This is a genomic window from Streptomyces sp. NBC_01166 (assembly GCF_045039765.1).
Taxonomy (GTDB): Bacteria; Actinomycetota; Actinomycetes; order Streptomycetales; family Streptomycetaceae; genus Streptomyces.
On the sequence record NZ_CP108613.1, the window covers coordinates 6,668,194 to 6,724,845 of the forward strand.

Annotated in this window: 53 protein-coding genes (2 of these 53 cut by a window edge); 32 read left to right on the plus strand and 21 right to left on the minus strand. The window is 71.6% G+C overall.

All coding sequences use genetic code 11. From position 1 onward, the window contains the following. Positions 1–556, plus strand: partial view of a dihydrodipicolinate synthase family protein gene (locus OG379_RS30505; protein WP_405666200.1) — the 3' portion only. It extends 380 nt beyond the left edge of the window; only the last 556 of its 936 coding nucleotides appear in the window; the start codon falls outside the window, past its left edge; it ends in the stop codon at positions 554–556. 76 nt (positions 557–632) lie between these two features. Here OG379_RS30505 and OG379_RS30510 read toward each other — a convergent pair whose 3' ends face one another. After that, entirely contained in the window at positions 633–1,400 is a 768-nt protein-coding gene (locus OG379_RS30510; protein WP_405666202.1) for a chaplin, read from the minus strand. Positions 1,401–1,674: 274 nt separating this feature from the next. On the opposite strand from OG379_RS30510, the gene OG379_RS30515 reads away from it, so the two are divergent. From OG379_RS30515 to OG379_RS30540, 6 genes are all read left to right on the plus strand, one after another. Then, the gene (locus OG379_RS30515; RefSeq protein ID WP_104784554.1) at positions 1,675–2,079 is read left to right on the plus strand and encodes a rodlin; all 405 of its coding nucleotides are present in this window, start codon (positions 1,675–1,677) and stop codon (positions 2,077–2,079) included. Between the two features lie 220 nt (positions 2,080–2,299). Beyond that, positions 2,300–2,533: a chaplin gene (locus tag OG379_RS30520; protein WP_405666204.1), complete on the plus strand. Its 234-nt coding sequence runs from the start codon at positions 2,300–2,302 to the stop codon at positions 2,531–2,533. 187 nt (positions 2,534–2,720) lie between these two features. Beyond that, positions 2,721–3,023: a hypothetical protein gene (locus OG379_RS30525; RefSeq protein WP_393765374.1), complete on the plus strand. Its 303-nt coding sequence runs from the start codon at positions 2,721–2,723 to the stop codon at positions 3,021–3,023. A 185-nt stretch (positions 3,024–3,208) separates the two neighbouring features. Continuing rightward, complete coding sequence (locus tag OG379_RS30530) at positions 3,209–3,619, plus strand: rodlin (RefSeq protein ID WP_405666206.1); 411 nt, start codon at positions 3,209–3,211, stop codon at positions 3,617–3,619. Between the two features lie 267 nt (positions 3,620–3,886). After that, on the plus strand, positions 3,887–4,108 hold the full coding sequence (locus OG379_RS30535; protein WP_393765474.1) for a hypothetical protein: 222 nt from the start codon (positions 3,887–3,889) through the stop codon (positions 4,106–4,108). 117 nt (positions 4,109–4,225) lie between these two features. Then, a complete protein-coding gene (locus OG379_RS30540; protein ID WP_393765378.1) occupies positions 4,226–4,633 on the plus strand; it encodes a rodlin in 408 nt (135 codons plus the stop codon). A 131-nt stretch (positions 4,634–4,764) separates the two neighbouring features. Here the strand turns inward: OG379_RS30540 and OG379_RS30545 are convergent, their stop codons facing one another. Then, positions 4,765–5,265: a DUF5949 family protein gene (locus OG379_RS30545; RefSeq protein ID WP_393765380.1), complete on the minus strand. Its 501-nt coding sequence runs from the start codon at positions 5,263–5,265 to the stop codon at positions 4,765–4,767. Between the two features lie 321 nt (positions 5,266–5,586). Between OG379_RS30545 and rsgA the strand changes: the two genes are divergently transcribed. Then, positions 5,587–6,750 (plus strand): ribosome small subunit-dependent GTPase A, encoded by a 1,164-nt coding sequence (rsgA, locus tag OG379_RS30550; protein WP_405666207.1) that lies wholly within the window; start codon positions 5,587–5,589, stop codon positions 6,748–6,750. A 55-nt stretch (positions 6,751–6,805) separates the two neighbouring features. Here the strand turns inward: rsgA and OG379_RS30555 are convergent, their stop codons facing one another. Both OG379_RS30555 and OG379_RS30560 read right to left on the minus strand, forming a co-directional pair. Further along, positions 6,806–7,288, minus strand: a complete 483-nt coding sequence (locus OG379_RS30555; protein WP_405666209.1) for a DUF456 domain-containing protein — start codon at positions 7,286–7,288, stop codon at positions 6,806–6,808. Between the two features lie 70 nt (positions 7,289–7,358). Continuing rightward, positions 7,359–8,345, minus strand: a complete 987-nt coding sequence (locus tag OG379_RS30560) for a helix-turn-helix domain-containing protein (protein ID WP_362939867.1) — start codon at positions 8,343–8,345, stop codon at positions 7,359–7,361. A 309-nt stretch (positions 8,346–8,654) separates the two neighbouring features. Here OG379_RS30560 and OG379_RS30565 point away from each other — a divergent pair, with 309 nt between their 5' ends. Both OG379_RS30565 and OG379_RS30570 read left to right on the plus strand, forming a co-directional pair. Next, positions 8,655–10,037 carry a protein phosphatase 2C domain-containing protein gene (locus OG379_RS30565; RefSeq protein ID WP_405666210.1) on the plus strand — a complete coding sequence of 461 codons (1,383 nt, stop codon included), beginning with the start codon at positions 8,655–8,657 and terminating at the stop codon, positions 10,035–10,037. A gap of 60 nt (positions 10,038–10,097) precedes the next feature. Continuing rightward, positions 10,098–11,840 (plus strand): pyruvate dehydrogenase, encoded by a 1,743-nt coding sequence (locus OG379_RS30570; RefSeq protein WP_405666211.1) that lies wholly within the window; start codon positions 10,098–10,100, stop codon positions 11,838–11,840. 144 nt (positions 11,841–11,984) lie between these two features. Here OG379_RS30570 and OG379_RS30575 read toward each other — a convergent pair whose 3' ends face one another. Beyond that, a complete protein-coding gene (locus OG379_RS30575) occupies positions 11,985–12,374 on the minus strand; it encodes a barstar family protein (protein ID WP_405666212.1) in 390 nt (129 codons plus the stop codon). A gap of 97 nt (positions 12,375–12,471) precedes the next feature. Further along, complete coding sequence (locus OG379_RS30580) at positions 12,472–12,870, minus strand: ribonuclease domain-containing protein (protein ID WP_405666213.1); 399 nt, start codon at positions 12,868–12,870, stop codon at positions 12,472–12,474. A 237-nt stretch (positions 12,871–13,107) separates the two neighbouring features. Here OG379_RS30580 and OG379_RS30585 point away from each other — a divergent pair, with 237 nt between their 5' ends. Then, complete coding sequence (locus OG379_RS30585) at positions 13,108–13,533, plus strand: ATP-binding protein (protein WP_405666214.1); 426 nt, start codon at positions 13,108–13,110, stop codon at positions 13,531–13,533. Positions 13,534–13,536: 3 nt separating this feature from the next. On the opposite strand, the gene OG379_RS30590 is transcribed toward OG379_RS30585, so the two are convergent. Together OG379_RS30590 and OG379_RS30595 are read right to left on the minus strand one after the other, a co-directional pair. Then, entirely contained in the window at positions 13,537–14,616 is a 1,080-nt protein-coding gene (locus OG379_RS30590) for a DUF2637 domain-containing protein (protein WP_405666215.1), read from the minus strand. Positions 14,617–14,821: 205 nt separating this feature from the next. After that, positions 14,822–15,670 (minus strand): (2Fe-2S)-binding protein, encoded by an 849-nt coding sequence (locus OG379_RS30595; RefSeq protein ID WP_405666216.1) that lies wholly within the window; start codon positions 15,668–15,670, stop codon positions 14,822–14,824. 146 nt (positions 15,671–15,816) lie between these two features. On the opposite strand from OG379_RS30595, the gene OG379_RS30600 reads away from it, so the two are divergent. After that, positions 15,817–16,563, plus strand: coding sequence for a GntR family transcriptional regulator (locus tag OG379_RS30600; protein WP_405666217.1), 747 nt, complete (start codon positions 15,817–15,819; stop codon positions 16,561–16,563). A gap of 26 nt (positions 16,564–16,589) precedes the next feature. Here the strand turns inward: OG379_RS30600 and OG379_RS30605 are convergent, their stop codons facing one another. Both OG379_RS30605 and OG379_RS30610 read right to left on the minus strand, forming a co-directional pair. After that, positions 16,590–17,375 carry a hypothetical protein gene (locus OG379_RS30605; protein ID WP_405666218.1) on the minus strand — a complete coding sequence of 262 codons (786 nt, stop codon included), beginning with the start codon at positions 17,373–17,375 and terminating at the stop codon, positions 16,590–16,592. 194 nt (positions 17,376–17,569) lie between these two features. After that, positions 17,570–19,285 carry a PucR family transcriptional regulator gene (locus tag OG379_RS30610; RefSeq protein ID WP_405666219.1) on the minus strand — a complete coding sequence of 572 codons (1,716 nt, stop codon included), beginning with the start codon at positions 19,283–19,285 and terminating at the stop codon, positions 17,570–17,572. Between the two features lie 270 nt (positions 19,286–19,555). Here OG379_RS30610 and OG379_RS30615 point away from each other — a divergent pair, with 270 nt between their 5' ends. The 6 genes from OG379_RS30615 (at position 19,556) to OG379_RS30640 (ending at position 30,170) form a co-directional block, all read left to right on the plus strand. Continuing rightward, positions 19,556–20,446 (plus strand): xanthine dehydrogenase family protein subunit M, encoded by an 891-nt coding sequence (locus OG379_RS30615; protein ID WP_104784529.1) that lies wholly within the window; start codon positions 19,556–19,558, stop codon positions 20,444–20,446. Between the two features lie 2 nt (positions 20,447–20,448). Then, entirely contained in the window at positions 20,449–21,045 is a 597-nt protein-coding gene (locus OG379_RS30620) for a (2Fe-2S)-binding protein (protein ID WP_393765406.1), read from the plus strand. Positions 21,046–21,047: 2 nt separating this feature from the next. Next, the gene (gene pucD, locus OG379_RS30625) at positions 21,048–23,465 is read left to right on the plus strand and encodes a xanthine dehydrogenase subunit D (protein ID WP_393765408.1); all 2,418 of its coding nucleotides are present in this window, start codon (positions 21,048–21,050) and stop codon (positions 23,463–23,465) included. Between the two features lie 214 nt (positions 23,466–23,679). Beyond that, the gene (locus tag OG379_RS30630; RefSeq protein ID WP_405666220.1) at positions 23,680–25,137 is read left to right on the plus strand and encodes an NCS2 family permease; all 1,458 of its coding nucleotides are present in this window, start codon (positions 23,680–23,682) and stop codon (positions 25,135–25,137) included. Positions 25,138–25,178: 41 nt separating this feature from the next. After that, on the plus strand, positions 25,179–26,318 hold the full coding sequence (locus OG379_RS30635; RefSeq protein WP_405666222.1) for an XdhC family protein: 1,140 nt from the start codon (positions 25,179–25,181) through the stop codon (positions 26,316–26,318). 207 nt (positions 26,319–26,525) lie between these two features. Beyond that, the gene (locus tag OG379_RS30640; RefSeq protein WP_405668709.1) at positions 26,526–30,170 is read left to right on the plus strand and encodes a S8 family serine peptidase; all 3,645 of its coding nucleotides are present in this window, start codon (positions 26,526–26,528) and stop codon (positions 30,168–30,170) included. Positions 30,171–30,379: 209 nt separating this feature from the next. Here OG379_RS30640 and OG379_RS30645 read toward each other — a convergent pair whose 3' ends face one another. The 5 genes from OG379_RS30645 to OG379_RS30665 form a co-directional block, all read right to left on the minus strand. After that, entirely contained in the window at positions 30,380–31,213 is an 834-nt protein-coding gene (locus OG379_RS30645) for a DUF3626 domain-containing protein (RefSeq protein WP_405666224.1), read from the minus strand. A 60-nt stretch (positions 31,214–31,273) separates the two neighbouring features. After that, complete coding sequence (locus OG379_RS30650) at positions 31,274–31,696, minus strand: DUF3291 domain-containing protein (RefSeq protein WP_405666225.1); 423 nt, start codon at positions 31,694–31,696, stop codon at positions 31,274–31,276. Positions 31,697–31,874: 178 nt separating this feature from the next. Then, complete coding sequence (locus OG379_RS30655) at positions 31,875–33,419, minus strand: peptidoglycan-binding protein (protein ID WP_405666226.1); 1,545 nt, start codon at positions 33,417–33,419, stop codon at positions 31,875–31,877. Positions 33,420–33,634: 215 nt separating this feature from the next. Beyond that, complete coding sequence (locus OG379_RS30660) at positions 33,635–34,366, minus strand: nitroreductase family protein (RefSeq protein WP_405666227.1); 732 nt, start codon at positions 34,364–34,366, stop codon at positions 33,635–33,637. A gap of 75 nt (positions 34,367–34,441) precedes the next feature. Then, on the minus strand, positions 34,442–34,906 hold the full coding sequence (locus tag OG379_RS30665) for a nitroreductase family deazaflavin-dependent oxidoreductase (RefSeq protein ID WP_405666228.1): 465 nt from the start codon (positions 34,904–34,906) through the stop codon (positions 34,442–34,444). 218 nt (positions 34,907–35,124) lie between these two features. Between OG379_RS30665 and OG379_RS30670 the strand changes: the two genes are divergently transcribed. The 3 genes from OG379_RS30670 to OG379_RS30680 are packed head-to-tail and all read left to right on the plus strand — an operon-like array spanning position 35,125 to position 37,601. Next, a complete protein-coding gene (locus tag OG379_RS30670) occupies positions 35,125–35,358 on the plus strand; it encodes an acyl carrier protein (protein ID WP_362940736.1) in 234 nt (77 codons plus the stop codon). After that, the gene (locus OG379_RS30675; RefSeq protein ID WP_405666230.1) at positions 35,355–36,629 is read left to right on the plus strand and encodes a beta-ketoacyl-[acyl-carrier-protein] synthase family protein; all 1,275 of its coding nucleotides are present in this window, start codon (positions 35,355–35,357) and stop codon (positions 36,627–36,629) included. Before OG379_RS30670 ends, OG379_RS30675 begins: the two co-directional genes overlap by 4 nt. Before the next feature lie 18 nt (positions 36,630–36,647). Further along, positions 36,648–37,601 carry an alpha/beta fold hydrolase gene (locus OG379_RS30680; protein WP_405666232.1) on the plus strand — a complete coding sequence of 318 codons (954 nt, stop codon included), beginning with the start codon at positions 36,648–36,650 and terminating at the stop codon, positions 37,599–37,601. A 42-nt stretch (positions 37,602–37,643) separates the two neighbouring features. Here the strand turns inward: OG379_RS30680 and OG379_RS30685 are convergent, their stop codons facing one another. The 3 genes from OG379_RS30685 to OG379_RS30695 form a co-directional block, all read right to left on the minus strand. Continuing rightward, on the minus strand, positions 37,644–40,058 hold the full coding sequence (locus tag OG379_RS30685) for an endonuclease/exonuclease/phosphatase family protein (protein ID WP_405666234.1): 2,415 nt from the start codon (positions 40,056–40,058) through the stop codon (positions 37,644–37,646). A gap of 128 nt (positions 40,059–40,186) precedes the next feature. After that, the gene (locus OG379_RS30690; RefSeq protein WP_393765428.1) at positions 40,187–41,359 is read right to left on the minus strand and encodes a DUF1266 domain-containing protein; all 1,173 of its coding nucleotides are present in this window, start codon (positions 41,357–41,359) and stop codon (positions 40,187–40,189) included. Beyond that, entirely contained in the window at positions 41,356–42,558 is a 1,203-nt protein-coding gene (locus OG379_RS30695; protein ID WP_405666236.1) for a DUF1266 domain-containing protein, read from the minus strand. The genes OG379_RS30690 and OG379_RS30695 overlap by 4 nt, the downstream gene beginning before the upstream one ends. A 414-nt stretch (positions 42,559–42,972) precedes the next feature. On the opposite strand from OG379_RS30695, the gene OG379_RS30700 reads away from it, so the two are divergent. From OG379_RS30700 to OG379_RS30730, 7 genes are all read left to right on the plus strand, one after another. After that, a complete protein-coding gene (locus tag OG379_RS30700; RefSeq protein WP_405666238.1) occupies positions 42,973–44,226 on the plus strand; it encodes an ROK family protein in 1,254 nt (417 codons plus the stop codon). Between the two features lie 343 nt (positions 44,227–44,569). Further along, positions 44,570–45,127, plus strand: a complete 558-nt coding sequence (locus OG379_RS30705; protein WP_393765434.1) for a flavin reductase family protein — start codon at positions 44,570–44,572, stop codon at positions 45,125–45,127. Between the two features lie 13 nt (positions 45,128–45,140). Next, positions 45,141–46,205: an ABC transporter substrate-binding protein gene (locus OG379_RS30710; RefSeq protein ID WP_405666239.1), complete on the plus strand. Its 1,065-nt coding sequence runs from the start codon at positions 45,141–45,143 to the stop codon at positions 46,203–46,205. After that, on the plus strand, positions 46,202–47,086 hold the full coding sequence (locus OG379_RS30715) for an ABC transporter permease (RefSeq protein WP_405666241.1): 885 nt from the start codon (positions 46,202–46,204) through the stop codon (positions 47,084–47,086). The genes OG379_RS30710 and OG379_RS30715 overlap by 4 nt, the downstream gene beginning before the upstream one ends. Next, complete coding sequence (locus tag OG379_RS30720; RefSeq protein ID WP_393765440.1) at positions 47,062–47,808, plus strand: ABC transporter ATP-binding protein; 747 nt, start codon at positions 47,062–47,064, stop codon at positions 47,806–47,808. The genes OG379_RS30715 and OG379_RS30720 overlap by 25 nt, the downstream gene beginning before the upstream one ends. A gap of 21 nt (positions 47,809–47,829) precedes the next feature. Then, on the plus strand, positions 47,830–49,218 hold the full coding sequence (locus tag OG379_RS30725) for an LLM class flavin-dependent oxidoreductase (RefSeq protein ID WP_405666243.1): 1,389 nt from the start codon (positions 47,830–47,832) through the stop codon (positions 49,216–49,218). Beyond that, a complete protein-coding gene (locus tag OG379_RS30730) occupies positions 49,215–50,264 on the plus strand; it encodes an aldo/keto reductase (protein WP_405666244.1) in 1,050 nt (349 codons plus the stop codon). Before OG379_RS30725 ends, OG379_RS30730 begins: the two co-directional genes overlap by 4 nt. On the opposite strand, the gene OG379_RS30735 is transcribed toward OG379_RS30730, so the two are convergent. Then, positions 50,261–50,665: a VOC family protein gene (locus OG379_RS30735; protein WP_393765446.1), complete on the minus strand. Its 405-nt coding sequence runs from the start codon at positions 50,663–50,665 to the stop codon at positions 50,261–50,263. The two genes, OG379_RS30730 and OG379_RS30735, sit on opposite strands and share 4 nt — an antisense overlap. Positions 50,666–50,794: 129 nt before the next feature. Between OG379_RS30735 and OG379_RS30740 the strand changes: the two genes are divergently transcribed. After that, positions 50,795–52,288: an MFS transporter gene (locus tag OG379_RS30740; protein ID WP_405666246.1), complete on the plus strand. Its 1,494-nt coding sequence runs from the start codon at positions 50,795–50,797 to the stop codon at positions 52,286–52,288. Beyond that, positions 52,285–53,316, plus strand: a complete 1,032-nt coding sequence (locus OG379_RS30745; protein WP_405666248.1) for a glutathione S-transferase family protein — start codon at positions 52,285–52,287, stop codon at positions 53,314–53,316. The genes OG379_RS30740 and OG379_RS30745 overlap by 4 nt, the downstream gene beginning before the upstream one ends. A gap of 9 nt (positions 53,317–53,325) precedes the next feature. Here the strand turns inward: OG379_RS30745 and OG379_RS30750 are convergent, their stop codons facing one another. Then, positions 53,326–54,195: a DMT family transporter gene (locus OG379_RS30750; protein ID WP_405666250.1), complete on the minus strand. Its 870-nt coding sequence runs from the start codon at positions 54,193–54,195 to the stop codon at positions 53,326–53,328. 105 nt (positions 54,196–54,300) lie between these two features. Here OG379_RS30750 and OG379_RS30755 point away from each other — a divergent pair, with 105 nt between their 5' ends. Next, complete coding sequence (locus tag OG379_RS30755; protein ID WP_405666252.1) at positions 54,301–55,419, plus strand: winged helix DNA-binding domain-containing protein; 1,119 nt, start codon at positions 54,301–54,303, stop codon at positions 55,417–55,419. Between the two features lie 25 nt (positions 55,420–55,444). Here OG379_RS30755 and OG379_RS30760 read toward each other — a convergent pair whose 3' ends face one another. Next, complete coding sequence (locus OG379_RS30760; RefSeq protein ID WP_405666254.1) at positions 55,445–56,296, minus strand: response regulator transcription factor; 852 nt, start codon at positions 56,294–56,296, stop codon at positions 55,445–55,447. 116 nt (positions 56,297–56,412) lie between these two features. On the opposite strand from OG379_RS30760, the gene OG379_RS30765 reads away from it, so the two are divergent. Next, positions 56,413–56,652 carry the 5' end (the start) of an AMP-binding protein gene (locus tag OG379_RS30765; protein WP_405666256.1) on the plus strand. 1,437 nt of this gene lie beyond the right edge of the window, so the window shows 240 of its 1,677 coding nt (coding positions 1–240); the start codon lies at positions 56,413–56,415; the stop codon falls past the right edge of the window.

The window sequence follows — 56,652 nt, forward strand, 5'->3', positions numbered from 1 at the left end:
CATCGCGGCAGCCGTGGACCTGCCGCTCCTGGCGTACGACGTACCGGTCTGCGTGCACAGCAAACTGGACCCGGAGCTGCTGCTGCCGCTCGCCGCGGACGGGGTGCTCGCGGGCGTGAAGGACTCCAGCGGGGACGACGGGTCCTTCCGCCGACTGGCCATCGGAACACGTGAGCTCCCGGGCTTCTCGGTCCTGACGGGGCATGAGCTCGTGGTCGACGCGATGATGCTGTGCGGCGCGGACGGGTCGGTGCCCGGCCTGGGCAATGTGGACCCGCACGGCTACGTCCGTCTGCACGAAGCCGCCGTGAAGGAGGACTGGGCTGCCGCCAGGGCCGAACAGGACCGGCTGGTCGCGCTGTTCGACATCGTCGGGGCCGCCGCACCCGGCACAGCCTCGGCGACGGCCGCCGGGCTGGGGGCCTTCAAGACCGCCCTGATGCTGCGCGGCGTCATCGCGACCAATGTGATGAGCCCGCCGATGCGCCGGCTGGACGCCGGCGAGACGAAGGCGGTCGCCGCGTTCCTGGACCGGGCAGGCCTGTCCCGCGTCTGACACCGCGTCCCCGGACAAGCGGAGGGGCCGCCCGGCAGCATCTGTGCTGCGGGGCGGCCCCTCCTCCTGTGCCGGACTAGTTACGCGAACCGCGGGTGCGGCGCAGGAGCACCGCGCCGCCCAGCAGCAGTGCGGCGCTGGCGCCGGCGGCCATGCCGATGTCGCCCGCACCGGTCTGGGCCAGCTGGGTGTCAGGCGTGTTCGGGCCGGGGTTGCCGGCCGGCGGCTCCACGGCCGGGGGCTCCTCGGCCGGGGGCTCGACCGGCGGCTTCGAGGTGGGGGGCTCGACGGTCGGGGGCTCGACGGTCGGCGGCTCCACCACCGGCGGCTCGACCGGCGGGTGCTCGTAACCACTGTCGTTGACGCAGGTGTTGCCACCCGCCGGGTTCAGCAGGCCGACCACATTGACGCTGTTGCCGCAGGCGTTCACCGGGACATGGACCGGGGCCTGGACCACGTTGCCGGACAGGACGCCGGGCGAGCCGACGGCCTGGGCGTCCGCGCTCGCGCCGGAGCCCTGGTGGCCGTGTCCGCCGCCGTAGGCGTCGCCGTGCTCGTCCCCGTAGGCGCCGCCGTGCTCCTCCTTGTGCTCGTCGCCCGCGCTGACATTCGCGCAGGTGTTGCCGAAGGCCGGGTTGAGCAGGGCGATCACGTTCACGGTGTTGCCGCAGAGGTTGACCGGAACGTGCACCGGGACCTGCACCGCGTTGCCCGAACCGACACCGGGGGAGTTCGCGGCGACACCGTCGGCCGAGGCGTCGGCGTGTGCGTAACCGCCTGCGGCGGTCAGGATGCCCGACGCCGCCGCCATGACGATCATGCTTTTATTCAGAACCTGTCGCATTACATGCCCTTCTCCGGAAATTCGCGTGGGCGGTGACCCTGATGGCGGTCATGCCATCGACGCGGACGCATCCATAACGACGCGAACGATGCGGGGGAAACTTGGAGATCGGTGGAAATTGTGTAATCACCCGAAAGGGTCACGTACGTGTGTTCGTCCCGCGGCGGAGTTCTGGCATTCGGGTGAATGGGGGCGAACGAGGGGAACCAAACGCCCGGAGGCGAGTTGATCAGGGCGCTCCGCTGCGGGGCACTCGGTACAAGAAGGGTTCATCGTGATCAAGAAGGTTCTGGCCACGGGCGCCGTCGCCGCCTCCATCCTCGGTCTCTCGGCGACCAGCGCCATGGCGATCGGTGACGACACGGGCACGACGTCGATCAACGGCAACGGCGCCGAGGCGGAGTACGGCAACAGCGAGACCAAGGGTGACCAGAGCCCGCAGCTCAGCCTCGTGCAGGGCTCGCTGAACAAGCCCTGTGTCGCCCTGCCGGTCAAGGCCAACGTCGGTGCGCTCGTCGGTCTTCTGGCCGCGGTCGCGGTCCAGGACGTCAACGTCCTGTCCAACCCGCAGAACCAGCAGTGCGCGGACAACTCCACCCAGGCCAAGGGCGACGAGCCGCTGTCGCACATCCTGTCGGACATTCCGGTTCTCTCCGGCAACGGTGCGGGCAACAGCTGACCGGGCCTCAACGACCGGCCCGGGCCGCCGACACTCCTCCATCGTGCGGCCCGGGCCTGCAGCATTCGGGCGGTTTTCCGAGAAACGGCTCCCATAGCGTTTCGATGTCGCCCGACAATCGTTACGGATTACAGCTCCGGAGTCACGAGCGCATTCACGTAGTCGCTCGTGCGGCACGAAAGACGTGCCGCCCAGGACTCCGCTGCAGAAAGGGATGAAAGTGAAGTACACCAAGGTTGCCGCCGTCGCCGCCGGAACCCTCATGGCGCTCGGCGCCGCTGCCCCGGCCATGGCTGACGCCGGCGCCGGTGCCGCTGCCGTCGGTTCCCCGGGCGTCCTGTCCGGCAACGTCGTGCAGGTTCCGGTCCACGTTCCCGTGAACGTCTGCGGCAACACCATCAACGTGATCGGTCTGCTCAACCCGGCCTTCGGCAACACCTGCATCAACGCCTGACCTCTGTCGGTCGAGCTGATGGCTCGTCTGAGAAGGCCCCGGAGCGCATATGGCGCTACGGGGCCTTCCCGCTTTTCGGCTCGCAGCCCGGAGGCGGAAATGCCGGCGCGCGTAGTTTCCCCGCGTGGGGCCTGATCGTTGTCCTGTCAGAGGCGGCGGACGCCGCCCGCAGAAGGGATTTGAGAAAGTGAAGTACGCGAAGACCGTCGCCGTTGTCGCAGGTTCCGTGGCCGCTCTCGGAGCGGCTGCTCCCGCCTTCGCCGCCACCACCCCCACGGCCCCCAGGCTCAGCCTCACCACCGGCGTGAACGAGCTGACGTCCACCGCGCCGCAGATCCCCGACCAGGTGGTTAACCCCGTGGTGGACGCGGTCGGACAGACCGCCGGAGCGGTTCACGAGGACGGCACGATCAGCAGGTCGGCCGACGCGGTGAACGGTGTTGCCGATGCGGCGGGACCGCTCCTGGGCGGGCTGCCGCTGGGCGGCTGAACGACCGCGTGACGCCTGGCCCGCCCCTTCGCTCCGAACTTTTCCTGTGACCGGATACCGCGCATTGCGCTGCGCCGCGGTCGGGGAAATCGTTCGAGTGAAATGGCGCAACCATTGCCACCGGGCGGAGTTGAACAGAATGCTCCGGACAGGCGGGCAACAGAAATACCAGAAGGGCACGTTTCATGATGAAGAAGATTCTGGCGTCGGCGGCAGTCGCCGCCTCCGTCGCCGGCGTTTCCGCCGCCGCGGCCCCCTCGGCCATGGCGATCGGCAACGACCGCGGCACGACGTCGGTCAACGGCAACGGTGCCGACCAGTACTACGGCAACAGCAGCACCCACGGCGACATGAGCCCGCAGATCGGCCTGATCCAGGGTTCGTTCAACAAGCCCTGCATCGCGCTGCCCGCGAAGGCCAACGTCGGCGCGCTCCTCGGGCTCATCCCGGTCGCGGTCCAGGACGTCAACGTCCTGTCCTCCCCGCAGAACCAGCAGTGCACCGAGAACTCCACCCAGGCCAAGGGCGACGAGGCGCTGTCGCACATCCTCAACGACATCCCCCTGCTCTCGGGCAACGGCGCGGGCAACAACTGACACCGCGCGACTCCGGATCCCCCTGCGCCATTCCGGCCAGGGTGCACCGTTTCCCGCCTCGTCGTAGTTCGTGAAGACGTGTGGGGCTGTCCCACCCGTGCAGCTGCCGACCTCGGTCGGCCGCGGGGGCGGAGCGGCCCCACGCGTCTGTCCCCGCACCGCCGGTCGTCCGCCGGTCCGCACGTCGGGTAGCCCGATAGTGCGGGGATTGGGCCGGTTGCCTTACCCGCGGCCCACGCCGCACGCACGACCGGGTAGATGCGCCTCATGGACCCGTACGACAGTCATCACGCGCCCGGCCGCGACCGGTTGCCCGAGAGCTCCACGCCGATCTACGACCGGCTGTTCGCCGAGTGGCAGGAAGCGGCGCGGCGCGACGCCCGGCCGGGCCCGGTGGACGCGTCGCCCGGCCCGCCGGTGACCCGCGGCTCCGCGCGACGGCGGAAGGGCGCGTTCGTCCCCGCCGCACGTGAAGAGGGGCGCGGGTGACGGCCCCGTCGACCGTGAACGTGATCCAACTCGTTCGAGTGGTGTAGCGGAACCAAACCTTCCGTTCTTGGTTAACCAGTACGTTCCACAACGGGACGCTCCGAAAGGTGAAGCGTAATGAAGAAGATGACCGCCGCCGCCGCTGTGGCTGTGTCCCTTATCGGTCTCTCCGCCGCCGCGGCCCCCTCGGCCATGGCGATCGGCAACGACCACGGCACCACCACGGTCAACGGCAACGGTGCCGAGGCGGAGTACGGCAACAGCGAGACCAAGGGTGACCAGAGCCCGCAGCTCAGCCTCGTCCAGGGCTCGCTGAACAAGCCTTGCATCGCTCTGCCGGTCAAGGCCAACGTCGGCTCGGTGCTCGGCATCATCCCGATCGCGGTCCAGGACATCAACGTCCTGTCCAACCCGCAGAACCAGCAGTGCGCGGACAACTCCACCCAGGCCAAGGGTGACGAGCCGCTGTCGCACATCCTCAACGACATCCCGGTGCTCTCGGGCAACGGCGTCGGCAACAACTGACACCATCGAATGCGGGCGGCTCCCGGGCGTATCGCCTGAGGGCCGCCCGCATTCGGCTGTGTGGCGCACACGGCGGTGCCCACCACTCCACGGGGGGTGGTGGGCACCGTCCGTACGCGACGGGGAGCGGGTCAGCCCAGGCTGCGTACCGGCATGAGGCAGTGGGCGGAGGTGCTGATGGTCTCGGGGTCGCCCACGAAGGACCGCAGCAGCTCCTCGCCGACCGGCTGCCCGGGGACGGCCACGGGCCACGGGCGTGTGGCGAACATCCCGTGCACCTTGCCCTCCGACCGTGCCACGGCCAGCCACTCCGGCGGCACGGTGTACTGCGCCGTGAAGTGAGGCAGCGTCAGGACGGCCTGCCCGGCCTGGACGAGCAGCTTCACCGGAAGGTTCGGCAGATCCGAGGCGTCCAGGGTCTCGCCCCCCACCCGCAGGCCGCTGCGCTCCAGGGCGGTGCGCATGGCCCGCTCGCCGGCCTCCGGTCCGCCCGGAGCGTCGCCGAGGGCGTAGGTGAGCAGGAAGGCGGTCTCACGCCCTGTTCCGGGATCCGAACCGCTCCAGCCGATCAGAACCTGCGTGCCCAACTGGGCTGGGGAGAAAGGGACGGTGGCGGATTTGGGTGAGGTCATGTCCGGCACCCTAACGGCCCGAGACCGGTACTTGTGCACCCGTATCACCTGATCGGGGAATAGCGATGCCAACTCGGCCCAATCCGCCGATGTGCGGCCCCCGGCCCGCGAAAACCCGTTGACGGCCCATGGAGCCCCCGGGCTAGGCTGTGCCCAGTTCGAGGAACCAGGAGGTGAGGACATTGATGACTGTCGTTGCGGTGGGCACTGCCCACGACCCGAAGTGCATCGTTCCCACCCCTGTGGCCGCCGGCTGACCTTGACCTTTTCCCTCCGCGCCTGAACGCGCGGTGCCGGGGCCGCCCTTGTGAAGGGTTTCCCTTGTCTTTCTCGATTTCCCAGGCTTCCACCCCGTCGCACCCGCTGGCCCCGTACGGCTGGGACGACGCATGGGCCGACACCTTCGCCCCGTACGCCGAGCAGGGACTCCTGCCGGGACGTGTGGTGCGGGTCGACCGCGGTCAGTGCGACGTGGTCACTCCGGACGGCCTCCTCAGGGCGGACACCGCCTTCGTGGTGCCCCGCGACCCGATGCGGATCGTCTGCACCGGGGACTGGGTGGCCGTCGACCCCGACGGTGACCCGCAGTTCGTCCGTACGCTCCTGCCCCGCCGCACCGCCTTCGTACGCTCGACGTCGTCGCAGCGCTCCGAGGGCCAGGTCCTCGCGACCAACATCGATCACATCGTCATCTGTGTCTCGCTCGCCGTCGAGCTGGACCTCGGACGGCTGGAACGGTTCCTGGCGCTCGCCATGTCCAGCACCGCCGGCGCCGCTCTGCTCGGCGACGCGAGCCGCCCCGCCGGTCACGAGGGGTACGAGGCTCACCCGCTCGTGCTGCTCACCAAGGCCGACCTCGTCCCCGACGCCACGACGCTGTCCCATCTCGTCGAGGACATCGAGCGCATCGCCCCCGGGGTTCAGGTGCTCCCCGTCAGCTCCGCCACGGGGGAGGGCGTGGACGTCTTCGGGGCGATCGTCGGCGGCGGTACGAGCGTGCTGCTCGGGACCTCCGGCGCCGGCAAGTCGACCCTCGCCAACACGCTGCTCGGCGAGGACGTGATGGATGTGCGGGCGGCGCGGGACGTGGACGGCAAGGGCCGCCACACCACCACCACGCGCAACCTCCTCGTGCTGCCGGGGGGTGGCGTCCTGATCGACACCCCCGGGCTGCGGGGGGTCGGTCTCTGGGACGCGGAGGCCGGCGTCGGCCAGGTCTTCTCGGAGATCGAGGACCTGGCCCGGCAGTGCCGTTTCCATGACTGCGCCCACGAGGCCGAGCCCGGCTGTGCCGTGCTCGGCGCCATCGAGGACGGGTCGCTGCCCGAACGGCGTCTCGACAGCTACCGCAAGCTGCTCCGGGAGAACCACCGCATCGCGGCGAAGACGGACGCCCGGCTGCGCACCGAGACCCTGCGTGAGTGGAAGCGCAGGGGAGCGGAGGGCCGGGCGGCGATGGCGATGAAGCGCGGCGGGACGCGCTAGTGGGAAGGGCGGGAGGAGGCCGGGGCACCGTCGCCGTTGCGGCCTCCTCCCGCCCTCAGCCCCAGATGACGGCACCCAGCCATGCCCCCACCGCCAGAAGACAGCAGAAGAGCTCCAGGAGCACCGAGTACCCCGTCGCCCGCATCACGGACCGGAGCGAGGTCCAGCCCGCCGCCCGGCTGCCGAGCCGCAGGCGTTCGGCGCCGTAGATCGCGCCCACGTATCCCAGGATCCCGCCCACCACCGGGACGACGAAGAAGCCGGCGATCGCCGCGAGGCCGCCGGCCGTCAGCGTTTTGCGCGGCGCCCCCGACTCGCGGGGGCGCCGCGAGGGCAGCAGCGCCTTCAGCACCTGGTTCAGCAGCAGGAGGCAGGTCGCGCCGATCAGCACGCCCCAGGCGACCGGGGTCGGGTCCGTCAGCGCCCACCAGAGCACCGCGGCCCAGACGATCGCCTGCCCGGGCACGCCCGGCACCAGGACGCCGACCAGGCCGAGCAGCATCACCGCCCCGACGGCAACGAGCTGCCACACACTCATTCGACCAGCGTGCCGGAGTACGCCGGGTCCCGCCTGTCAGCGCTGTCCCCACGGGCTGCCGAAGCCGCGGTCAGCGCGGGGCGCGGGCCACCCAGCCACGTTCGTACGCGTGCCAGCCGAGCTGCAGCCGGGTGGTGACCCCGGTCAGCTCCATGAGCCCCTTCACCCGCCGCTGCACCGTCCGCAGCCCCAGGTCCAGCTGCTTCGCCACGCTCGCGTCCGTCAGACCGGCCAGAAGCAGCGAGAGGATCTCCAGATCGGTCGGATCGGCACCCGGCCCGTTCTCCTCGCGGATCCCGCTCCCGCCGAGCCGCAACGGCATCGCGTCCCGCCACACCGCCTCGAAGAGGCCCATCAGGGACTCCAGCAGTCCGCTGGCGTGGATCACCAGGGCGGCGGGTTCCGCCCCCCGGCCGGTCAGCGGCACCATGGCCAGCGCGGCGTCGGCGACCACCAGTTTCGTCGGTACCCGGTCGACCACCCGGCACTGCTCGTCGCGGCCCAGCGCCGCCGAAAGCTCCACGATCCCGGAGGGCAGCGAGAGCACGTCGCGCTCGACGACCACGCGATAGGACACACCGCGCATCGCCGCCCGTTCCTCGGACTCGTTCTCCATCCCGGTGACCGCGATCGGCTTCCCCGTGACCAGCGCGCAGACCTCGGACGTGGCGCCCAGCTGCAGTTGGTGGAACCGGTGGGCCACCGCGCTCGCACCCGTCACCACCTCCACCAGGTCGTGCACCGCGGGTTCGGCGGCCTCCGCACGGTACTCCTCGGCGAGCAGCGCGGACGCCAGCTCCGCCTGTTCGAGCTCATGGCGCTGCTGGGTCAGCAGCGCGCCCAGGGCGACCCCGGGTGGCGCTGCGACCCAGCGGTCCGCCCGTGACGACGACTGGGCCACGAGCCCCTGCTGCTCCAGCCGGCGCAGCGCACGCTCGGTGTCCGCCTCCGGCAGGGCGAGCCGGCGCGCGAGGTCGGAGAGCTCCGCGGCGCCGGCCGCGACCAGTGCCCGGTAGGCCGCTTCCTGTCTCTCGTCGAGACCTATCGCTGACAGCATCCTCGGCCCTCCCCGGCTCCGTGCTCGCGCGTTCCCGCGCCCGTCGGGCGGGGTGTGCGGTGGCGGGAAACAGCCACGGCGTAAACCCGCCGGGCCCATCATGCCCCGTCGTACCCGTCTCTCTGACAATCTGGCGCCACCGCAGCAACGTCCGCGCCATGGGCGGCGGGCTGAGCACACAGACCGGCCCGCCGGGCGACCTTCCCGTGGGGGGTGGGGACGCCTGGCGGGTCACCTTCCGGAGCCACTTCCGGGCCACTTTTCCGGATGACCCGGTTTCGTACGCCCCGAGCGGTCGACAATATGGGCATGAGCCAGCAGGGGGAGAAGCCCGCCGCCCATGAGGACGACTGGTGGCGGGCGCTGTACGACGAGACCGCGCCGGACACCGGGCCGAGCGGCGCCGCCGACAGCCTCGACGACCGCTTCGACTCCGCGTCGGACGCCGTGGGCGGACCGGAGACCGACCGGGCGGAGCAGGTGGATCACCCGGTCACGGTGGTGCCACTGCCCGACCCGCGCCTGCCGGAGGCGGACCTCGCGCCGGAACCCCGGACACCGCCTCCCGCGCCGGAGCCGCCCCCGCCTCCCGCGCCGGAGTCCCCGCCCGCGCGCACCGTCGCGGTCGGGCGCGCCCCCTGGGAGGCCCCCACCGGACCTCCTGAGCCGCGGACCTTCGCGGTACGGGCACCCGCCGCCGACCCGCCCGCCGTGCCGGAGCCGCCCGGGGCCCCGCCCGTACGCCCCGACGTCGGCCACATCGGGGACCGTCCCCCCACCTACGAAGCCGAGCCCGCCGCACTGCCCGCCTCAGGCCCCGACGACCTCGACTGCCTCGTCCCCGACACGGTCCTCGACGGCGCCAGGTACGGGACGTACACCCTGCGGGCCGCGTCCGTACGCGGCGACTCGGCGCGCTTCCGGGGCGAGCCGCGCCGCGACGCCCTGCTCACCGCGCGCTTCGGTACCGGGGACAGCGCCCTTGTCCTCGTCGCGGTGGCCGGCGGCGCCCGGGGCACGGAACGGACCCGCCTCGCCGCCGCCGACGCCTGTCGCTGGATCGGCGGATCCGTCGCCCGCAGTCACGCCCGGCTCTCCGACGACATAAGGGCAGGACGCAGGGGCGACCTCAAGTCGGGGCTGCAACGCCTCACCGACCGCACCTACGGCAAGCTGCGCGGCCGGGCCGCCGAGCTCGGCATCGAACCGTCCGCGTACAGCGCCGACCTGCGCTGTCTGCTGCTGTCCGCCGACCCGGAGTGCCGTACCCGGGTGTTCTTCGGCATCGGACGGGGCGGCCTCTTCCGCCTGCGCGACGGGGTCTGGCAGGACCTCGACCCCGCGCTCCCCGCGACCGGCCGGGAGGCCGGCGAGGAGAGTCCCGGCGGGGACCGGCTGACGATGGATCTGCAGATCACCACGGCCCGGCCCCCGCACGCCGGAAGCCCGCTGCCACCGCCTGCGGAACCCTTCCGCTTCCGTGCCTCCGTGGCCCGGCCGGGGGACACGCTGCTGCTCTGCGGAAACGGCCTGGCCGAACCCATGCGCGGGGAGCCGGCGCTCGCCGAGGAGCTCGCGCGGCGCTGGACCGCCGACGGGCCGCCCGGACTGCCCGCCTACCTGGCCGACACCCAGCTGAGGGTCAAGGGGTACGCCGACGACCGTACGAGCGCGGCGGTCTGGGAGGCGTAATCCGGCACGCCATGGGTTGATGGAGGCACGGACAGCCGGAGGCAGAGAGGGTGCGCACCCATGGCCAAGCAGAACGTGTCGGAACAGTTCGTCGACATCCTCGTGCGAGCGGGGGTCAAGCGGCTGTACGGCGTCGTGGGCGACAGCCTCAACCCCGTGGTCGACGCCGTCCGGCGTAACCCCGCCGTCGAATGGGTCCAGGTCAGGCACGAGGAGACCGCCGCGTTCGCGGCCGGAGCCGAGGCCCAGATCACCGGCACCCTCGCGGCCTGCGCCGGTTCGTGCGGGCCGGGCAACCTCCACCTCATCAACGGCCTCTACGACGCCCACCGCTCCATGGCCCCGGTGCTCGCCCTCGCCTCGCACATCCCGTCGAGCGAGATCGGCCTCGGCTACTTCCAGGCGACGCACCCGGAGCTGCTCTTCCAGGAGTGCAGCCACTACAACGAGATGATCTCCAACCCGCAGCAGATGCCGCGGCTCCTCCAGACGGCGATCCAGCACGCGATCGGCCGAGGCGGCGTGAGCGTCGTGTCGATGCCGGGTGACATCGCCTCGCAGCCGGCCCCGGAGAAGTCGATCGAGCACGCCCTGGTCACCTCGCGGCCCTCCGTGAAGCCCGGTGACGAGGAGATCGAGAAGCTCTGCAGAATGATCGACGAGGCCAAACGGGTGACGCTGTTCTGCGGAAGCGGAACGGCGGGCGCGCACGCCGAGGTCATGGAGTTCGCCGAGCGGGTGAAGTCCCCCGTGGGCCACGCGCTGCGCGGCAAGGAGTGGATCCAGTACGACAATCCGTACGACGTGGGCATGAGCGGACTGCTCGGCTACGGCGCCGCCTACGAGGCCACCCACGAGTGCGATCTGCTGATCCTGCTGGGCACCGACTTCCCGTACAACGCGTTCCTCCCGAACGATGTGAAGATCGTCCAGGTCGACGTGCGCCCGGAGCACCTGGGCCGGCGGTCCAAGCTCGATCTGGCCGTCTGGGGCGATGTGCGGGAGACGCTGCGCGCCCTGACCCCGCGCGTGAAGGTCAAGACCGACCGCAAGTTCCTCGACCGGATGCTGAAGAAGCACGCCGACGCGCTCGAGGGCGTGGTCAAGGCATACACCCGCAAGGTCGAGAAGCACGTCCCGATCCATCCCGAGTACGTCGCCTCGGTCCTCGACGAACTCGCGGACGACGACGCCGTGTTCACCGTCGACACCGGAATGTGCAATGTGTGGGCCGCCCGCTATCTGACGCCCAACGGCAAGCGAAGGGTGATCGGTTCGTTCAGCCACGGCTCGATGGCCAACGCCCTGCCCCAGGCGATCGGAGCCCAGTTCACCGACCGGAACCGGCAGGTCGTGTCGATGTCCGGCGACGGCGGATTCACCATGCTGATGGGCGACTTCCTCACGCTCGTCCAGTACAACCTGCCGGTGAAGGTCGTCCTGTTCAACAACTCCTCGCTCGGCATGGTCGAGCTGGAGATGCTGGTCGCGGGGCTGCCCTCGTTCGGCACGACCAACAAGAACCCCGACTTCGCGGAGATCGCGCGGGCCGCCGGGGCCTACGGGGTGCGGGTCGAGAAGCCCAAGCAGCTGGAGAGTGCGCTCAAGGCGGCCTTCAGGCACAAGGGCCCGGCTCTCGTCGACGTGGTCACCGACCCGAACGCCCTCTCCATCCCGCCGAAGATCAGTGCCGACATGGTGACCGGCTTCGCGCTCTCCGCCAGCAAGATCGTCCTGGACGGCGGGGTCGGCAGGATGCTCCAGATGGCCCGATCCAACCTCCGTAACGTCCCGCGGCCCTGAGCGTGACCGGGGTGCGGAAGCGCCGGGCGGCCTCGGTAATCCGAGGGCATGCGACTGACCCCTTCCGCCGGTGACGGTCCGGTGACGGCCACCGGCGGACCGGGGGCAACGCCGTGGGTGGGGCGGGGCGGGGACGCCACGGGCTCACATCAGCCGTAGGGTCCCGGGCCCGGTCCGCTCCCTGATGATGTCGACCAGCTGGTCGAAGAGCGTCGGGCCCCGGCCCGCCCGGGCCTCGGCCAGTTCCCGCTCGACGCGAGCCCTGTTGGTGGGGTGGACCCGGGGGAGCAGACCGGCCAGCCGGCGGGCGGTCTCCTCGTGGCCCAGGGCGCGGGCGGAGCGGGCGTGGTCGTGCCACTCGATCACGAAGGAACCGTCGTCCGGCGTGCCGAAACCGCCGCCGAGGCAGTCCGCGAATGCGTCGAGACCACGGCCGAAGTAACCGCCGGGGCCGTTCACCGCCTCGCCGACCGCATCCCAGAAGCCGTCGAGGCCGCTGATCCGGGAGCCGTCGATCACATAGGTCACGGTCATGCGCCGAGCGTACAAGCGAGGACTCTCCCGACGCCGGTCCGATGGTCCGCGCCGCAGGTGGGGGACTGCGGCGCGGACCGGTCCGTGGGTGTACGGCTCAGCAGTCGTGGTCGACCAGGTCGAAGGACTCGTAGTGGTCCGCGGTGTAGTAGTCCTCCTCGACCTCTTCGCCCGTCACGATCCGGCGGGCGCCGCGGTCCGAGGAGCCGGGCGTGATGACCGTGTACTCGTGGTAGTAACCCGTGCTCTGACCGGGCAGCAGGGCTTCCCTGTTCTGGAAGACGGTGCCGTCCTGCTCGTACGGGAACGGGCCGCCCGCGTCGATGAGGTCGAGTGTGTCGTGGGCCTGGGACGGCATCGCGGAGTAGCAGACGCTGCCGACCGCGGCGGTCGAGGGAGCCGTCGCGGCGGATGCGGTGACGGGCCCGCCGGCGAAGAGGACGGACAGGAGGGCGGCGACGCCGCCGAGCGTGGTGATCCGTGGGGGGATTCGCATGTCCACCATGATGACGCGCGTAGATCCCCATCCGTCAACGCCAACACGAGTGAATTTTTGGGAAGTTAACGGTGAGTACGAAAACGTAACGAGTCGGCCGTCCGCCGGGGGTTGCGTGACCGCCCGTTCATATGTTGACGCCTCAGGACGAGTGACGGCGGCCCTGTGGGGCATGCATCCCGTGACGCCGTTCGAGACATGACGTCATGAGACGGAATCCAGGGAGGCCGATTCAGGGTGCGTACGGGGGAAGCGACGAAGCGACGGGAGAGCCCGCCGGTGCGGCTGTACCGCAGACTCGGGCACGCCGACCTCTCGGCCGTGGGAGAGACGCGTGCCGCGCTCAGGGAATTCCTGCGCTGTCGCAGGCGGCCGGAGGAGACGGAGGTGGCGGAGCTGCTGCTCAGCGAGCTGGTGACGAACGCCCTCATCCACACGAGGAACGGCGCCGTTGTCACGGTCACCTCGGCGCCCGCGCGACTGCGGGTCGAGGTACGCGACTTCTTGACGGGGCAGGAGCCCGCGCCGTACGTGCCGAACGCCGACGACGGTACGCACGGAAGGGGGCTGCTCCTCGTCCAGAGCCTGGCGGACTCCTGGGGCGTCGTGACACAGGCGCTGGGCAAGGTGGTCTGGTTCGAGCTGCACGCCGGGACGTCCTGACGCTCAGCCGAACTGCTGCTCCAGGTCCTTCAGTTTCTGCTCCAGCGAATCGAGCCGGGGCAGGGCCTGGGTGTCGTCCTCGGCCGTGAGGTCGACGGCCGGGGGGTCACCGCCGGTTGTCTGTGCCGAAGCGCCCCTGGGGGCAGCGCCGTTCACGGCTTGGAGGGACGGCCGGGGGCGAAGAGGCAGCTGGCCCGGTTCCGTCATGGGGGGTTCCACGGCCGCGGGGCCGCCCGGTGCGGGAATGAGGGCCTGGACGTCCACCTGGCGGCCCGCCCGGCTGCCACGCCCCCAGACCCGGTTCTGCCGGTTCAGTGCCTTGATGTGGGCCCGGTCCAGCTTGGCCTGGTCCCTCCTGCGGTGCCGGTTCTGCTCCTTCTCCTGACGGTCCTCGCGGACGTCGTCCACCGCCTCGTCCAGGGTGCGTACGCCCTCGAGGAGCATCAGCGACCAGGCGCCGAAGGTCTCCCTGGGGGCGCGCAGCCACCGTACGATCCGGATCTGCGGCAGCGGGCGGGGCACCAGGCCCTGTTCGCGCAGTGCCGCCCGCCGGGTCTGCTTCAGCGCCCGGTCGAACAGCACTGCGGCCGAGAGGGACATCCCCGCGAAGAAGTGCGGGGCACCGGCGTGCTCCATGCCACGTGGCGCGTGCACCCAGTTGAACCACGCGGCAGCACAGGCGAACGTCCACACCAGCAGCCTGGAGCCCAACGCGGCATCACCGTGGCTGGCTTCGCGTACCGCGAGCACGGAACAGAACATCGCGGCCCCGTCGAGGCCGAACGGAACGAGGTACTCCCACCCTCCGGAGAGGCTGAGGTTCTGCCGGCCGAAGCCGACGAGCCCGTGGAAGGAGAGTGCGGCGGCGACAGCGGCGCAGCAGAACAGCAGGACGTACGAGGCGGTCGCGTAGAGCGCTTCCTTGCGCCTGCGGCGTTCCTCGCTGCGTTCCCAGCTGTCGTCGGCCGTGGCTTTCTCGGCGGCGCGCTTGCCGCGCGCGACCACCGTCACCGCCGCCAGAACTCCCACGAGCAGTACGGCGCCCGGAAGCAACCAGTCAAGCGAGATGTCGGTCAATCTCATGCGCGGTCCCTTGTGTCACGTAGGACGTTTCGAGCGCCATTCTGGCGGAAATGACGTCTCTCCCAGCCGCTTTCGGGACTAGCGGACGTCATTGGGTTCGCGCGCCCTCCCTATGGGGGGAATTCAGCCGAACACCCGCGCGGTAAAGCCGAGTTGAGTTCGAATTCAAGTCCCTCGTCCGGGTACGGCGAGGCTTCCGCGTGGTTCAGACGGCGGCGGTGAGCTTCCGGACGCGGTCGGCGTCGCAGGTGCGCGGGCAGGTCACGCAGGTGTCCTCGGGCCGCAGTGTGTAGAAGAGGCAGCAGCTGGCGCGGTCGCGCGTCGGGAGTGATTCGCCGTCGGGGCCCGTCAGTTCACGGAAGCCGGCCGTGCCCACGTACGGCTTGGTGGTGCCCGGCAGCAGCAGCTCCAGCTCCCTCATCGCCCGGCTCTCCTCGCCGAGCAGATGGGCGATGTACCAGAGGCCCTCGACGATCTCGTCGGTCGCCATGCCCCACAGGGCCCGCTTCCCGCGCCGCATGCGTGGCCGGAAGCCGTCCAGCACCGGACCGAGGTGCTGGGCCACGGAGTCGAGGACCTCGGCCCGGAGCGCCGACTCGTCCGCGACGACCCGGGCACCGGGCAGTCCTGCCGCCGGGTCGTCGGGCAGACAGGCGAACTCGCTCACCCGCAGGGTCAGATGGCCCAGGCCCCGGTGGAAGGAGACGTCCGCGACGGGGATCCGCGGCACCCGCCGGTGTGTGAACCACGGCAGGGTCACCAGGAGGCAGGCCGGCCAGGCGTAGCGGTGGAGTCCGAAGCTCGCGATCACGTCGGGGCGCGCTCGGGTGCCGTAGTCCCGCAGCACCTGCGCCTCGTCCCAGGCCAGGAAGGCGTCCAGTGCGGCGCCGCCCGCCGCCAGCTCGGAGGCGCCGACCCAGCCGTTGTCCGCGGGGGCCAGGTCGTCGTCGGTGAGCACCTCGGCGCGCAGTCCGGGGAAGACCTCGGCCAGACGTTCGTACGCCGCCGTCAGCGGGGACGGGGCGGTGGCGGCGAGCAGAGCGGGCACGGTCATTCAGGGACCACCGAATCACGATCTTTTGCAGGTAAGCCTTACCTTACCCGAACTGATCGGTGTTTGAACTGAGGCCCGCTCCGCCTATCGTGCACAAGGGGCCGGACGCGCGCGAGTCGGCCCGGCAGTGGGTGGAGGAGGGTCCGGTGGAGCAGGGCAGAGCGCGTGAGAACGTGCGGCCGTACGCGTCCGCGGGCACCCCGCAGGGCGGGCGCGTGCCCGAGCAGGCGCGCGGCGAGCACACCCACAGCGAGCCGCCCGCGCCCCGCGTGGTCCAGCGGCACTCCGTGCGCGGCCAGATCCTGGACGCCCTGCGCGCAGCGCTGGTCGGCGGGGAGCTGGCCCCCGGGGAGGTCTACTCCGCCCCGGCGCTCGGCGCCCGCTTCGGCGTGTCCGCCACCCCGGTGCGCGAGGCGATGCAGCAGCTGGCCGTCGAGGGTGCCGTCGAGGTCGTGCCGAACCGCGGTTTCCGGGTCAGCGAGCGGGGGCCCCGCGAGCTGGCGGAGCTCGCCGAGGTGCGCGCCCTGATCGAAGTGCCCGTCATGCTGCGGCTCGCCCGCGCCGTCCCCGCGTCCGGCTGGTGCGCGCTGCGGCCGCTGGCCGACGCCACGGTCGCGGCGGCCGCCGTCGGTGACCGGGCGGCGTACGCCGAGAGCGACCGTGCCTTCCACGGCGCCGTGCTCGCGCTGTCGGGCAACCAGCAGCTCGTCGCGGTCGCCGACGACCTGCACCGCCGGTCCCAGTGGCCCCTGGTCGACAGCCCCGCGGGCCGCCGGGCCGACCTCCTCGCCGATGCCTCTGAGCACACGGCGCTGCTGGACGCGCTCATCGCCCGGGACCTCACGGTGGTGCAGTCCCTCGTGCGTGAACACTTCAACGGCGCGGACGTCTGAAACGGCGCGGACGTCCGCGCAGGCGCTCAGTTCGCCTCGACGGCCTCCGGGGACGGCGGTTCCAGCCGGGGCGCGAGCCAGGTCGGTACGCCGCCGAGCAGCCGGAACAGCCGGCCCGCCTCGGCGCGCAGCCGGGCCGCCGCCTCGGGTTCGGGCTCGGCGTCGGCGAGGGAGATGAGCGCCGGAGCCGTGCCCACGAGATAGCCCAGCTCCTCCCTTATCCGCAGCGACTCCGCGAAGCCGTGCCGCGCCTCCGCCAGCTCCCCCTCGCCCAGGGCGAGCGAGGCGAGGTGCCGCCAGGTGAAGGAGAGCAGGAGTTCGTCGCCCCGGGCCGTGGCACCGGCGTGCGCCCTGCGGTAGGCGGCGCGGGCGGACTGGGGGGAATCGGCGATGTTCTGGGCGATCAGGCCCCGGCGGAAGTCCAGCAGGGGGCGCCCGGCGGCCGAGGGGGAGAGCAGGGCGGCGGCTCTGCTGAGCGCCACGCTGGCCTCGTCGGCCCGGTCGCGTGCCCCCAGCAGGGTCGAGGCGTAGGCGAGATAGCCGCGCTCGCAGGCGGCCGCCCCGCGCTCGGAGTCGTCCTGGGCGAGCGCCTCCGCGGTGCGCAGCGCGTCCTCGGCGTCCGTCCATCCGATGCCGGTGTAGAGGCACCGCTCCGTCAGCAGCGAGGTCCGCTGGAGGGCTGCCGCGGGGTCGGTGGCCGCCCGGGGTTCGAGCAGCGCGGCCGCGTCCGTCCAGCAGGCTCGTGAGCGCAGCCGCCATACCGCGGTCTGGAGCGGCGGATCGTCATCTGCGGTCGTTCCGGAACCAGACATGGCGGTATGCGCCACGTTGCCCTCCCCGAGCGCGCCATCGAGCTGTGGAGGCCGGCCGGCGAGCGCCGGGGTCGGCCAGGGTCTGCGCGCATCTCAGCACGGAATGGCACGCCGGGCCAAGGGGTGGGATCAATGTCAGGTGAAAGATTTCACAATCACCTGGAGCCCGGCAGGGCGGTGATACGCCCGCGAAGTCAGCTCATACGCAGGGCGAGGAAGAAGTCGAGCTTGTCCTCCAGGCGCGAAAGGTCACGTCCCGTCAACTGCTCGATACGTCCGACGCGATAGCGCAGTGTGTTGACGTGCAGATGCAGCCGGGCCGCGCAGCGGGTCCAGGACCCGTCGCAGTCCAGGAAGGCCTCCAGCGTCTCGATCAGCTCCGCGCGGTGCCGCCGGTCGTAGTCGCGCAGCGGGTCGAGGAGCCGGGCGGTGAAGGCGCGGCGCACGTCGTCCGGGACGAACGGCAGCAGCAGGACGTGCGAGGCGAGCTCGTGGTGGCCCGCCGCGCAGACCGGGCCCGGCCGGGCCGCGGCGACCCGGCGGGCGTGACGGGCCTCCTCCAGCGCTCCGCGCAGCCCCTCGGCGGAATGCACGGCGGCGCTGACACCCAGTGTCAGGCGCCCGTCGTCCGCGAGGCCGGCCGAGAGCGGCGCGCGGACCGTGTCGAGCAGGGCGTCGGCGTGGAGCGCGGTGTCGTGCCGCTCCGGATCCTCGGAGTCCCCGGACGCGTCGGACCCGTCGGCCCCCGCCGGAGGGAGCGCCGTCAGCGGGACGAGGGCGATCGCCTCCTCACCGGTGTGTGCCACGGCGATCCGGTCCGCCGAGTCGGGGCCCGTCACCGCCGGGTCGACCAGGATCTCCTCCAGCAGGGCCTGCGCGGCCTGGCCGCCCGTCGGCTCCGTGTCCCCGGCCGACCACTCGACCCGGGCCACCACGACCTGCCAGTGCGGCGCCGTGCCGAGGCCCGGCAGAAGTACCGGGGCGGCCACCCGCAGCCTCGCCGCGATCTCGGCCGGGGCGGCGCCCGTCTGGACCAGCTCCAGGACCTCCTGGGCGAGCCTGCGGCGTACGGCGCGGGCGGCGTCGCGGCGGTCCCGCTCGACGGCGATCAGCTGGGTGACGCCCTGGAGCAGGTCCAGGCGGGCCGCAGGCCAGTCGCCGGAGTCCGCCGCCACGGCCAGCAGCCAGTCCGAGAGCACGGACTCGCGCACATCGCGGGACGGGGCGGGCAGGGCTCCCCGGCCGGTGTTCCGGATCGGGAACAGCGAGTAGGCGGTGCCGTCCACCTCGGCGCGGTGCGGCCCCGGGCGTCCGGTGCGGGTCGCCGCCAGATGCCGGCCCGCCAGCTCCGCGCCGACGCGCGGTGGCAGGGGCTCACCGGCCCCGGCGATCTGCCGGCCCGTCGGGGACAGTACCCAGGCGCGCAGGTCCAGGTCGGAGGTGAGCAGGTCGAGGACCACCTCGGGACCGCCGCCCGCGGGGCCCGAGGTCATGAGCCTTCGGTGGCGGTCGACGACCGCGGCGAGGTCACCGGCACGCTCCCCGGAGACCTGGCGCACCACGTGCTCGGTGATCGTCGCGAACGCAACCGTCTCGTCGACCGCGAAGAGCGGGAGCCGGTGCCGCAGACACGCCTCGACCAGATCGTCGGGGACGGCCCCGAGCTCCGCCTCACCCGCGGCCAGGCCTGCCACGCCCGCGTTCGCCAGGATCCGTACGAACGGTTCCGTGTCCGACGCGTCCCGGCGCCACGCCAGACCCGTGAGGACCAGCTCACCGCCCGAGAGATAGCGGCTGGGGTCGCGCAGGTCGGTCGTCATGACGCCCCGGACCGAACGGTCCAGCTCGTCCTCGCCGCCGAGCAGCCGCAGGCCCAGTACCTCGGTGTCCAGCAGTGCGCGCAGCCGCATCGTCGATTGCCGCCGATCTCTTCGTTGGTGCGGGGGAGGGCGGAGGTCACCTGTGAATTGCGGTGAGGTTACCGATACCCGCCATTCGTTCGAATCTACAAGACCGGGACGGGGACCAGCCAATTCCTTCATGGTTTCGGTGACTGCACCGAGTGGAGCAAGGCTTGTGTACTGGGCCACACAACGCGTGAACAACACATGAACGACCCGTCCAGGGCCGGCCGTCCCCAGCCCAGCCGAACGACCCGATTGAGAAGAAGAGAGCCACTCATGGACTTCCTTCGCCCCGCCAGCTGGGAGGAGGCGCTCGCCGCCAAGGCCGAGCACCCGACGGCTGTGCCCATCGCGGGTGGAACCGACGTGATGGTCGAGATCAACTTCGACCACCGGCGGCCCGAGTACCTCATGGACCTCAACCGCATCGGTGAGCTGTCCGAGTGGCAGGTGGGCCCTGACGCCGTACGCCTCGGCGCCTCCGTGCCGTACAGCGCCGTCATGGACCACCTGCGGGCCGAGCTGCCCGGTCTCGCCCTCGCCTCGCACACCGTCGCCTCGCCCCAGATCCGCAACCGGGGCGGCGTCGGCGGCAACCTGGGGACCGCCTCGCCCGCCGGCGACGCCCACCCGGCGCTGCTCGCCGCGGGAGCCGAGGTCGAAGCCGCGTCCGTACGGGGGACGCGGATGATCCCGATCGACGACTTCTACACCGGCGTCAAGCGCAACGCCCTCGCCCCGGACGAGCTGATCCGGGCCGTCCACATCAAGAAGGCCGACGGCCCGCAGCAGTACTCCAAGGTCGGCACCCGAAACGCGATGGTCATCGCTGTCTGCGCCTTCGGCCTCGCGCTCCACCCGGAGACCCGGACCGTGCGCACCGGCATCGGCTCCGCCGCCCCGACCCCGGTCCGGGCGAAGGAGGCGGAGGCGTTCCTGAACGCCGCGCTGGAGGAAGGCGGGTTCTGGGAGAGCGGAAAGATCATCACCCCGTCCGTGGCCAAGCAGTTCGCCCAGCTCGCCGCCGGGGCCTGCAACCCCATCGACGACGTACGGGGCACCGCCGCCTACCGCAGGCACGCCGTCGGCATCATGGCCCGCCGCACGCTGGGCTGGACCTGGGAGCAGTACCGCGGAGCGGGACGCACCCTCGAAGGAGCTGCTTAACCATGCGAGTGAATTTCACGGTCAACGGCCGGAAGCAGGAAGCCGACGACGTCTGGGAGGGCGAGTCGCTCCTGTACGTCCTGCGCGAGCGCATGGGCCTCCCCGGTTCCAAGAACGCCTGCGAGCAGGGTGAGTGCGGCTCCTGCACGGTGCGCCTCGACGGCGTGCCGGTCTGTTCCTGTCTCGTCGCCGCCGGTCAGGCGGAGGGCCGCGAGATCGTCACCGTCGAGGGCCTGGCGGACTACGCGAGGCACCGCGACGACGCCCACCCCGGCACCGGCTGCGCCGCCGGCAGCTGCGGCACCTCGCTGGACGCAGCCCAGCGGTGGCAGGCCAGGCCCACCGACGGGCAGAGCGCCGAGGCGGAGGAACTCTCCCCTGTCCAGCAGGCGTTCATCGACGCGGGCGCCGTGCAGTGCGGCTTCTGCACCCCCGGTCTGCTGGTGGCCGCCGACGAGCTGCTCGAGAAGCAGCCCTCCCCGTCCGACCAGGACATCCGCGAGGCGCTCTCCGGAAACCTCTGCCGGTGCACCGGTTACGAGAAGATCCTCGACGCGGTCCGCCTCGCGGCCGCCCGTCAGGAAGAGGCGGTCCGATAGCCATGACGCTGCACCCACGAGCCGCGTCCGTACCGGCCGGCACCCCCACCAGGATCACCCAGGGCTCCGAGACCCGGGGCGGCATCGGCGAGTCCACCCTGCGCCCCGACGGCACGCTCAAGGTCACCGGTGAGTTCGCGTACTCCTCCGACATGTGGCACGAGGACATGCTGTGGGGCCACACGCTCCGCTCCACCGTCGCGCACGCCGAGATCCGATCCATCGACATCGGCGAGGCCGTCGCCACCCCCGGTGTGTACGCCGTCCTGACCTACGACGACCTGCCCGCGGCGATGAAGAACTACGGGCTGGAGATCCAGGACACCCCCGTGCTCGCCCACGGAAAGGTCCGCCACCACGGCGAACCCGTGGCCCTCGTCGCCGCCGACCACCCCGAGACCGCGCGCCGCGCCGCCGCCAAGATCAAGATCGACTACGCCGAACTTCCCGTGATCACGGACGAGGCGTCCGCGACGGCCCCCGACGCGATCCTGGTCCACGAGGGCCGCGACGACCACCACATCGGGCACGTCCCGCACCCCAACATCGTCCACCGCCAGCCCATCGTCCGCGGTGACGCGGACGCCGCCGCCGCGCGGGCCGACGTGATCGTCACCGGCGACTACGTCTTCGGCATGCAGGACCAGGCCTTCCTCGGCCCGGAGTCCGGCCTCGCCGTGCCGTCCGAGGACGGCGGCGTCGAGCTGTACGTCGCCACCCAGTGGCTGCACTCCGACCTCAAGCAGATCGCCCCCGTCCTCGGCCTCCCCGAGGAGAAGGTCCGGATGACGCTCTCCGGCGTCGGCGGCGCCTTCGGCGGACGCGAGGACCTGTCGATGCAGATCCACGCCTGCTTGCTGGCGCTGCGCACCGGCAAGCCCGTCAAGATGGTCTACAACCGCTTCGAGTCCTTCTTCGGCCACGTCCACCGCCACCCCGCGAAGCTCCACTACGAGCACGGGGCCACCAAGGACGGCAAGCTCACCCACATGAAGTGCCGGATCGTGCTGGACGGCGGCGCCTACGCCTCCGCGTCCCCGGCCGTCGTCGGCAACGCCTCCTCGCTCGCGGTCGGACCGTACGTCATCGAGGACGTCGACATCGAGGCGATCGCCCTCTACTCCAACAACCCGCCCTGCGGCGCCATGCGCGGCTTCGGCGCGGTCCAGGCGTGCTTCGCCTACGAGGCGCAGATGGACAAGCTCGCCGCCGCCCTGGACATGGACCCGGTCGAACTCCGGCAGCTGAACGCCATGGAGCAGGGCACCCTGCTCCCCACCGGCCAGCGCGTCGACTCACCGGCTCCGGTCGCCGAACTGCTCCGCCGTGTCAAGGCGAGGCCCCTGCCGCCCGAGCAGCAGTGGCTCTCGGCCGACGCCGAGGGCAGCTCCGTCGACGTACGCGCCCTTCCCGGCGGGCTGTCCAACACGACCCACGGCGAGGGGGTGGTGCGCGGCGTCGGTTACGCCGTCGGGCTGAAGAACGTCGGCTTCTCCGAGGGCTTCGACGACTACTCCACCGCCCGGGTGCGGATGGAGGTCATCAACGGCGAACCGGTCGCCACCGTGCACACCGCGATGGCCGAGGTCGGGCAGGGCGGGGTCACCGTCCACGCCCAGATCGCCCGCACCGAACTGGGCGTCAACCAGGTGACCATCCACCCGGCGGACACCCAGGTCGGCTCGGCCGGATCCACCTCCGCCTCACGGCAGACGTACGTCACCGGTGGCGCGGTGAAGAACTCCTGCGAGGCCGTCCGGGAACAGGTCCTGGAGATCGGCCGCCGCAAGTTCGGCACGTACCACCCCGCCTGGGCCACCGCCGAACTCCTCCTCGAAGGCGGCAAGGTCGTCACCGACGGCGGCGAGGTGCTCGCCGCGCTGGCCGACGTGCTGGAGGACGAGGCGGTCGACGTCGAGCTGGAGTGGCGCCACCGGCCCACCGAACCCTTCGACCTGCGCACCGGACAGGGCAACGGCCATGTCCAGTACTCCTTCGCCGCGCACCGCGCGGTCGTGGAGGTCGACACCGAACTCGGCCTGGTCAAGGTCATCGAGCTCGCGTGCGCCCAGGACGTCGGCAAGGCGCTCAACCCGCTGTCGGTCGTCGGCCAGATCCAGGGCGGCACCACCCAGGGGCTGGGTGTCGCCGTCATGGAGGAGATCATCGTCGACCCGAAGACGGCGAAGGTGCGCAACCCCTCCTTCACCGACTATCTGATCCCCACCATCCTCGACACCCCGACCATCCCGGTCGACGTGCTCGAACTCGCCGACGACCACGCCCCGTACGGGCTGCGCGGCATCGGCGAGGCCCCGACCCTCTCGTCCACCCCGGCCGTCCTCGCGGCGATCCGGAACGCGACGGGACTGGAGCTGAACAGGACGCCGGTGCGCCCCGAGCACATCACCGGCAGCTGACGGCTCGTCAAGACCCTCCGGGCGGTGCGTGCCTGCCGTGAACGTCACACTTCCCCGCGCCGCGCACCGTCCGGAGCCATCGCACAACCGCTCCATCTGCACGAAGAGTTCGTCTCGGGCCGTCCCCCGGGTCGTGCGCCTCGCAGTCATCCCAAATCCCGCAGTCTCCAGAGCTCCACGCGGGTGCCCCTGTGAACCTTGGGAGTCAGGCAACATGACCCAGCAGTCCGTGGAACCCAGGACGAGCGCGGAGGACGCGGGCCCCGGCTCGCGTGTCCCCGCCGGACGGTCCTGGCTCGACAGGTACTTCCACATATCCGAACGGGGATCGACCGTCGCGCGCGAGGTGCGCGGCGGCGTCACGACCTTCATGGCCATGGCGTACATCCTCCTGCTCAACCCGCTCATCCTCGGCGGCAAGGACGTCGACGGTCAGCTTCTCGGCCAGTCCGGGCTGATCACCGCCACCGCGCTCGCCGCGGCGGCCACCACCCTGCTGATGGGCTTCATCGGCAAGGTGCCTCTCGCGCTCGCCGCCGGCCTCAGCGTCTCCGGGGTGCTCGCCTCACAGGTCGCGCCGGCCATGACCTGGCAGCAGGCCATGGGGATGTGCGTGATCTACGGTGTGATCATCTGCCTCCTGGTGGTCACCGGGCTCCGCGAGATGATCATGAATGCGATCCCGCTCGCGCTGAAGCACGGCATCACCATCGGGATCGGGCTCTTCATCGCCCTCATCGGCCTCGTCAAGGCCGGATTCGTCCACCAAGGCGTGGCGACCCCGCTGTCGCTCGGCCCCACCGGTGCGCTGACCGGGTGGCCGGTGCTCATCTTCGCCGCGACCCTGCTGCTCATCTTCATGTTGCAGGCGCGGAACGTCCCCGGAGCGATCCTCATCGGCATCGTCGTCGGAACCGTCATCGCGATCGTCGTCAACGCCGTCGGTGACATCGACCCCAAGGCCTGGAGCAGCGGCCCGCCGGAGCTGAGCGGAAGCGCCGTCTCCTCGCCGGACTTCTCGCTCCTCGGGGACGTCGAGTTCGGCGGCTGGGGCGACGTCGGGGTGCTGACGGTCGGCATGATCGTCTTCACCCTCGTCCTGGCGGGCTTCTTCGACGCCATGGCCACCATCATCGGTGTCGGCACCGAGGCGAACCTCGCCGACGACAAGGGCCGCATGCCGGGCCTGTCGAAGGCGCTGTTCATCGACGGCGCGGGCGGTGCCATCGGCGGTGTCGCCGGTGGCTCGGGCCAGACCGTCTTCGTCGAGTCCGCCACCGGGGTCGGGGAGGGTGCCCGCACGGGGCTCGCCTCCGTCGTCACCGGGCTCTTCTTCGCGGCCTGCCTCTTCTTCACCCCGCTCACGGCGATCGTGCCGGCCGAGGTGGCCGCCGCCGCGCTGGTGGTCATCGGCGCCATGATGATGCAGAACGCCCGGCACGTGGACTGGGCGGACCGGTCGGTGGCCGTACCGGTCTTCCTCACCGTGGTCCTGATGCCGTTCACATACACCATCACCACCGGTGTCGCCGCGGGTGTCATCTCGTACTCCGCCATCAAGCTCGCCCAGGGCAGGGCCCGCGAGGTAGGCGTCTTCATGTGGGTCCTGACGCTGGTCTTCATCGTGTACTTCGCCCTGCACCCCATCGAGAGCTGGCTGGGCGTCAGCTGACCCCCGCCGCGCCCCCCACCTCAGTCAGAAGGAGACACGCCATGCTGGACATCGCCGAGGAGCTCCACCGGTGGGTCGGGCAGGGACGCGCGTTCGCCGTGGCCACCGTGGTGGCCGTCGGCGGCAGCGCGCCGCGGCAGCCGGGCGCCGCCCTCGCCGTGGACAGCGACGGCACCGCCATCGGTTCGGTCTCCGGCGGGTGTGTGGAGGGCGCGGTGTACGAGCTGTGCCGGCAGGCGATCGAGGACGGCGCCACCGTGCGCGAGCGCTTCGGCTACAGCGACGACGACGCCTTCGCGGTCGGCCTGACCTGCGGCGGCGTCATCGACATCCTGGTGACACCGGTGCGCGCGGACGACCCCGCGCGCCCGGTGTTCGCCGCCGCGCTCGCCGCCGCGGCGGAGGGCCGGGCCGCCGCGGTCGCCCGCGTCACCGAAGGGCCGGACGACCTCATCGGCCGGCCCCTGCTCGTCCACCCCGACGGTACCCGCGAGGGCGGGCTCGGCGGGGATCCCGAGCTGGACCGTACGGCCGCTGCCGAGGCCGGCGCGATGCTCGACGCGGGCCGTACGGGAGAGATCGTCATCGGCGCCGAGGGGTCCCGCTGCGGCAGCCCGGTCACCCTGCTCGTCGAATCGAGCGTTCCGCCGCCCCGGATGATCGTCTTCGGTGCCATCGACTTCGCCGCCGCCCTTGTGCGGGCCGGGCGTTTCCTCGGGTACCGCGTCACCGTCTGCGACGCCCGCCCCGTCTTCGCCACGGCCGCCCGCTTCCCCGACGCCGACGAGATCGTCGTCGACTGGCCGCACCGCTATCTCGCCACCACCGAGGTGGACGCGCGCACGGTGCTCTGTGTCCTCACGCACGACGCCAAGTTCGACATCCCGCTGCTGGAACTGGCGTTGCGGCTGCCGGTCGCCTACGTCGGCGCGATGGGCTCGCGCCGCACCCACCTGGAGCGCAACGAGCGGCTGCGGGAGGCCGGCGTCAGCGAGCGCCGACTGGCCGCGCTCCACTCGCCGATCGGGCTGGACCTCGGAGCCCGCACCCCGGAGGAGACGGCCCTGTCCATCGCCGCCGAGATCGTCGCGGAGCGGCGCGGCGGCAGTGGCCTGCCGCTGAAGGGCGCCCACACCCCGATCCACCACGAGAGCGGCACGCCGCTGGTGTCGGTGGCCTGATCCGGACGTTCGTCAGCCGCTCACGGCGGGCGGGTTGCCGCCACGGCGGTTTCACGCCAGGGGAGAAGCCGTCCGCAGCCCCGGATTTACCGGTAGATCAGCTGCATGACATTTTCCCTCTCCTCCGTTTCCGGCCGGGCGAGACCCGCTCGCGCGGGACGCAGGGCTCTGCTCATAGCGACCTCGGTCGCCCTGGTGAGCGGCGCCATGCTTCCCGCAGCGGGTTCCGCCACCGCCGCCCCGAAGCCGTCGACCGCCGAGGACCGTCAAGGATCCGAGGCCCGCGACTACGACATCACGCTGGTCACCGGTGACGTCGTCCACTACGCGGACGGCGTGGGCGGCCAGGACACCGTCACCGTCGACCGCCCCGACGGTGCGCAGGGCGGCGTGCACGTGCAGCAGGCCGGGGAGGACATCTTCGTCATCCCCGACGAGGCGAGCGCCCTCATCGCCGCCGACAAGCTGGACCGGCGGCTGTTCAACATCTCGACGCTCGTCGACATGGGCTACGACGACGCGCGTTCCGGTGGTATCCCGCTGATCGCCACCTACCCCGCGAGCACGGCGCGTTCGCTGCCCGCCGCCCCGCGCGGCAGCGAGACGGTCCGCCGGCTCGAGTCGGTGAACGGTGCTGCGCTGAAGACCGACAAGGACGACGCGCGCGCCTTCTGGAGCGACATCTCCCGTACGCAGAAGAGCCGTTCGCTGGACAACGGCATCGCCAAGCTGTGGCTCGACGGCAAGGCCGAGGCGGCGCTCAAGGACTCCGTGCCGCAGGTCAACGCCCCGCAGGCCTGGGCCGCCGGGTACGACGGCAAGGGCACCACGGTCGCCGTCCTCGACACCGGTATCGACGCGACGCACCCGGACGTCAAGGACCGCGTCACGCAGTCCAGGAGCTTCATCCCCGGTGAGGAGGTCGTCGACAGGAACGGCCACGGCACGCACGTCGCCTCCACCATCGCGGGTTCGGGCGCGGCGTCGGACGGCGTCAACAAGGGTGTGGCCCCGGGCGCCGACCTGATCGTCGGCAAGGTCCTGAGCGACGAGGGATCCGGCGCGGACTCCGGCATCATCGAGGCCATGGAGTGGGCGAAGGCCGAAGGCGCCGACGTCGTCTCCATGAGCCTCGGATCCAGCATCCCGGACGACGGCACCGACCCGATGGCACAGGCCGTGAACGCGCTGTCCGCCGACGGCGGCCCGCTGTTCGTGATCGCCGCGGGCAACGCGTACGGCGCGGGCACCATCGGATCGCCCGGTTCCGCCGCGAGCGCGCTCACCATCGCTGCCGTCGACAAGAGCGACAACCGCGCCGACTTCTCCTCCATGGGCCCGCTCGTCCGCTCCTACGGCCTGAAGCCGGACCTCTCCGCGCCCGGCGTCGACATCAACGCCGCCGCCTCCCAGTCGGTGCCCGGCATCGAGGGCATGTACCAGTCGATGTCGGGTACGTCGATGGCCACCCCGCACGTCGCGGGCGCCGCGGCCATCCTCAAGCAGCGTCACCCCGACTGGTCCGGCCGGCGTATCAAGGACGCGCTGATGACCTCCTCCAAGGAGCTGCCCGGCCACACGCCGTACGAGCAGGGCACCGGCCGCCTCGACGTGAAGGCCGCGATCGACACGACCATCGAGGCCACCGGCTCCGTCGAGGTCGCGTCGTACGACTGGCCCCACGCCGCGTCCGACCCGGTCGCCGAGCGCACGATCACCTACCGCAACACGGGTGACAACGACGTCACGCTGAACCTGGCGACCGGCACGGACTCCCAGGCGTACACGCTCTCCGCGTCCACCCTGACCGTCCCGGCGGGCTCCACCGCCGACGTGGTGCTGTCGCTGGATCCCTCCGCGGTCCCGAACGACACGCAGTTCTCCGGCCAGGTCATCGCCCGGGACGCGGCCGGCACGACCGTCGCGCACACCGGCTTCGCCATGAACAAGGAGCAGGAGCTCTACGACCTGAAGCTGCAGCTCCGCGACCGGTCCGGTGAGCCGATGGACGGCAACGTCGTCATCGCTCAGCTCGGCGACCCCGACCTGGGCGTCGTGGCGGTCCAGGGCGACACCACCCTGCGGCTGCCCCCGGGCAACTACACCGCCTGGACCTCCGCGGACATCGACGGTGACCGCGCGGACTCCAAGGCCGTCGCCTTCCTCGCGGCCCCCGAGACCATCCTGGACAAGCCCACCACGGTCACCCTGGACGCGTCGAAGGCCCGCAAGGTCGCCGTGCGCACGCCCAAGGAGACCGAGACCCGGCAGCTGCGGTACGACATGGCCCGCACCTCGCCCGACGGCGTCGTCCAGCGAGACGCGTTCCAGATCCCGCTGACCTACGACCAGCTGTGGGTCAGCCCGACGAAGAAGGTCACCCAGGGCAGCTTCAGCTTCCTCACCCGCTGGCGCCAGGGCGAGGAGCTCCTCGACCTGACGGCCGACGGTCACGACGTGCCCGTCACGGTGCAGAACGGCTCGCTCGTCGCCGAGGACAGCGAGCAGAAGCTCACCGGCGTCTTCGCCGGCAACGGAGCCGCGGCCGACTACAAGGGCCGCAGCGTCAAGGGCAAGGCCGTCGTCGTCACCCGCAGTGACACCGTCCCGCCCGCCGAGCGGCTGGCCAACGCGCTCGCGGCTGGCGCGAAGGCGCTCTTCGTCGTCAACGACGGCCGTGGAGTCGCGCTGGAGAGCTACGTGCCGTACGGCGAGGAGACCACCATCCCGGTGGCCTCGGTCCAGAGGATCGCGGGCGAGACGCTGATCAAGGCGGCCCAGCGCGGCAGGACGCTCTCCGTCGACCAGAGGAAGTTCGCCTCCTACATCTACGACCTGGCGGACCGTCACGACGGCACCATCCCGGACCGCTCACTGACCTTCGCCCCGTCGACCGGCAGGCTCGCGAAGGTGGAGAACACCTTCTACGGTCACAAGGCGATGCTCGGCGGCGGCTACCGCTACGACATCCCGGACTACGGTCCGGGCCTCGGCTTCGAGGAGTACGAGAAGTTCCCGGGTACCCGCACCGAGTGGGTCAACCCGCTTCCCGGTGACTCCTTCTGGTACGAGAACCACTCGGTCCTGAATGCCGACGCCTCCGACCGTGCGCACGAGATGCGCAGCGGCGATCTCGACTACACGGCGGGCCGGACCTACCGCGCCGACTGGTTCGCCCCGGTGACCGGCCCCCGTCTCGGTACCGCCTACTGGGGTCCGTTCCGGACCGCGTACAACGACATGCAGTTCAACATCACGCCGTGGACCGACTCGGGCGAGGGCCACTCCGGTTCGATGGCGGACGAGTACGACACCACGTCCTACGCCTTCTACCAGGGAGACACCCTGATCAAGAAGGGTGCGGGCCGGGCCGGCTATGCGGGGGACCTGTCGGCTGAGAAGGTGCCGTACCGCCTGGTCATCGACTCGGTGCGCGACGAGGCCACGTGGAAGACCTCGACGCGGACGCACACCGAGTGGGGCTTCGTCTCAGGCGCTCTGCCCGAGGGCACGCAGCAGGCCGACATCCCCCTGCTCCAGCTCGGCTACGACGTGGACACCGACCTGGCGGGCGACGTCAAGGCCGGCAAGCAGGTCGAGGTCGGCCTCGAGGCAGGCACGCAGGCCTGGCTGGACGGCGCCGTGAAGGCGACCAGGGCCTCGCTGTCGGTCAGCTACGACGAGGGCAAGACCTGGAGCAAGGCTGAGCTGCGCAAGGACTCGTCGGGCGAGTGGACGGCGAAGCTCAGGACGCCGAAGCACGCGGGCTCCGTCTCGCTCAAGGCGCACGCCGAGGGCCCCGGCGGCCTGGCTGTCGACCAGGAGATCATCAAGGCCTTCGGCCTGAAGTGACCTCCTGAACTCACCTGCTGAGACACCTGGACGAGGTGGTCCCGCGCTCCTGCGAGGAGCGCGGGACCACCTCGTTCTCAGTGTCGGCCCCCCGCACCCCTCGGGGGATGGGGGGCACCTCATGGAACCCGCCGGCCCGGTCGCGTACGACCACCGGGGCGGCCGCTTGTCCTGGCCGAGCGTCGTCGAGATCGCCGAGGGTGATGAACTCACCGGCCGAAGCGTGCCAGCAGGTGCCACACCCGCTTGAGGTCCTGCGCATCGTGCGCACCGGTACGGGCGGCCTCGCCGAGGACCAGGGGGTCGAGGAATCCGCCGACGGCGAGAGCGCGGCCCAACTCGACATACGCGGGGCCCCGGTACTCCGGATGGCGAGCCAACTCGTCCACGGAGAGCCGGAATCCGCTGTGCCACTCCACGGGGAAGGGCAGCGCCTTCGCAGCGGTCTCCGTCTCCGTACCCTCGTGACACGGGTCCAGGACGACCGCCTCGACATCCCGGTCGAGGCGGACCGGCCGGTGTACCTGAGCCTCGACGTAGTCGTCCAGGGCGTCGCGGTCGTCGGCCGCGGCGAGCGCGACGACACCGCCGCCGGTCGTGACCACGCCGAAGTCGCCCGGCTCCATGAAACTGTCCGGGTAGCAGAACGTGGACCGCCCCAACGCCTCTGCTCCCAGCCGGATATGGGCGGAGCCGAAGCGGGGCGCCGCGCCGTACGGGGAGCGGCGGAAATTCAGCGCGCCGTAGACGGGCCGCTCCTGGGCGCTCGCGCCGTCGTAGGCGCCGCCGAAGATCCGGCTCTCCCAGCGCCACCGGTCACCGCCCGGGTGCGCGGTGAGACCGCCGTTGCTGGTGCCCGTGACGAACTGGGAGACGTACACACCATCCTCGGCAAGTCGTTCCAGGACGGTGCGTCCACCGCTGACGCGGTCGGGGTGGAAATTCAGCGTCACGCGCAGGGAGGGATCCAGGGGCGGCCCTGCGGACAGTGACGCCACATGCCGCAGGGCGCGCGCCCAGGGCTGCGGGATGTCGGCGCTCATCGGCCCATGATGCACGGACGCCGGCTGGGGGTGCAGCGGATTCGCCGGCGGTAGGCCGCCTCAGGCCGCGTCTCCCACGCCGGCGGCGTCCGTTTCCCACTGTTCCTCGATGCGCCGCTTCGCCTCGTCCCATGTGATCGGCAGCTGTCCTACCGGCGCCTCCCAGAAGGTGAACGTGGAGGAGCGCATCGTGGGCTTGAGGGCGGTCATGATGCCGCGGTGCGGCTCCGTCCTCGCGAAGGCGTAGAGCGCGTCGCGGCTCTCCCACGCCGAGAGCGTGAAGAACACCCGCTTCGCCGGCTGGGCGACGAGCGAGGCGCCGAAGGCGCCCGGCGCGGACCGGACCTGCTTCCACGCGACCATCGACTTCAGGAAGAAACGCGGCACGTCGAGCAGGGAACGGACCTCGAAGCGCGAGGCCATGACCACGGTCGTGCCTTCGGACGGAGGCGGCTGGGGGGTGACCCACGGCAGAGTCGGCATCGCACTACTCACCTTCGATATAGATAGTGGTGCTGTCTGCTTCCTATATTAGAGAGTGGCACTCTCCAACGCCACCGGAATGCGCGTACGAGATGTCGGGGCCGGACCGCCGGTCGCCCGCCGCGCCGGAAGTCCGGCGCGGCGGGCGACCGGTACGGCGGGCGACCGGTTCGAGGGATCAGCGTCCGGACTGCAGTGCCTTCCAGGTGTCCGGGCCGACGCTGCCGTCCACCGACAGCTTCCGCGCGCTCTGGTAGTCGCGGACGGCCTTGTCCGTGTTCGCACCGAAGGCTCCGTCGACGGCCACGGTTCTGCCCAGCGCGGCGGTCAGCGCCCGCTGGAGCCGCTTCACCGCCTCGCCCGAGGCGCCCGTGACGAGCGTCGGCGTCGTGCCGGCCGAGAGCAGCGCGGTCCAGGTCTTCGGGCCGACCGCCCCGTCGGAGTCGAGACCACGGGCGGTCTGGAACAACCGCACGGCGCTCTCCGTCTTCGCCCCGAAGATGCCGTCCTCGGTGCCCGCGTCGTAACCCTGCTTGTTGAGCAGTGTCTGGACGGCCTTGACCTGGGTGCCCGTCGAGCCCGTCCTCTGGGTCGTGTACGACGGGAAGCTCAGCCCGTCGGCCCCGCTGCCGGAGCCGCCGACGAGCTGCATGTAGTAGGTCCAGTTCCAGTTGGCGCCCGGGTCGGTGTGGTCGTTGCCGGGGGCCTCGCTGTGCCCGATGATGTGCGACCGGTCCTTGGGGATGCCGTACCGGTCGCACAGGTACGTCGTCAGCGCGGCCGAGGAGCGGTACATCGTGTCGGTGAACCACGACGAGTCGTCGACGAACCCCTCGTGCTCGATGCCGAGCGAGGAGGCGTTGGCGCTCTTGGCGTGGTACGCGGTGTCCGAGTCGCGCACCATCTGGGTGATCTGGCCGTCCGAGGAGCGGACCACGTAGTGGGAGCTGACCTTCGACGTCGCGTTCTGGAACCAGCTGATGGTCCCTGCGTACGAGCCCTGCGTGACATGGATGACGACCTTGTCCACCGTCGCCGTGCGGCCCGCCGCGAAGTTGGCGGAGTTGGCGGCGACCCAGAGCGCCGCGGGGTAGTCCGGGCTCTTGGCGGTGACGTCGGCCTTCGCGAGGGGGCCCTTCTCGGGGGAGACGGGGCGGGAGGTGACCGTGACCAGTTCGCCCCCGGCGACGGCGGCCCGCAGACCCTGGGCCAGGAAGGTGTAGACCGTGTCGGCGTAGAGCGCGGCGACGGCGCCGTCGGTGCCGCTGTAGCGGGCCACGGCCGGGTACCAGGCGTCGATGTCCGCCCGTTCGGCCGTGTCCAGGCCGAGCGCGTCGGCGTGGCTCCGCAGCACGGCCGCGCCGCCCAGGATGTTGGTCTCGGTGTCCTTGCGCAGCTCGGCCGCGGACTCACCCGTCAGCGCGGCGGCCTGCTCGAGGGAGTGGTTGACGGGGTTGCTCACGAGGTGCATGACGCCGTAGCCGTTGTCCTGGCTGGGGCGGCCGGAGTGCCCGTTCAGGTGCGTCTCGCCGTAGCCGACGGCGGCGAGCAGGTCGCGCGGTACGTCGTACTCCTCGGCGGCCTGCTCGAAGGCCCGGTTCATCGAGTCCGTGTCCGCGGGAGCGGCGCCCGCCGGGTGGCCCGTGGCGACGAGTGCGGTGACGGTGAGAGAGGCCAGAACGGCTGCGCGGCCACGGGTGTGGCCGGCGGGACGTCGGGGCATACCTGCTCCAGGTCTGTGGGGGAGAGGGGGCCGCCGGTCCCGTGGGGGTGGGCCGAGGGCCGCTGAGTCCGCACAGGCTATCCATCTGCCAAGGGCATGACAATGACACCTCCGCGTGTCCAAATGCCTTTCACTCCAATGGAGTTGAGGCGCTCACGGAGGGGCGTCCGGTGGGCCGTCACCCCCCTGCGGAGGGTGACGGCGCGCGGGTGTCGTTACCAGCGGTTCCGGTGGACGACGTCCGCCACCGGGCGGCGGCGGACCGGCCCGAAGTTGCCCTGGGGCCACCCCACCGGAATGGCGGCGAAGGTGTGCGTGTCCGACGGGATCCCGAGGGCCTTCTTCCACTCCTGCTCCAGCATCAGATGCCAGATGGTGAGGTTGGCCGCGAGCCCCAGCGCCCGCGCCGCGAGCAGGATGTTCTGGACACCCGGATAGACGCAGGAGCCCTCCGCGAGCGCCTGGAACCGGGTCTGCGTGTTCCCCATGTGCTCGAGACCCGCCGGGCCGAGCGACTCGGCGTAGACCCCCAGACCCTCCTCGTCGAACTCCGGCTCCGGGAACTTGTAGCAGGGGATGATCAGCGCGGGGGTGTCCGCGAAGTGGTCGCGCTGGTGCTCGATCGCCGCCACCATCCGTCCGTACGCCGCGTCGTCCATGCCCTTCGGCGCGTGCTTGCCGGTCGTCGCGAGGTAGGCGTCCACGCACCGCTTCCAGAGCGGGGCCAGCTCGGCCATCACCGCGCGGTCGGTGACGACCACGTACTCGTAACACTGCATGTTGCCGCCGCTCGGCCCCCAGACGGCGGCCTGTATGAGCTGGTCGAGCGTCTCGTCCGGGACGGCGTCCGGCTTGAGGCGGCGCATGGCGCGCATGGTGGACATGGTCGGGAAGAGGGCGGGCCCGTCGGGGGCGGGTGCGTCCGCGTACACCGTTTCGAAGGTCATGATCGCGGAGTGTACGGCTCAAGCCCCGGAAGGGGCAGTCCCGTTGGGCGCCCTCCCTCCCTCGCCCCGCGCAGGTCAGCGCCGTCGGAGCCGGACCACCGGAATGTCGCGGGAGGTCTTCGCCCGGTATTCGGCGTACCGGGGGAAGACCTCCACCAGATGGGGCCACACCCGCTCCTTCTCCTCGGGGGAGAGCGTCTCGGCGAGGGCCGGGAAGCGTTCCGTGCCCACCCGTACGTCCACCGCGGGGTCGGCCAGCAGATTCAGGTACCAGAGGGGGTGGCGGTCCGAGCCGCCGTTCGAACCGACGATCAGCCAGTCGTCGCCGTCCCGCCCGTACATCAGCACCGTCCGTCGGACGGCGCCGCTGCGCCGGCCGACGTAGTCCAGCAGCAGGCAGTCCACGCCGAGCTGCGTGGTGCCCTTCGTGCCGCCCGACGACTCGTACAACTCGGCCTGCGCCGCGACCCACTTGGCCGGGCTGGGCATGACCGCACCGTCGTTCCGCTCCGTCTCCACCGCTGCCTCGTCCTCCGTCATGTCCTCGTGTCCGTACGTCCGTGCCCATGGTGTCACCCGCCGCCGCGGCGCGCCGGAATCGCACACCTGGCCGTCCCCCCTCCTCACGGGGGAACGGGGTCGGGGACCGCGGCCGTGAAGGCGTATAAAGGGTCCCTCCGAGCAGCCGGCGTCCCCGATGGCCATCTCACCCCCCACGCGGCCGGCGTCACCGCGTAGCGAGAGCGGAGGAGCGTCCCATGAGCACCTCGGAAGAGATCAGCGCCTTGCTCGTCACCAGGTTCGGAACCGATCCGGATGCCATCCGGCCCGAGGTGCCGCTCAGGCAGCTGAGGCTGGACTCGCTCGCCCTGGAGGAGCTCCGGCTCCTCATCGAGGACCGGATGGACATCGACCTGGAGGACGTCGTCCTGTCGTCGCGCGACACCGTGGGAAGTCTGGTCGCGGCCGTGCGCACCAAGGCGGGCGCGTGACAGGCCGCGGGCCGTTCGCACGCAGGTCCGCCCGGCCGGGCATCGAGCCGTTCAGCGCCGCCGTCACCGGCGTCGGCCTGGTCACCGCTGCCGGGGTGGGGGTCGAGGAGGCCTGGCGCGGCGTGTGCGACACCGCGGTCGCCCCCTCCGTACCGCACCTGCCGGAACTCGACGGGCTGCCCTGCGACTTCATGTACACCGTCGACGCCCTGGACACGAGGGCCGCACTGGGCGTGGCCGCGCAGCGGCTGATGGACCGCTTCTCGCAGCTCGCCGTCGTCGCCGCCCGTGAGGCCGTCGCGGACGCGGGGCTCGACCCCTCGGTCTGGGACAGCGGACGGGTCGCCGTCGTCATCGGCTCCGCCCACGGCGGCCTGCCGTTCTACGACGAGCAGCACACCACCCTCACCGAGCGCGGCGCGCGCCGTGTCTCACCGAAGCTCGCCCCGCTGAGCGTCGTCAACGGCGCCGCCAGCAGCGTCGCCATGGACCTGGGTGTGCACGGCCCGAGCCAGGCCGTCTCCACGGCATGCTCCTCCGGCACCGTGGCCATCGGCACGGCCCACCAGATGCTCCGCACCGGGGCCTGCGACATCGTCGTCGCGGGCGGCGCCGAATCGGTCCGCTCCCGGCTCCTGATCGCCAGCGCCTGCCAGATGCGGGCCGTCTCCACACGCCGGGACGACCCCCAGGCCGCCTGCCGCCCCTTCGACACGCACCGCGACGGCTTCGTCGTCGGCGAGGGCGCCGGCCTCCTCGTGATGGAGCACCCGGAGCACGCACGGGCCCGGGGCGCCACCGTCCGCGCCCGGGTCGCCGGTTACGGGGCCTCCAGCGACGCCCACTCCGCCGTCGCCCCGGACCCCGACGGCCTCGGCATCGAGCGGGCCCTGCGCACCGCGCTCGCCGACGCAGGCATCGACGCCTTCGACGTCGGCCATGTCAACGCCCACGGGACGTCGACCGTCGCCAACGACCTCATCGAGGCGACCATGCTGCGCCGCGTACTCGGCGAGCATCCCCTCGTCACCTCGACGAAGGCCATGACCGGGCACACCCTGGGCGCCGCGGGCGGCATCGAGACCGCGCTGACCGTGCTGGCGCTCCAGCACCAGCTCGTCCCCCCGACCGGCAACCTCGACGCCCCCGACCCGGCGATCCCCGTCGAGGTGGTGAGCAAGGAGGCCCGGCGCGCCGTGTTCGACTGTGCCGTCAAGACCTCGCTCGGCTTCGGCGGCCACAACGCGGCGCTCGTGCTCACCAGGGCCTGACGGGAAGCGAGGAGCACCATGCCCGAGGAGATCATCCGGTCCCTCACCGTGGACGGACTGCGTTACGGCTATCGCCTCCTGCCCCGTGATCCGGCCGCGGGCGGAGCCCACGTCACCGAACCGGTCCTCGTGATCGGCGGGGCGCTGCAGGGCATGTTCGGCTGGCCGCAGATGGACGACCATCTGGGGCCGGTGGCCGACGTGGTGACGGCCGACCTGCCGGGCATGGGCTCCGCCGACCCCCTGCCGCCCGGCCCCAGCGCCCCGGTCCTGCGCGCGGCGGTCACCGGGATCATCGACGACCTGGGCGCCTCCCGGATCAACCTCTTCGGCTTCTCCTACGGCGCCGCCATCGCCTTCGGCTGCGCGCGGCACGCTCCGGGGCGCATCGCCCGGCTGGTCCTCGGCGGCGTACCCACCCACATCGGTGAGGACCGGCGGATCCACTGGCGACGGGCGACGCAGGCCCTGGCCGAAGGGGACGCGGAGGGCTTCGCGACGCTGGCCGCCGACGGGCTGATGTGCCTGGACCCGGAGCGCCCCGTGCACCGCAGGGAGCTCGCCCGGCGTTATGTGCGGCGCTCCTTCCTGCACGCGCTCGCCCACTCGGAGCACGCCGCGGACTCGTTGCGGCGGGCGCTGGGGGACCGGCCGGACTTCTCCGGCGGTCTGTCGGGAGTGCCGGCCCTGGTCTTCGCCGGGGAGCACGACACGGTGACCTCGCCGGAGCTCCAGCGGGAGTTCGCGGGGACGATCGAGGGGAGCCGCTTCCTCACCCTCCCGGAATCCGACCACTGGGTCGTGCTGGAGCGGTCCGACGAGGTCGCCGCCCTCGTGACCCGCTTCTTCACGGACCGGCCGCTCGAACCGCTGACGGCCCGGCTCCCGCACCAGGCACGCGCCGGCGAGGCCGTACCGCCGGAATCCGCACCCGTACCTCCTCAGGAGCCCGGTTCGTACGCACCGCGGTGAGCCCCGTGGTGGCGGCCCGCACGGGGCCGCCACCGGGGTGGGTCAGTGCCGGTGGCCCTGGCCCTTCACGTCGATCCGCACGATCTGCGGGTCGTGGTCGCTCGCCTGGTCGGCGAACTCCGCGTTGATGTGCACCACGTCGTAGTCGAAGCGGCGGATCGCGGGGCTGGTCAGGATGTGGTCCAGCGTCTGCGAGTTGCCGTCGTAGACGTAGCTGTACTGCTCGCCCGCAGGCAGCGTCGTGATGAGCGGCTTGAGCACCTTGCCACCGGTCAGCGCCTTCATCGTGGGGGAGAAGGCGAAGTCGTTCAGGTCGCCGAGCGTGACGACCCTCGCCGACCTGTCCGCCTTCAGCAGCGAGGTGACGAAGGTGTTGACCTCGGCCGCCTGCCGCACGCGCTGCGTCTCCGAGCTGCGCGCCGGCTCCTGGTAGCGGCCGTGCAGGGACTGGTCGCCGCCCTTCGACGCGAAGTGGTTGGCGATGACGAAGACCGGCTCGCCCCGGAAGCGGAACTCGCCCACCAGCGGCTTGCGGCTGCTGTCCCAGGCCGTGCTCGTCGGGTTGATCCGGCCGGGCGAGACCGAGAGGGTGGCGCCCTTCTTGGTCTTCACCGCCTTCACGGCGGTGGTCGCGTCGCCGCCCGGACGGTCCACGAAATCGACCCGGTCGGGGTTGAAGAGGAAGACGTTACGGATGTTGCCACCGGGCTCGCCGCCGTCCTGGCCGTCGGCGGGCGCTACGTAGCGCCACGTGTAGCGGGGGCCGCCCGCCGTGACGATCGCGTCCGTGAAGCGCTTCAGCGTCGCCTCGGAGCCCACGGTGCCGTCGTTCACCGCACCGTTGTCGTCCTGGATCTCCTCCAGCGACACGATGTCCGGGGACGAGAGGCTGACCGCCACGCCCTGGGCGAGCGTGTCGAACTTGGCCTGCTCGTCGGCCGCGTCGAGGTTCTCCACGTTGTACGTGGCGACGGCGAGCTCCTTGCGCTTCTGCTTGCGCGTCACCTCGCGCTTCAGGCCGTTGTCCTTCAGCGTGCCCAGCTCGGTGGCCTGCACGTTGTAGCCGCCGTACGACGCGTAGTCGACGACGCCCGTGGTGGAGCCGGACAGCACGTCGCCCACGTCCGCGACCGGGACGGGCCGCGCGGCTTCCAGCGACATCACCTTGAGGCGGCCGGTGTTCTGGTCCTCGTACGAGGCGTACAGCGTGCCGCCGCGCCGGGTGGGGTTCTCCCGCGGCTTCACCGTCACCCAGACCTCGTCGTACGCGGTCGTCGCGCCGGTCACCCGGGTGTCCGCCATCGTGACGCGGGAGCCCTCGAGCGACTCGTACAGGTCCAGGGCGTAGGCCGCCGGGTCGAGGGCGAGGGCCTCGATCGAACCGCCGCCCGCCGTCGGCACATAGGCGCCCGGCACCGAGGAGGCGTCGAGGACGACCGCCTCCGGCAGGGGGTGGCCCGAGGACAGGACCGTGGTCAGCGGGGCGGTGATCTGGGTGAGCGACTGGGCGCCGGTGGCCGGGTAGTACTCCGCGACCTTGCCGCTGACCAGCACCGAGTCGCCGACGGCGACGGCGGGGGCCGAGGATCCGGTGTAGACGAACAGGCCCTCGCTCGTACGGGAGTCGTCGTCCGGTGCCGTGTCCTGGATCCAGAAGCCGCGGGAACCCGTGGTCCGTACGCCGGTGACGACGCCCGGGACGCCGGAGACCGGCTGCCCGGCGAGCGGGGAGAGACGGGTCGTGCCCTGGATGTCGTGCACCCGCACCGTGCCGGGCTCGGTCGGCCCGCCGGGCTCGCCCGGCCCGGAGCCGCCGGAGGTCTCGCCGGCCGCGTTGACCGGTGTCGGGGCGCCGGCGGTCAGGTCGGCCGCGTTGTCGTCGGTGTCCGCCAGGGACGTGCCGCGCGCCACGGAAGCGGTCGCGGAGGCACCCGCCGCCGGGCCGCCGCCCTCGCGCACGACCGCGGAGCCGTAGCCGACGAGGTCGACGATCCGGGTGTCGGCGGCGCAGTCCGCCGCGGTCCTGCAGGTCAGTGGGGTGGTGCCGGAGACGAGTGCGACGGTGCCGCTGGCCGCGGACATGGGAGTCGTGCCGGTCGCGTCGGGGGCGGGCAGGGCCACCGTGCCGCCGGTGCCCGCGGCCTGCGCGACGAGGTAGCGGCCGCCGGGTGCGACGGCGCCGGACAAGGCGGAGACCTGCCACAGCGATCCGGCGGAGGGCGCCCCCGGGAGGTACTGGACGCTGAAGCCGGACAGCGCGAAGGAGGTCCCGCCGGCGTTGGCCAGCTCGATGTAGTCACGGGTGAGCGTCGCGCCGGAGTTGCCCCCGCCGCCGTACACCTCGGAGATGACGGCCGACGACGACGGTGCCGCGAAGGCGGCGGGCAGCGCGGTCACCGACAGGGTCACGGCGACGGCGGCGGCCAGCAGGGCGGAGCCGGGTCTGGCTATGTGCACGGGAACTGCCCCCAGTTGTGTAGTGAGGGGCCAAAAACTATGCGCGTAGAACGGCCGTGGCAAGAGACCGGAGGTTAATTCCGGGCGTCATCACCGCCATTCGTACCGCCCGGTGCCGTAGTACCGGTTCAGCGCCAGGGGATGTTCCGCCACGGGCTGCCCTCGCTCTCCGTCAGCAGACGGTGCGCCGTGACATTGCTCGTGTAGTACTCGCCGTAGTCCTCACCGTCGAACCGCAGGACACGGCCCAGCGCGTATCCCGCGGAGAAGTCCTCCCAGGACCGGTAGGCCGACTTGCTCAGCGCACCGGCGTACACGACGGCCTGCTCCGCCTCCTGAGGGAAGCAGAAACGGGCGGACAGCCCCCACCTGGCCAGGTTCACGGCGCGACCGTAGTCGTAGGCGACCGTCGTGCTGACCCGGCCGTCCGGCGGCAGCAGCCCGTCGGCGCGGAACCTGGCCTCGTACCTGAGGATGCGCCGTACCAGCGCCTCGATGTCGCTGACCGTGTCGTGGCCGACCCCGATGTCCTGGGCGTGCCCGGCGGCCGTCTCCCGCCACAGCTCCGCGGAGGGCTGCTCGCCGAGCCCGGCCGCGAGCTGTTCACGCACCCGCAGTACGAAGTCCGGTTCGGGCGGACTGTTGTGCGCGTCCAGCAGGATGTCCAACTGCTTGCGCCAGCCCGTCGGTTCGGTGATGCCCCAGGACTCGCGGAGCAGTTCCCGTTCGCACGTGTACTCGTGGTAGACGGTGCCGACCTCGTTCCAGGGCACGCCGTTGCCGACCGCCAGATGTGCCCCGCAGGCCAGCCCGTAGGCCAGTGGGCCGTGAAGCGCCCCGTGGCGCAGCGCGATCAGCCGGTCGGACCGGGAGCGGTCGTTCTCCGCGTGGTAGCGCAGCCACATCGCGCGGTGCGGGGGTGTGGCCGGGAAGAGCGCCCCCGCCGGTGTGCCCGGATTGACGGCCAACAACTGCTTCGGGTCCCGCCAGCCGAACTCCGCGATCCACTTGAGGGAGACGGCGTGGAACACCCATTCCGGATGCCACGGCGGCAGCATCCCCCGGGTGAGCACCGGCCGGCAGTTCCGTCCGGCCTCGTCCCGGTGCGAGCGCCACGTGATCATGTCGGGAGCCGCGTCCACCTCTGCCTTCGGCGCGGCGATGAAGAGCTCCTCGCCCGCCAGCACGCGGAGTTGGGCCTCCGCGTCACCGCGTGCTCCCGCCTCGTGCAGGAGGTGCTCCGTCACGGACGGCGGCGCCCAGGGGGCGCCCTGGCCGGGGTAGGGGGGCAGTTGATTCATGACCAGGGGATGTTCCGGTAGGGGCTGTCGGGGTCCTGGGTGAGGACGCGGTGCTGGGCGAGTGACTGCTCGTACTTCACCCCGGACGGATCGTCCTCGTCGAAGTGCATCACGCGGGTCAGCGAGTAGCCGAGGGAGAACTGCGCCCAGGAGCCGTAGGCCTGCCTGGCCAGTGCGCCGATCCGCAGCACGGCCTGTTCGGCCTCGTGCGGATCGCAGAGGCGGGCACCCAGCGCGAGCCGTACGACGTTGACCGCCCGCCCGTAGTCGAAGGCGGCCAGGGTGTCGACCCGTTCGCCGGGGCCGAGGGCGCCGTCCGCGCGGAACCGGTCCTCGTACGTGACGGCCAGCCGCAGTGCCTCATGGGCCTCGGCCGACTCCGACGGGCCGGACCGGCGGCGCGCCAGGGCGTCGGTGAGCGCGGCGGACCACTCCGGAGCGGTGGGGGTGCGCCCCAGCCGCCCGGCGAGGGTGCGACGGATCCCGAGCACCGACTCGTAGGTACGGCCCACGAGCTGGGTGGACAACAGCGCTTCGAGTGTCCCGTGGTAGCCGGCGCGGTCCAGCACCCTCCAGGGATTACGGAGCCGGGCGCGATCCGTCCCGTATCCCTCGTAGGCGGCGCCCAGGTCGTTCCAGACGAGACCGTTGTGCACGGCGAGATGGGCGCCGAGGGCCAAACCGTGCGCGACCGGCCCGTGCAGCGGGCCGGCCCGGTGGGTCAGCAGCCGGCCCGCCTGGGGCCCGCCGGACCGCGCGTGGGCCTTCAGCCACGCCCGGCGACGCCCCGGCCCGGCCTCCAGGGTGACGGCGCACGGGGTGCCCGGATTGACCACCAGCCACTTCACGCCGTTCGGCCAGCGGCGCGCGAGGTCGTCGAGAGCGGTCGCCTCGAACACCCAGTCGGGGTGCCAGGGAGGCAGCATGCCGGACGTCAGCACCGCGACACACATGCGGCCCTGCGTCGAGGGGTCGGGCTGCGTGGGGAGCGGGGGAGTGAAGCCGGGGGTGTCCGCGTGCAGCCTGGCGACGCGTACGAACAGCCTGCTCCGGGAGAGCGCGGCCGGCAGCGCGCCCCGGTCACCGGCCGTCGTGGCCTCGTGCAGCAGTCGTTCCGTCTCCGTCGGCGGCGCCCAGCCCGCCCCGGGCACTGTGGCTCCCGGCGCCGGCGCCCCCGTGGTCCCTGTCCCCGTCGTCACGGTCGGATTCTACGGAACGCGTCCGACGGCCGGCTCGGCGACCTGCGATGCTCCGTGGAACCGCGTACGGAGGAAGGCAGTCGGCCGGGCGGTGCGGGAGTCCACCATGCGGTCAGGTGTTTGACCGCCTCACGGCGTTCCGGATACGTTGCGTGACATGCAGCGATCCGCACACCTGACGACGCGAGGTCATGTCGACCTGAAGCGCGTGTGCTCCGCGGCGTGTCACCGGGGCTGAACATCCCGTAGTCCACGCGCCCCTGGAGGATCCGCCTCCTCCCCGGCCACGCGCGGGACGCCCCGTCACGGCTCAGCGGGACGCCGGCCGGCACGATGCCGCCGGGTTCCGTCAGGAGGCCCCCGTTCCGGGGCACTCACCTCCACGCCCGCTGCCATCGAGGACCTGGAAGACCTGTGACACGTCTGCCTGCGCCCACCCGCCGACCCCGGCCCCCGCGCCGCTCCGAGATCCCCTCGTCCGGACCCGTCCGCCGCGCCTCCGGCACGGGGCCCGTGCTGGGCGCGATCCTCGACCACGGCCCGGTGGCCCGCTCCACCGTCGCCCGGCTCACCGGCCTCTCACCCGCCTCGGTGACGGGCCACGTGGCGCAGCTCCTCTCCCGGGGTCTGGTCCGTGAGAGCGCCGAGACGACCGGACCGCGCGGGCTGGGGCGCCCTCATGTGCCCCTGGAGATCGACACCTCCCGCTTCCTGGTGGCCGGGGCCCATGTCGCGGTCGCCCACTCGACGGTCTCCCTGATGGACCTGCGTGGCCGGGTCGTGGCCGAGGACCGCCGACCGCACCTCGCCACCGACCCGGGCCGTATTCTCGGCGACCTGGCTGCCAGGCTGCCGCTGCTGACGGCGGCTCACGCCGCCGGCCGGGAGGTGCTCGCGCTGGGCTTCGCCACCGGGCACCGGGTGGACCCCGCAGCCGGAGTCGTCGTGGAGCATCCACACCTCGGCTGGCGCGCCGTTCCCGTACGCGAGATCCTGTCCGCCGCCACCGGCCTCCCGGTCCATGTGGACAGCCACTCACGGGCGTTGGCGCGTGCGGAGCAGATGTTCGGCGAGGTCTCGACCCGGCGGAGCACGGTGCTGCTCTTCATCGGCGCGGTCGTCGACGGCGCCTTCGCCACCGCCGGTGAACTGCACCGGGGACCCCGCTCCGGCGCCGGCAGCGTGGCCCATCTCCCCCTGGGATCGGGCGGATCGGGCGACGCGGAGCCCTGTAGCTGCGGACGTACCGGATGCCTGCAGTCCGAGGTGTCCGAACGGGCCATGATCCGCCGTGCCGCCGCACAGAGCCTCTACGTCAGCACCTTCCAGGAGCTGCTGGACCATGCCATGGCCCGGGAGCCGCGCGCCGTGGCACTGTTCCGCCGCCGCGCCCGGCTGGTGGGCAGGGCCGCCGCGCTGCTCCTCGACATGTTCGACCCGGAGTGCCTGGTGGTGGTCGAGCCCGGAGCGGGCCGGCTGCCCGAGTGCCTCGCCGACCTCCGCGAGGAGGTGGGCAGGCGCTCCTGGGTCTGCGACGACCCCGAACGGGCCGTGGTGCCCAGCAGCTTCACCGGATCGGTGCTCGCCACGGCGGGCGGCGCGGTGGCGCTGGGCGCGCTCTACACCGACCCGCTGGGTCCCTGGCCCGCGCTGCCCGCGGTGTCCTGAACTCCGCCGATAGTCGCTTTAATTCAGAACGTTGCATTGTTGACCCGGCCCCACCCCGACGGGAAGATGGATTCATGACCAGCCGACAGCGGAATTCGGAGAACGCGCCGACAACGGCACACTCCTGCCGCTCGGCCGCGCCGTCGAGCGAATACGCCCGGCGCTCCTGTTGTCGCCCCTGACCGGGAAACCGACAATTCCCAGCTGAATTTCCGGGCGGTCCGCATCCGTGCGTGATTCCCCTTCCGCCCGAATGCCCTCACGCCCGTACGCCTCCGCGTGCTCCCGCAGGCCTCGTGCGATTCCGCATGCCCGAATTCCACCCTCCGACCGGGGAGAGACATTGACCGTCACCGTGTCCTCGTACGCCGCCGTCCGCCCCTCCGAACCCGCCACGACCCCAGCCGCCCCCGGTATCGCGCCGGAGCGCTTCAAGCAGGCCTTCCGCAGGTATCCGGCGGGCGTCGTCGTCGTCACCGCCGACGCCGGGGGCGGGCCGGTGGGATTCACCGCCACCTCGCTCAGCTCGCTGTCCCTGGACCCGCCGCTGGTCTCCTTCGGGATCGGCACACACACCTCGTCCTGGCCACACATCGAGCGGGCCTCGACGGCGGTGGTGAACTTCCTCGGAGCCGAGCAGCAGCAGCTGGCCACCACGTTCGCCACCAGCGGCATCGACCGGTTCGCCGCCCCGACCCGCTGGCGCCGGCTGCCCGGCGGGGAACCCGTGCTCGACGGGGTGACCGGCTGGTTGCGGCTCACCTTCCGGAGCATCGTCCCGGCCGGCGACCACCGCATCGTCGTCGCCAGGGTCGAGGAGTCCTGGCTGGACGAGGGGCGCAGCCCGCTGCTCTTCCACGACGGCTCCTACCACTCCATCCGCCCCGCGCCCGACCAGTGATCAGGAATTCACGATGACACGCCACGACAACAGGCGGGCCCTGGCCCGGAGGTCGTTCCTCGCTCTCGCGGGAGGCACCGTACTGAGCCTCGCCGCCTGCTCGCCGCAGGTGAAATCCGTCGCCGACGCGGAACCCGTCGGCGCTCTTCCGTCCGGAGATCCGGCGTCCGGGACGAAACTGAAGATCGCCGCCCGTACGACACAGCTCCAGCTGGGGCCGGCGGGGCTGGCCCGGGAACTGCCCTTCACCGTCGCCGAGTGGCCGAACCTCTCCGCCGGTCCCGATGTCATTCAGGGATTCCGCGCGAAATCGATCGATCTGGCCACCAACGCGGGAATTCCGCCGATCCAGGCGCACGCCATCGGTGTCCAGGCGAAAATCGTCGCCGTGCAGGTCCGCCGGCACCCGCTCTACACCTTTGCGACGGCCCCCGGCTCGTCCATCACCAGGGCCGAGGACTTCCGGGGGAAGAAGATCGGGTTCTCCCAGGGCCAGGCGCAGGGCGTCGTCGTCCTGCGAGCGCTCGAGGAGGCGGGGCTGAAGAACTCCGACGTCGAACTGGTCGACCTGCCCAGCACCCAGTTCCTCACCGCGCTGCAGTCCGCGCAGGTCGATGTGGCCCCGCTGGGCGAGCCGACCCTGACGAAGTATCTCGACCAGTACGGCAAGGACGGCGCCCGCGGGGTGAAGACGAAGGTCGTCGACCTGCTGACCGTGCTCTGGGCACCGAACGAGGTCCTCAACGACCCGGAGAAGGCGAAGGCCGTGCGCAGCTTCGTACCGCTGTGGGCGCGCGGCCAGGTATGGGCCTGGGAGAACCAGGACGAGTGGATCGACACGTACTACGTGAAGGACCAGGGCGTGTCGAAGGCGGACGGCCGGCGCATCGTCGACTCCTATCGGAAGCCGCAGTTCCCGGTCAGCTGGGACGAGGCCGTCGACTGGGAGCAGAAGACCGCCGATCTGCTGGCCGAGGGGGGCTTCGTACCGGAGCAGAAGGCCTCCGAGCTCTTCGACCGCCGATTCGAAAGGCTGGCGGCCGACGCCGTGGCCGCCGAGTACCGGGAGGGGTCATGACCGACCTGCTGGCGAAAGCGCGGACGACCGGCACGGAGACGGCGGAGCCGCAGCCGGCCGGACCACCGGGCGGCGGGGGGACGGCACAAGTCTCCCGGGGCACCCGCCGGCGTCTCGGCCCCGGCCGGGCGCTGCCCTTCGGACGGTTGATCGGCCCGGCGCTGCTCGTGCTCGCGTGGTGGGCGGCCTCGGCGTCCGGCTACCTCGACCCGCGGATCCTTTCCTCACCCGGCACGGTGTTCGCCACCGCGGTCGACCTGGTCACCACGGGCCGGCTCCAGGACAACGTCCTCATCTCGCTCCAGCGCGCCGGTCTCGGCCTGTTCTTCGGGGTGTCGGCCGGTGTGATCCTGGCCGTGGCGGCGGGGCTGAGCCGCAGCGGTGAGTACCTGCTGGACGGCCCGCTCCAGATCAAGCGGGCGATCCCGTCCCTGGCCATGCTCCCGCTGCTGATCCTCTGGCTCGGCATCGGCGAGCAGATGAAGGTCACCGTGATCGCTCTCGGCGTCGCGGTGAACATGTACATCAACACGTACGCCTCGCTGACCGGCATCGACAGCAGGTACGTCGAACTCGCCGAGGGACTCGACCTGAGCCGTGCGACGTTCATCCGCAAGGTCGTCGTGCCCGGCTCGCTGCCCGGCCTCTTCGTCGGCCTGCGGCTCGGCGTCACCTCGTCCTGGCTCGGTCTCATCGTGGTCGAGCAGATCAACGCCACCAGCGGCATCGGTTACATGATGTTCCAGGCCCAGCAGTACGCCCAGTCCGACGTGATCATCGTGGGCCTCGTGGCCTACGGGATCTTCGGCTTCGCCTCGGACGCGGCGGTACGCGCAGTCGAAAGGAAGGTCCTGTCATGGCGACGCACACTGGCGGGCTGACGGAGACCCGGCCCGCGATCCGCACCTCCGGGCTGGTGCGGCGTTTCGGTGACCGGGACATCCTCAAGAAACTTGATCTGACCGTAGCCCAAGGGGAGTTCACCGCCCTCCTCGGCCGTAGCGGCTCCGGCAAGTCCACCCTGCTGCGGGCCGTCGCCCGCCTCGACCACACCGTCGAGGGGTCCGGGGAACTCTCCGTACCCGACAGGGTCTCACTCTCCTTCCAGGACTCCCGGCTGCTGCCCTGGCTGCGGGTGCTCGACAACGTCGTCCTCGGACTGCGCGGCCCCGGGACCCGCGAGCGAGGTCTGACGGCGCTCGCCGAGGTGGGACTGGAGGGCCGTGACGGTTCCTGGCCCCATGAGCTGTCCGGCGGCGAACAGCAGCGCGCCGCCCTGGCCCGTGCCCTCGTGCGCGAACCCGAACTCCTCCTCGCGGACGAGCCGTTCGGCGCCCTGGACGCGCTGACCCGGATCAAGATGCACGACCTGCTGCGCGAGCTGTACGAACGCCACCGCCCCGCGGTGCTGCTGGTCACCCACGACGTCGACGAGGCCGTGGAGCTGGCCGACCGTGTCCTCGTCCTGGAGGACGGCCTCATCTCCGTCGATCTCAGGATCGACCTGCCGTCCCCGCGCTCCCGCCGCGAACCGCGCTTCCAGGAGTACCGCGACACCCTGCTCGCCGCCCTCGGCGTGGCACAGCCCCAGATCACGCACTGATCTTCCGAGGAGAAGACACCCATGCCGCGCAAGCAGCTCCATCTGAACGCCTTCCTGATGTCCACCGGCCACCACGAGGCGTCCTGGCGGCTCCCCGAGAGCCACGCCGAGGCCAACTCGGACCTGGAGCACTACAAGACCCTGGCCCGCATCGCCGAACGCGGGCTCCTGGACTCCCTGTTCCTCGCCGACGGACCCGTCCTCATGGGTGACCCCGGCCGGCGGCCCGCCGCCAAGCTGGAACCCACCGTGCTGCTCACCGCGCTCGCCGGGGTCACCGAGCGCATCGGCCTGATCGCCACCGCCTCCACCAGCTACAACGAGCCGTACAACCTGGCCCGCCGGTTCGCCTCGCTCGACCACGTCTCCGGTGGCCGGGCCGGCTGGAACATCGTCACCACCGCCGGTGCCGACGCGGCCCGCAACTTCGGCCTCGACGACACGCCCCTGCACCACGACCGCTACCGGCGCGCCGCCGAGTTCGTCGAGGTGTCCACGAAGCTCTGGGACAGCTGGGCGGACGACGCGGTCGTGGCCGACAAGGAGGCCGGTGTCCATGCGCTGGCCGACCGGGTCCGCACCATCGCTCACACCGGTGAGTTCTTCCGGGTCGACGGCCCCCTCAACGTCCAACGGCCGCCCCAGGGATACCCGTTGCTCGTGCAGGCGGGGTCCAGCGAGGACGGCAAGGACTTCGCGGCCCGTTACGCCGAGGCGGTGTTCACCGCGCAGCAGACCCTGGAGGAGGGCATCGCCTTCTACAAGGACGTCAAGCAGCGGGCCGAGGCGCTGGGGCGCAACCCGGACGGCATCAAGATCCTCCCCGGCATCGTCCCCGTCATCGGCGACACCGAGGCCGAGGCACTGGAACTGGACGCCGAACTCGACCGGCTCATCGTCCCCGAGTACGCCAAGCGCCAGCTCGCCAAGACACTGAAGCTCGACCCGTCCGAGCTGCACCTCGACCGGGAGCTTCCGGAGAACCTTCCCGACGAGGACGAGATCGAGGGCGCCAAGAGCCGCTACACCCTGGTCGTGGAACTGGCCAGGCGCGAGAGGCTGACGGTGCGACAGCTCATCGGGCGGCTCGGCGGCGGGCGCGGACACCGCACCTTCGCCGGAACGGCCGAGCAGGTCGCCGACACCATCGAGCACTGGTACGACAGCGGGGCGGCCGACGGCTTCAACATCATGCCCGCCGTGCTCCCCTCCGGGCTGGAGGTCTTCGTGGACCGGGTCGTCCCGATCCTCCAGGAGCGGGGCCTCTTCCGCACCGAGTACACCGGAACCACCCTGCGTGAGCACTACGGCCTGCCGAGGCCGGCCAACCGGCTGTTCGACACCGTCGACAGCGATGCGGGCCACACCGGCATCGGCCTCGCCGGACTCGTGGGGGTGAACGCGGGATGACGGAATACCGCACCCTCGGGCGTACCGGCGTGAAGGTCAGCCCGCTGGCCCTCGGCACCATGATGTTCGGCCCCCGCGGCAACCCCGACCACGACGACAGCATCCGGATCATCCACCACGCGCTGGACTCGGGGATCAACTTCCTCGACACCGCCGACGTCTACTCCGCGGGCGAGTCGGAGACCATCGTCGGCAAGGCCCTCGCCGGCGGCCGGCGCGACGGCGTGGTGCTGGCGACCAAATTCCACGGCAGCCTCGGTGACGACCCGAACGAGCGGGGCAACAGCCGCCGGTGGATCATCCGTGAGGTCGAGAACAGCCTCCGCAGGCTCGGTACCGACTGGATCGACCTCTACCAGGTGCACCGCCCCGAGCCGGACACCGACTTCGACGAAACCCTCGGCGCGCTCTCCGACCTGGTCCACCAGGGCAAGATCCGCTACATCGGAACCTCGACCTTCGAGCCGTCCGCGATCGTCGAGGGCCAGTGGCTCGCCGAGCGCAGGGGCCGCGAACGCGTGGTCGCGGAACAGCCGCCGTACTCCCTGCTGGCACGGGGCATCGAACGCGAGGTCCTGCCGGTCGTCCAGCGCTACGGGCTGGGGGTGCTGTCCTGGAGCCCGCTGGCCGGCGGCTGGCTCTCCGGCCGGTACCGCACGGGCGCCGAGCAGCCCGCGTCCAGCCGCGCCGACCGCCAGGCGGCACGCTTCGACGTCTCCGCACCGGAGAACGCCGCCAAGCTGGCCGCCGCCGAAGCCCTGGCCCGGCTCGCCGAGGAGGCCGGACTCACCCTCGTGCAGCTCGCCCTGGCCTTCGTGCTCGAACACCCGGCCGTCACGTCGGCGATCATCGGCCCGCGCACCTTCGAACAGCTGGACAGCCAGCTGGGCGCGGACAAGGTGAGGCTGAGCGGGGACGTCCTCGACCGGATCGACGAGATCGTCCCGCCCGGCACCAACCTCTCGGCACGCGACACCGGTTACACCCCGCCGTCACTCACCGACTCCGCGCTGCGTCGCCGCACGGCCCAGCGGGTGACGGCCTAGCGGTTCTCCGGCTGCCGCGCCGGATACACGGCCAGGGAGAACGAGTGCCCGGCCGGATCGTTGTAGAGCCGGACGTCACGGGGGCCGCTGTTGCTGTTCCCCGTGTCCACGGGCCGGGCGCCGAGGCCTATCGCCTCGCGCTCGGCCTCGTCCATGTCACCCGGGTCGACCAGGATGCGCAGATGAGCCTGCAGCGAGTCGTCCGGGCGGGGCCAGCTCGGCGGCGCGTAGCCGTGGTCACGGCGGACGGCCAGGTGCACACCGGTGTTGCCGACGATTTCGACGAAGTCGGGATCGCTCCCGATCCGCGTCTCGGCGCCGAGGAGGTTCGCATAGAAATCCGCGAGCTCAAGAGGCTCGGCACAGTCCAGGACCAGAACGCTCGTTTTCCCGACAGTCATGCCCCACGGCTACCCCCGATGGGGCCGGGCAAGCCGCACCGGCACCCCCGGGGCTGACGGGGGCTCACCGCACCGCCGCACGGCGCGCCCGGGACGGTGACCGGGCGGACGCGAACTAGGGTGCGGGACATGGCAGAGAGCACGGAGCACCGGACGGGCATGCCTGGCCCCGGCCCCTCCGACCCCCGTCGCTGGCGTGCCCTCGCCGTCTGTCTGGTGGCGGGCTTCATGACGCTGCTCGACGTGTCCATCGTCAATGTGGCGCTGCCGTCCATCAAGGAGGGCCTCGACACCCCGGAGTCCGACCTCCAGTGGGTGCTGTCCGGCTACGCGCTCGCCTTCGGCCTCGTCCTCATCCCGGGCGGACGCCTCGGCGACGCACGGGGGCGGCGCGCGGTCTTCATGGCGGGGCTGACCCTCTTCACCCTGGCCTCCGCAGCCTGCGGAGCCGCCCAGTCCAGTCTCTGGCTGGTCATCGCCCGGCTCCTCCAGGGCGCGGCGGGCGGGCTGCTCTCGCCCCAGATCTCCGCGCTGATCCAGCAGATGTTCTCCGGCCGCGAGCGGGGCCGGGCCTTCGGCATGTTCGGCACCGTGGTCGGCATCTCCACCGCCGTCGGACCGCTCCTGGGCGGCCTCCTGATCCAGGGGGCCGGAGCACAGGAGGGCTGGCGCTGGGTGTTCTACGTCAACCTGCCGATCGGCTTCGTGTGCCTCCTGCTGGCCCGGCGGCTGCTCCCCGACACCCCGTCGGCGGGCCGCGTACGCCCGCGCGACCTGGACCCCGTCGGAGTCCTGCTGCTCGGGGCGGGGGTGCTCGCCCTGCTGCTGCCGTTCGTCCAGGCGCAGCAGTGGCCGGGCAACGGCAAGTGGCTGCTCGTGGCGGTGGCCGCTGTCCTCCTCGCCGCGTTCGTCGCCTGGGAGTCCCGCTGCGCGCGACGGAACGTCCAGCCGGTGCTGAACCTGTCCCTCTTCCGGCTCCGGTCCTTCTGGCTGGGCTGCCTGATGATCCTGCTGTACTTCGCGGGCTTCACCTCGATCTTCTTCATCAGCACGCTCTACCTGCAGTCCGGGCTGCACTACAGCGCCCTGGAGGCGGGTCTCGCGATCACCCCGTTCGCCCTGGGCGCGGGCGCGTCGGCGAGCATCGGCGGCCGGCTGGTCGGCCGCTTCGGGCGGCCCCTCATCGTCGTGGGCCTCACCATGGTGGCCGTCGGGCTCGGGCTCACCGCACTGGCCGCGCACCTGGTGCCGGGGCGAGGTGCCGGGCTCGCGATGGCGGCCCCGCTGCTCCTGGCCGGCCTGGGCAGCGGACTCGTCATCGCGCCCAACCAGACCCTCACCCTTTCCGAGGTGCCGGTGGAGAACGGGGGCAGCGCCGGCGGCACCCTCCAGACCAGCCAGCGTGTCGGCTCGTCCATCGGGATCGCCGCGGTGGGCTCGCTCTTCTTCGCCCAACTGGGCGACGGCGACTGGGCAGCGGCCTACGACCACGGGCTCCTCGTCTCGGTCGCGTTCGTCCTCGCGGGGCTGATCGTGGCTCTGGCCGATGTCGCGGCGGGCAGACGGGGAAGGAGACGTGACCAGACGTCCGACGCGACCGATGCCACGAGGAGAACACCATGAGCGGCACCGAGGACCGGGAGCAGGGCGGGAACACCTCGTACGGCCACAAGCCCTTCAAGCGCTCCCGCAGCCACTTCGCCGACCGCATCACCGCCGACGGCCGGGACGGCTGGCCCGTCGAGGCCGGTCGCTACCGCCTGGTCGTCAGCCGGGCCTGTCCCTGGGCGAGCCGGGCCCTGGTCTCACGGCGGCTGCTCGGTCTGGAGAGCGCCCTCTCCCTGGCCGTCGCCGATCCCATCCAGGACGACCGCAGCTGGCGCTTCACCCTCGACAAGGGTGCCAAGGACCCGGTGCTCGGCATCGGCTACCTGAGCGAGGCCTACGACGCACGGGAGCGCGGCTACCCGGGCGGGGTCAGCGTGCCCGCGATCGTCGACGTACCGACCCGGGCCCTGGTCACCAACGACTACCAGCAGATCACCCTGGACCTGGCCACCGAATGGACCGGCCTGCACCGACCCGGCGCCCCCGACCTCTACCCGGAGCGGCTCCGCGGGGAGATCGACGAGGTGATGGACGGCATCTACCGGGACGTCAACAACGGCGTCTACCGCGCCGGGTTCGCCGCCGGGCAGGGGGAGTACGAGGCGGCGTACGTCGATGTGTTCCGCCGCCTGGACATGGTCTCCGAACGCCTCGCCGAACAGCGCTACCTGGTCGGCGACACGATCACCGAGGCCGACATCCGGCTGTTCACCACCCTCGTGCGCTTCGACGCCGTCTACCACGGCCACTTCAAGTGCAACCGTTCGAAGCTCGCCGAGGATCCCGTCCTGTGGGCGTACGTCCGTGACCTCTACCAGACCCCGGGCTTCGGGGACACCGTCGACTTCGACCACATCAAGCGGCACTACTACCAGGTGCACACCGGTATCAATCCGACCGGGATCGTGCCGCTCGGCCCCGACCTGTCGGGCTGGACGGCCCCGCACCACCGGGAGCAGCTGGGCGGCCGGCCGTTCGGCGACGGCACCCCGCCCGGCCCGGTGCCGCCGGGCGAGGAGGTCCCGGCGCGAGGGCGGCCCTGACCGCCCCGGTCAGCTCACGCGCGGTGGCGGCGCCGGTTTCGCGGTCGCCAGCGGGGAGCGTGCGAGGACGACACAGCCGAGGGTGATCAGCGCCACCCCGATCAGCTGGGGCAGCAGCCACCACCCGGTCCGCAGCTCCTCCCCGAACAGGGTCACCCCGTAGCAGATGCTGATCAGCGCGTCCCCGAGCGTCAGCATCGGCTGCACCGCCACGAGGGAGCCGGCCTGGAGCGCGTTCTGGAGGAGGAACAGCGCGCCCACGCCGGCCACCGCGGTGGCGTACAGCTGCCACGCGGTCAGCAGGCCGGTCACGCCGTCGGCGTCCAGCCGCGACATGGCGTCCTTCATCAGCGCGGCGGTGAGCGCGTACCCGCACGCCGCGGCCAGCCCCAGCAGCGCGGCCCGGGCGTTGCCGGAGGTACCGAGCGCCGCGGCGATGAGCGCCGCCTCGAAGATCCCGGTGGCCACCAGGGCCGGGATCCAGGCCGCCCCCTGTACGTATTCGCTGCCGCCGACCGGCGCGGCGGCCGCCATGCCGAGGGCCAGGCCCACGGTCACGGCGGCCACCCCCAGCCAGACCTGGCGCGGCACCCCGACCCGCATGACGAACCCGGCGACCACCAGCGTCGCGGGCAGTTCGATCACGAAGATCGGCTGGACCACGGCGATGGGGCCCGTGGCCAGAGCCACCGCCTGGCAGACGGCGGCGACGATCACGAGACCGATCCCGGCCAGCCACACCTTCTGCCGCAGCAGATGCCCGATCAGGGACAGGCGCATCGCCTCGCTGTCGGGCACCTCGAGGGCGGCGCGGCGCTGCAGTACCGACGCGGTGCCGTTGCTGAGCGCGGTCAGAACGGCGAACAGGACGCTGATCACCGCCCCATCATGAGGGCCGATGCCCTCCCGGCAGCGGTGCTCCGCACCCGTGCGAGTGTCGCCCGTTCCGGGCCGGTGTCACAGGGCACGCGTAGTCTGCGGGCCATGGCCGCCAGATACGCTCCCGTGCTCTCGCCCCGCGCGCTCAACAGGGCGACGATGGACCGCCAGTTGCTGCTCCGCCGCACCGCCGTGCCGGTGAAGGACGCGGTCAGCCGCCTGGTAGGCCTGCAGGCGCAGAACACCAGGCCGCCGTACTTCCAGCTCTACTCCCGGCTGGAGGGCTTCGCCCCTGCCGCGCTCTCGGAGCTGATGGAGTCCCGCGAGGTCGTCAGGATCGTCAGCCTGCGCTCCACCATCCACACCCACACCGCCGAGGACGCCCTCACGCTGCGCCCCCTGGTCCAACCGGCGCGCGACCGGGAGCTGAACATGTTCCGCAGCGGGCTCACGGGCGTGGATCCGGACCGGCTCTCCGCGCTCGCCAGGGAGCTCGTCGAGGAACGGCCCCGCACCATGAAGGAACTGCGGGAGGAACTCCTCCTCCACTGGCCGGACGCCGACCCCCGGGCACTCGCGGTCGCCGCGCGCTGCCGGCTGCCGCTGGTCCAGGTGACCCCGCGCGGGCTGTGGGGGCGCAGCGGGCAGGTCGCCCTGACGACCGCCGAGCACTGGCTCGGCACTCCGTCACTCCCGGCGGCCTCGCCCGACGGGACCGTCCTGCGCTACCTCGGCGCCTTCGGCCCGGCCTCGGTGAAGGACATGCAGATGTGGGCCGGACTCACCCGGATGCGCGAGGTCTTCGAACGCCTGCGGCCCCGGCTCGTCACCTTCCGCGACGAGAACGGCGTCGAACTCTTCGATCTGCCCGACGCCCCGCGCCCCGGCCCCGACACCCCCGCCCCGCCCCGCTTCCTCCCCGAGTTCGACAACATCCTGCTCGGCCACGCCGACCGGACCCGGGTGATCCCGCCCGCGTACAAGGGCCGCAACGGTGTGGGAAACCAGTCCTACGGGACCGTCCTGGCCGACGGCTTCCTCGCCGCGCTCTGGCGGCTCGACGAGACCCGGGACACCGCGACCGTCACGGTGCAGGCCCTGGGCACGCTCGACCGGGCGACCCGCGAGGAGATCACCCAGGAGGCCGTGGAGATGCTGACGGTGATGTCCCCGGCGCCCGCCCACGACGTCCGGTTCGCCACGTTCGTCGACTTCGGGGACTGAGCCCTCCCGGCCCGCACGGCCCGGCTCACGGCAGCAGCCCCGCGCGCCGGGCCGCCACCACCGCCTCCAGCCGGGTGTGCGCACCCAGTTTCCGCATCGCGGACCGCAGATAGCTCTTCACGGTCTCCGGCCGCAGCCCCAGGCGCTCGGCCGCCACGGCGTTCGTCGCACCCGACGCGACGCAGGCGATCACATCGACCTCCCGCGGTGCCAGCCGCACCCGCCCGGACACCGGCAGCCGGTCCGCCCCCGCGGCCGACGCGAGCCGTCCGCACACGGCGAGCAGCTCGCCGCGCAGCGCCGGGTCCACGATCTTCGGGGCGAGGGCGCGCAGCTCACGATGAGCCTCGCGGACGTCCTCCCAGGTGCCGGGGCCCACGCCCGGATCGGCGATCTGCTCCCGGGTGGCCGCCAGCAGCCGCTGCACCTCGTCCCGTACGGCCAGGGCCTGCTCAACGTCGCGGGCCGCCGAAGCCGCCGCGTCGAACGTACGGTCCCCGAGCGTGAGCGGCTCGCGCAGCGCCCCGTACAGCACACCGCGCACCGTCCGGCGTACGACGACGGGCACCGCGACGACGGAGCGCAGGCCCTCCGCCGCGACGGCCGCGTCGTACTCGTGGCTGATGTGGCGCGACGACGGGTAGTCCGTGACCGCGCACGGCCGTGACAGGGCGATCGCCTTTCCGCCGAGCCCGCTGCCCGCCGAGATGACGAGCCCGCGCAGCGCGGGGGTCTGCGCCCCGCTCAGCTCGGCGATCCGGGCGTGGCGGGCGTCGGACAGCAGCCCACCGAAGACCACGGGCAGCCCGCTCGTCCTGCGCAGCCTGAGCATGGCCGCCCGCAGCTCGGTCGCCTCGCCCGGTTCCGGTACGCCCATGACTCTCCGTCCCGTCGGAGCCCTGTCGGACCTACCCCCGTCCGGGGGTGGTGAGATCTGGGTCACTGTTTACATGATGTTACGGCCGAAGGACGGGTTCGCGACGAGGAGAGCACATGCCGGCAACGAATGCGACGGAGACGTTCCGGGCGGCCCGGGACTTCCTGATCGAGCACCGTGAGGACTACACCACGGCGTACGAGGGCTTCCGCTGGCCCCGCCCCGACGAATTCAACTGGGCGCTCGACTGGTTCGACGTCATCGCCGAGAACAACGACCGCACCGCCCTGCACATCGTCGAGGAGGACGGCGGCCGCACCGAGGTGTCCTTCGCCCGGATGGCCTCCCGCTCCAAC

Coding starts and splice junctions, on each gene's coding strand:
- OG379_RS30740 (WP_405666246.1), top strand. CDS start 50,795: ATGGCAGAGAGCACGGAGCACCGGACGGGCATGCCTGGCCCCGGCCCC.
- OG379_RS30755 (WP_405666252.1), top strand. CDS start 54,301: ATGGCCGCCAGATACGCTCCCGTGCTCTCGCCCCGCGCGCTCAACAGG.
- OG379_RS30545 (WP_393765380.1), bottom strand. CDS start 5,265: ATGACCTCACCCAAATCCGCCACCGTCCCTTTCTCCCCAGCCCAGTTG.
- OG379_RS30530 (WP_405666206.1), top strand. CDS start 3,209: ATGATGAAGAAGATTCTGGCGTCGGCGGCAGTCGCCGCCTCCGTCGCC.
- OG379_RS30620 (WP_393765406.1), top strand. CDS start 20,449: ATGCGAGTGAATTTCACGGTCAACGGCCGGAAGCAGGAAGCCGACGAC.
- OG379_RS30560 (WP_362939867.1), bottom strand. CDS start 8,345: ATGCTGTCAGCGATAGGTCTCGACGAGAGACAGGAAGCGGCCTACCGG.
- OG379_RS30720 (WP_393765440.1), top strand. CDS start 47,062: ATGGCGACGCACACTGGCGGGCTGACGGAGACCCGGCCCGCGATCCGC.
- OG379_RS30610 (WP_405666219.1), bottom strand. CDS start 19,285: ATGCGGCTGCGCGCACTGCTGGACACCGAGGTACTGGGCCTGCGGCTG.
- OG379_RS30710 (WP_405666239.1), top strand. CDS start 45,141: ATGACACGCCACGACAACAGGCGGGCCCTGGCCCGGAGGTCGTTCCTC.
- OG379_RS30615 (WP_104784529.1), top strand. CDS start 19,556: ATGGACTTCCTTCGCCCCGCCAGCTGGGAGGAGGCGCTCGCCGCCAAG.
- OG379_RS30690 (WP_393765428.1), bottom strand. CDS start 41,359: ATGAATCAACTGCCCCCCTACCCCGGCCAGGGCGCCCCCTGGGCGCCG.
- OG379_RS30660 (WP_405666227.1), bottom strand. CDS start 34,366: ATGACCTTCGAAACGGTGTACGCGGACGCACCCGCCCCCGACGGGCCC.
- OG379_RS30630 (WP_405666220.1), top strand. CDS start 23,680: ATGACCCAGCAGTCCGTGGAACCCAGGACGAGCGCGGAGGACGCGGGC.
- OG379_RS30715 (WP_405666241.1), top strand. CDS start 46,202: ATGACCGACCTGCTGGCGAAAGCGCGGACGACCGGCACGGAGACGGCG.
- OG379_RS30640 (WP_405668709.1), top strand. CDS start 26,526: ATGCTTCCCGCAGCGGGTTCCGCCACCGCCGCCCCGAAGCCGTCGACC.
- OG379_RS30680 (WP_405666232.1), top strand. CDS start 36,648: ATGCCCGAGGAGATCATCCGGTCCCTCACCGTGGACGGACTGCGTTAC.
- OG379_RS30605 (WP_405666218.1), bottom strand. CDS start 17,375: ATGTCTGGTTCCGGAACGACCGCAGATGACGATCCGCCGCTCCAGACC.
- OG379_RS30570 (WP_405666211.1), top strand. CDS start 10,098: ATGGCCAAGCAGAACGTGTCGGAACAGTTCGTCGACATCCTCGTGCGA.
- OG379_RS30565 (WP_405666210.1), top strand. CDS start 8,655: ATGAGCCAGCAGGGGGAGAAGCCCGCCGCCCATGAGGACGACTGGTGG.
- OG379_RS30725 (WP_405666243.1), top strand. CDS start 47,830: ATGCCGCGCAAGCAGCTCCATCTGAACGCCTTCCTGATGTCCACCGGC.
- OG379_RS30745 (WP_405666248.1), top strand. CDS start 52,285: ATGAGCGGCACCGAGGACCGGGAGCAGGGCGGGAACACCTCGTACGGC.
- OG379_RS30665 (WP_405666228.1), bottom strand. CDS start 34,906: ATGACGGAGGACGAGGCAGCGGTGGAGACGGAGCGGAACGACGGTGCG.
- OG379_RS30590 (WP_405666215.1), bottom strand. CDS start 14,616: ATGAGATTGACCGACATCTCGCTTGACTGGTTGCTTCCGGGCGCCGTA.
- OG379_RS30655 (WP_405666226.1), bottom strand. CDS start 33,419: ATGCCCCGACGTCCCGCCGGCCACACCCGTGGCCGCGCAGCCGTTCTG.
- OG379_RS30730 (WP_405666244.1), top strand. CDS start 49,215: ATGACGGAATACCGCACCCTCGGGCGTACCGGCGTGAAGGTCAGCCCG.
- pucD (WP_393765408.1), top strand. CDS start 21,048: ATGACGCTGCACCCACGAGCCGCGTCCGTACCGGCCGGCACCCCCACC.
- OG379_RS30535 (WP_393765474.1), top strand. CDS start 3,887: ATGGACCCGTACGACAGTCATCACGCGCCCGGCCGCGACCGGTTGCCC.
- OG379_RS30580 (WP_405666213.1), bottom strand. CDS start 12,870: ATGCGAATCCCCCCACGGATCACCACGCTCGGCGGCGTCGCCGCCCTC.
- OG379_RS30645 (WP_405666224.1), bottom strand. CDS start 31,213: ATGAGCGCCGACATCCCGCAGCCCTGGGCGCGCGCCCTGCGGCATGTG.
- OG379_RS30650 (WP_405666225.1), bottom strand. CDS start 31,696: ATGCCGACTCTGCCGTGGGTCACCCCCCAGCCGCCTCCGTCCGAAGGC.
- OG379_RS30575 (WP_405666212.1), bottom strand. CDS start 12,374: ATGACCGTGACCTATGTGATCGACGGCTCCCGGATCAGCGGCCTCGAC.
- OG379_RS30670 (WP_362940736.1), top strand. CDS start 35,125: ATGAGCACCTCGGAAGAGATCAGCGCCTTGCTCGTCACCAGGTTCGGA.
- OG379_RS30510 (WP_405666202.1), bottom strand. CDS start 1,400: ATGCGACAGGTTCTGAATAAAAGCATGATCGTCATGGCGGCGGCGTCG.
- OG379_RS30595 (WP_405666216.1), bottom strand. CDS start 15,670: ATGACCGTGCCCGCTCTGCTCGCCGCCACCGCCCCGTCCCCGCTGACG.
- OG379_RS30540 (WP_393765378.1), top strand. CDS start 4,226: ATGAAGAAGATGACCGCCGCCGCCGCTGTGGCTGTGTCCCTTATCGGT.
- OG379_RS30635 (WP_405666222.1), top strand. CDS start 25,179: ATGCTGGACATCGCCGAGGAGCTCCACCGGTGGGTCGGGCAGGGACGC.
- OG379_RS30735 (WP_393765446.1), bottom strand. CDS start 50,665: ATGACTGTCGGGAAAACGAGCGTTCTGGTCCTGGACTGTGCCGAGCCT.
- OG379_RS30555 (WP_405666209.1), bottom strand. CDS start 7,288: ATGAGTGTGTGGCAGCTCGTTGCCGTCGGGGCGGTGATGCTGCTCGGC.
- OG379_RS30760 (WP_405666254.1), bottom strand. CDS start 56,296: ATGGGCGTACCGGAACCGGGCGAGGCGACCGAGCTGCGGGCGGCCATG.